55 protein-coding genes and 1 CRISPR repeat array (2 of these 56 only partly in view) are annotated in these 55,385 nt (G+C 53.7%); of the genes, 28 read left to right on the top strand and 27 right to left on the bottom strand.

Annotated elements, in window-relative coordinates:
• Positions 1-534: the 3' portion of an ornithine carbamoyltransferase gene (gene argF, locus TAM4_RS02375; protein WP_014121641.1), read on the top strand. 414 nt of this gene lie to the left of the window's left edge; the window shows 534 of its 948 coding nt (coding positions 415-948); its start codon lies off the left edge, out of view; the stop codon is at positions 532-534.
• A 21-nt stretch (positions 535-555) separates the two neighbouring features.
• Here argF and TAM4_RS02380 read toward each other — a convergent pair whose 3' ends face one another.
• The gene (locus TAM4_RS02380; protein ID WP_014121642.1) at positions 556-1,305 is read right to left on the bottom strand and encodes an MBL fold metallo-hydrolase; all 750 of its coding nucleotides are present in this window, start codon (positions 1,303-1,305) and stop codon (positions 556-558) included.
• A 69-nt stretch (positions 1,306-1,374) separates the two neighbouring features.
• Between TAM4_RS02380 and TAM4_RS02385 the strand changes: the two genes are divergently transcribed.
• Positions 1,375-1,839: a Mut7-C RNAse domain-containing protein gene (locus TAM4_RS02385; RefSeq protein ID WP_014121643.1), complete on the top strand. Its 465-nt coding sequence runs from the start codon at positions 1,375-1,377 to the stop codon at positions 1,837-1,839.
• On the top strand, positions 1,836-2,606 hold the full coding sequence (locus TAM4_RS02390; RefSeq protein ID WP_048149725.1) for a 6-hydroxymethylpterin diphosphokinase MptE-like protein: 771 nt from the start codon (positions 1,836-1,838) through the stop codon (positions 2,604-2,606). Before TAM4_RS02385 ends, TAM4_RS02390 begins: the two co-directional genes overlap by 4 nt.
• Here the strand turns inward: TAM4_RS02390 and TAM4_RS02395 are convergent.
• Entirely contained in the window at positions 2,526-4,169 is a 1,644-nt protein-coding gene (locus tag TAM4_RS02395) for a hypothetical protein (RefSeq protein ID WP_048149735.1), read from the bottom strand. The genes TAM4_RS02390 and TAM4_RS02395 overlap by 81 nt on opposite strands.
• A 127-nt stretch (positions 4,170-4,296) precedes the next feature.
• Here TAM4_RS02395 and TAM4_RS02400 point away from each other — a divergent pair, with 127 nt between their 5' ends.
• A complete protein-coding gene (locus TAM4_RS02400; protein ID WP_014121646.1) occupies positions 4,297-4,758 on the top strand; it encodes a GNAT family N-acetyltransferase in 462 nt (153 codons plus the stop codon).
• A gap of 3 nt (positions 4,759-4,761) precedes the next feature.
• Here the strand turns inward: TAM4_RS02400 and TAM4_RS02405 are convergent, their stop codons facing one another.
• Complete coding sequence (locus TAM4_RS02405) at positions 4,762-6,069, bottom strand: ATP-binding protein (RefSeq protein WP_014121647.1); 1,308 nt, start codon at positions 6,067-6,069, stop codon at positions 4,762-4,764.
• A gap of 113 nt (positions 6,070-6,182) precedes the next feature.
• On the opposite strand from TAM4_RS02405, the gene TAM4_RS02410 reads away from it, so the two are divergent.
• From TAM4_RS02410 to TAM4_RS02420, 3 genes are read left to right on the top strand one after another with little or no spacing between them, the layout of a single operon-like run.
• Positions 6,183-7,364, top strand: coding sequence for an MFS transporter (locus TAM4_RS02410; protein ID WP_014121648.1), 1,182 nt, complete (start codon positions 6,183-6,185; stop codon positions 7,362-7,364).
• Positions 7,365-7,377: 13 nt separating this feature from the next.
• Positions 7,378-7,650 carry a hypothetical protein gene (locus TAM4_RS02415; RefSeq protein WP_014121649.1) on the top strand — a complete coding sequence of 91 codons (273 nt, stop codon included), beginning with the start codon at positions 7,378-7,380 and terminating at the stop codon, positions 7,648-7,650.
• Positions 7,625-7,999 (top strand): DUF6516 family protein, encoded by a 375-nt coding sequence (locus TAM4_RS02420; RefSeq protein WP_048149738.1) that lies wholly within the window; start codon positions 7,625-7,627, stop codon positions 7,997-7,999. The genes TAM4_RS02415 and TAM4_RS02420 overlap by 26 nt, the downstream gene beginning before the upstream one ends.
• On the opposite strand, the gene TAM4_RS02425 is transcribed toward TAM4_RS02420, so the two are convergent.
• From TAM4_RS02425 to TAM4_RS02435, 3 genes are read right to left on the bottom strand one after another with little or no spacing between them, the layout of a single operon-like run.
• Positions 7,962-8,711: a nucleotidyltransferase domain-containing protein gene (locus TAM4_RS02425; RefSeq protein WP_014121650.1), complete on the bottom strand. Its 750-nt coding sequence runs from the start codon at positions 8,709-8,711 to the stop codon at positions 7,962-7,964. The two genes, TAM4_RS02420 and TAM4_RS02425, sit on opposite strands and share 38 nt — an antisense overlap.
• A gap of 9 nt (positions 8,712-8,720) precedes the next feature.
• A complete protein-coding gene (locus TAM4_RS02430) occupies positions 8,721-9,284 on the bottom strand; it encodes a nicotinamide-nucleotide adenylyltransferase (RefSeq protein WP_014121651.1) in 564 nt (187 codons plus the stop codon).
• Entirely contained in the window at positions 9,285-10,064 is a 780-nt protein-coding gene (locus tag TAM4_RS02435) for an S-adenosyl-l-methionine hydroxide adenosyltransferase family protein (protein ID WP_014121652.1), read from the bottom strand. It lies immediately after the preceding gene.
• A gap of 55 nt (positions 10,065-10,119) precedes the next feature.
• On the opposite strand from TAM4_RS02435, the gene TAM4_RS02440 reads away from it, so the two are divergent.
• Positions 10,120-10,656: a tRNA (cytidine(56)-2'-O)-methyltransferase gene (locus TAM4_RS02440; RefSeq protein ID WP_014121653.1), complete on the top strand. Its 537-nt coding sequence runs from the start codon at positions 10,120-10,122 to the stop codon at positions 10,654-10,656.
• Between the two features lie 5 nt (positions 10,657-10,661).
• Positions 10,662-11,231 carry an archaetidylinositol phosphate synthase gene (pgsA, locus tag TAM4_RS02445; RefSeq protein WP_048149748.1) on the top strand — a complete coding sequence of 190 codons (570 nt, stop codon included), beginning with the start codon at positions 10,662-10,664 and terminating at the stop codon, positions 11,229-11,231.
• A 60-nt stretch (positions 11,232-11,291) separates the two neighbouring features.
• Here the strand turns inward: pgsA and TAM4_RS02450 are convergent, their stop codons facing one another.
• Positions 11,292-11,942 (bottom strand): peptidase M54, encoded by a 651-nt coding sequence (locus TAM4_RS02450; RefSeq protein WP_014121654.1) that lies wholly within the window; start codon positions 11,940-11,942, stop codon positions 11,292-11,294.
• Between the two features lie 238 nt (positions 11,943-12,180).
• Here TAM4_RS02450 and topA point away from each other — a divergent pair, with 238 nt between their 5' ends.
• On the top strand, positions 12,181-14,340 hold the full coding sequence (topA, locus tag TAM4_RS02455) for a DNA topoisomerase I (RefSeq protein WP_014121655.1): 2,160 nt from the start codon (positions 12,181-12,183) through the stop codon (positions 14,338-14,340).
• Positions 14,341-14,370: 30 nt separating this feature from the next.
• Positions 14,371-15,171, top strand: coding sequence for a hypothetical protein (locus TAM4_RS02460; protein WP_014121656.1), 801 nt, complete (start codon positions 14,371-14,373; stop codon positions 15,169-15,171).
• Here the strand turns inward: TAM4_RS02460 and TAM4_RS02465 are convergent.
• Genes TAM4_RS02465 through TAM4_RS02475 form a run of 3 tightly spaced genes read right to left on the bottom strand, consistent with a single transcriptional unit; the run spans position 15,155 to position 17,227 of the window.
• Positions 15,155-16,342, bottom strand: coding sequence for an NAD(P)/FAD-dependent oxidoreductase (locus tag TAM4_RS02465; RefSeq protein ID WP_014121657.1), 1,188 nt, complete (start codon positions 16,340-16,342; stop codon positions 15,155-15,157). The genes TAM4_RS02460 and TAM4_RS02465 overlap by 17 nt on opposite strands.
• The gene (locus TAM4_RS02470) at positions 16,339-16,542 is read right to left on the bottom strand and encodes a DUF362 domain-containing protein (protein WP_014121658.1); all 204 of its coding nucleotides are present in this window, start codon (positions 16,540-16,542) and stop codon (positions 16,339-16,341) included. The genes TAM4_RS02465 and TAM4_RS02470 overlap by 4 nt, the downstream gene beginning before the upstream one ends.
• Complete coding sequence (locus TAM4_RS02475; protein ID WP_014121659.1) at positions 16,526-17,227, bottom strand: helix-turn-helix domain-containing protein; 702 nt, start codon at positions 17,225-17,227, stop codon at positions 16,526-16,528. Before TAM4_RS02475 ends, TAM4_RS02470 begins: the two co-directional genes overlap by 17 nt.
• A 131-nt stretch (positions 17,228-17,358) precedes the next feature.
• Between TAM4_RS02475 and TAM4_RS02480 the strand changes: the two genes are divergently transcribed.
• Both TAM4_RS02480 and TAM4_RS02485 read left to right on the top strand, forming a co-directional pair.
• Positions 17,359-18,039 (top strand): thioredoxin family protein, encoded by a 681-nt coding sequence (locus TAM4_RS02480; protein ID WP_014121660.1) that lies wholly within the window; start codon positions 17,359-17,361, stop codon positions 18,037-18,039.
• A 68-nt stretch (positions 18,040-18,107) separates the two neighbouring features.
• On the top strand, positions 18,108-19,034 hold the full coding sequence (locus tag TAM4_RS02485) for a hypothetical protein (protein WP_048149752.1): 927 nt from the start codon (positions 18,108-18,110) through the stop codon (positions 19,032-19,034).
• Between the two features lie 76 nt (positions 19,035-19,110).
• On the opposite strand, the gene TAM4_RS02490 is transcribed toward TAM4_RS02485, so the two are convergent.
• A complete protein-coding gene (locus tag TAM4_RS02490; RefSeq protein WP_237702117.1) occupies positions 19,111-22,752 on the bottom strand; it encodes a PEGA domain-containing protein in 3,642 nt (1,213 codons plus the stop codon).
• 275 nt (positions 22,753-23,027) lie between these two features.
• Positions 23,028-24,271: direct repeats of the CRISPR family, unit length 30 nt; unit sequence CTTTCAATTCTCCTCGAGTCTTATTGCAAC.
• Positions 24,272-24,783: 512 nt separating this feature from the next.
• Between TAM4_RS02490 and cas2 the strand changes: the two genes are divergently transcribed.
• The gene (cas2, locus tag TAM4_RS02495) at positions 24,784-25,041 is read left to right on the top strand and encodes a CRISPR-associated endonuclease Cas2 (protein ID WP_014121664.1); all 258 of its coding nucleotides are present in this window, start codon (positions 24,784-24,786) and stop codon (positions 25,039-25,041) included.
• On the opposite strand, the gene TAM4_RS02500 is transcribed toward cas2, so the two are convergent.
• From TAM4_RS02500 to TAM4_RS02545, 10 genes are all read right to left on the bottom strand, one after another.
• Positions 25,034-25,723: a PD-(D/E)XK nuclease family protein gene (locus TAM4_RS02500; protein WP_014121665.1), complete on the bottom strand. Its 690-nt coding sequence runs from the start codon at positions 25,721-25,723 to the stop codon at positions 25,034-25,036. The genes cas2 and TAM4_RS02500 overlap by 8 nt on opposite strands.
• Before the next feature lie 10 nt (positions 25,724-25,733).
• On the bottom strand, positions 25,734-26,714 hold the full coding sequence (cas1b, locus tag TAM4_RS02505) for a type I-B CRISPR-associated endonuclease Cas1b (protein WP_014121666.1): 981 nt from the start codon (positions 26,712-26,714) through the stop codon (positions 25,734-25,736).
• A 9-nt stretch (positions 26,715-26,723) separates the two neighbouring features.
• The gene (gene cas4, locus TAM4_RS02510; RefSeq protein ID WP_014121667.1) at positions 26,724-27,260 is read right to left on the bottom strand and encodes a CRISPR-associated protein Cas4; all 537 of its coding nucleotides are present in this window, start codon (positions 27,258-27,260) and stop codon (positions 26,724-26,726) included.
• Positions 27,257-29,863 carry a CRISPR-associated helicase/endonuclease Cas3 gene (locus tag TAM4_RS02515; protein WP_014121668.1) on the bottom strand — a complete coding sequence of 869 codons (2,607 nt, stop codon included), beginning with the start codon at positions 29,861-29,863 and terminating at the stop codon, positions 27,257-27,259. Before TAM4_RS02515 ends, cas4 begins: the two co-directional genes overlap by 4 nt.
• On the bottom strand, positions 29,863-30,696 hold the full coding sequence (gene cas5b / locus TAM4_RS02520; RefSeq protein ID WP_083820399.1) for a type I-B CRISPR-associated protein Cas5b: 834 nt from the start codon (positions 30,694-30,696) through the stop codon (positions 29,863-29,865). The genes TAM4_RS02515 and cas5b overlap by 1 nt, the downstream gene beginning before the upstream one ends.
• Positions 30,696-31,877: a type I-B CRISPR-associated protein Cas7/Cst2/DevR gene (gene cas7i / locus TAM4_RS02525; protein ID WP_014121670.1), complete on the bottom strand. Its 1,182-nt coding sequence runs from the start codon at positions 31,875-31,877 to the stop codon at positions 30,696-30,698. The genes cas5b and cas7i overlap by 1 nt, the downstream gene beginning before the upstream one ends.
• Positions 31,877-32,185 carry a hypothetical protein gene (locus tag TAM4_RS02530; RefSeq protein WP_148258587.1) on the bottom strand — a complete coding sequence of 103 codons (309 nt, stop codon included), beginning with the start codon at positions 32,183-32,185 and terminating at the stop codon, positions 31,877-31,879. Before TAM4_RS02530 ends, cas7i begins: the two co-directional genes overlap by 1 nt.
• The gene (locus TAM4_RS02535) at positions 32,145-34,055 is read right to left on the bottom strand and encodes a hypothetical protein (protein ID WP_014121672.1); all 1,911 of its coding nucleotides are present in this window, start codon (positions 34,053-34,055) and stop codon (positions 32,145-32,147) included. Before TAM4_RS02535 ends, TAM4_RS02530 begins: the two co-directional genes overlap by 41 nt.
• Positions 34,036-34,773 (bottom strand): CRISPR-associated endoribonuclease Cas6, encoded by a 738-nt coding sequence (cas6, locus tag TAM4_RS02540; RefSeq protein WP_014121673.1) that lies wholly within the window; start codon positions 34,771-34,773, stop codon positions 34,036-34,038. Before cas6 ends, TAM4_RS02535 begins: the two co-directional genes overlap by 20 nt.
• Positions 34,774-34,943: 170 nt before the next feature.
• Positions 34,944-35,642, bottom strand: coding sequence for an acetate--CoA ligase family protein (locus tag TAM4_RS02545; RefSeq protein WP_014121674.1), 699 nt, complete (start codon positions 35,640-35,642; stop codon positions 34,944-34,946).
• A gap of 169 nt (positions 35,643-35,811) precedes the next feature.
• On the opposite strand from TAM4_RS02545, the gene TAM4_RS02550 reads away from it, so the two are divergent.
• From TAM4_RS02550 to TAM4_RS02605, 12 genes are all read left to right on the top strand, one after another.
• Positions 35,812-37,131 carry a DUF4139 domain-containing protein gene (locus TAM4_RS02550; protein WP_014121675.1) on the top strand — a complete coding sequence of 440 codons (1,320 nt, stop codon included), beginning with the start codon at positions 35,812-35,814 and terminating at the stop codon, positions 37,129-37,131.
• Positions 37,132-37,237: 106 nt separating this feature from the next.
• A complete protein-coding gene (gene eif2g / locus TAM4_RS02555; protein ID WP_014121676.1) occupies positions 37,238-38,470 on the top strand; it encodes a translation initiation factor IF-2 subunit gamma in 1,233 nt (410 codons plus the stop codon).
• Positions 38,471-38,500: 30 nt separating this feature from the next.
• Positions 38,501-38,917 (top strand): PIN domain-containing protein, encoded by a 417-nt coding sequence (locus TAM4_RS02560; RefSeq protein WP_014121677.1) that lies wholly within the window; start codon positions 38,501-38,503, stop codon positions 38,915-38,917.
• Positions 38,918-38,960: 43 nt separating this feature from the next.
• Positions 38,961-39,515, top strand: a complete 555-nt coding sequence (locus TAM4_RS02565; RefSeq protein WP_014121678.1) for a hypothetical protein — start codon at positions 38,961-38,963, stop codon at positions 39,513-39,515.
• 353 nt (positions 39,516-39,868) lie between these two features.
• Positions 39,869-40,642 carry a CGP-CTERM sorting domain-containing protein gene (locus tag TAM4_RS02570; protein WP_048149770.1) on the top strand — a complete coding sequence of 258 codons (774 nt, stop codon included), beginning with the start codon at positions 39,869-39,871 and terminating at the stop codon, positions 40,640-40,642.
• 2 nt (positions 40,643-40,644) lie between these two features.
• On the top strand, positions 40,645-41,346 hold the full coding sequence (locus tag TAM4_RS02575) for a CGP-CTERM sorting domain-containing protein (protein WP_048149777.1): 702 nt from the start codon (positions 40,645-40,647) through the stop codon (positions 41,344-41,346).
• A 4-nt stretch (positions 41,347-41,350) separates the two neighbouring features.
• Complete coding sequence (locus TAM4_RS02580; protein ID WP_048149780.1) at positions 41,351-42,121, top strand: hypothetical protein; 771 nt, start codon at positions 41,351-41,353, stop codon at positions 42,119-42,121.
• An 18-nt stretch (positions 42,122-42,139) separates the two neighbouring features.
• Positions 42,140-42,820: a CGP-CTERM sorting domain-containing protein gene (locus tag TAM4_RS02585; protein ID WP_048149785.1), complete on the top strand. Its 681-nt coding sequence runs from the start codon at positions 42,140-42,142 to the stop codon at positions 42,818-42,820.
• A 133-nt stretch (positions 42,821-42,953) separates the two neighbouring features.
• A complete protein-coding gene (locus TAM4_RS02590) occupies positions 42,954-43,730 on the top strand; it encodes an HD domain-containing protein (protein WP_014121679.1) in 777 nt (258 codons plus the stop codon).
• Positions 43,731-43,750: 20 nt separating this feature from the next.
• The gene (locus TAM4_RS02595; RefSeq protein ID WP_014121680.1) at positions 43,751-44,422 is read left to right on the top strand and encodes a DUF434 domain-containing protein; all 672 of its coding nucleotides are present in this window, start codon (positions 43,751-43,753) and stop codon (positions 44,420-44,422) included.
• Positions 44,423-44,546: 124 nt separating this feature from the next.
• Entirely contained in the window at positions 44,547-45,731 is a 1,185-nt protein-coding gene (locus TAM4_RS02600; protein ID WP_052306395.1) for a hypothetical protein, read from the top strand.
• A gap of 21 nt (positions 45,732-45,752) precedes the next feature.
• Positions 45,753-47,645 carry a hypothetical protein gene (locus tag TAM4_RS02605; protein ID WP_014121682.1) on the top strand — a complete coding sequence of 631 codons (1,893 nt, stop codon included), beginning with the start codon at positions 45,753-45,755 and terminating at the stop codon, positions 47,643-47,645.
• 4 nt (positions 47,646-47,649) lie between these two features.
• On the opposite strand, the gene nth is transcribed toward TAM4_RS02605, so the two are convergent.
• Together nth and TAM4_RS02615 are read right to left on the bottom strand one after the other, a co-directional pair.
• Positions 47,650-48,390 (bottom strand): endonuclease III, encoded by a 741-nt coding sequence (gene nth / locus TAM4_RS02610; protein WP_048149790.1) that lies wholly within the window; start codon positions 48,388-48,390, stop codon positions 47,650-47,652.
• Entirely contained in the window at positions 48,359-48,787 is a 429-nt protein-coding gene (locus TAM4_RS02615; protein ID WP_014121684.1) for an ATPase, read from the bottom strand. Before TAM4_RS02615 ends, nth begins: the two co-directional genes overlap by 32 nt.
• Before the next feature lie 70 nt (positions 48,788-48,857).
• On the opposite strand from TAM4_RS02615, the gene TAM4_RS02620 reads away from it, so the two are divergent.
• Positions 48,858-49,319: a PadR family transcriptional regulator gene (locus tag TAM4_RS02620; protein WP_014121685.1), complete on the top strand. Its 462-nt coding sequence runs from the start codon at positions 48,858-48,860 to the stop codon at positions 49,317-49,319.
• Here TAM4_RS02620 and TAM4_RS02625 read toward each other — a convergent pair.
• Positions 49,306-49,869 carry a nitroreductase family protein gene (locus TAM4_RS02625; protein WP_014121686.1) on the bottom strand — a complete coding sequence of 188 codons (564 nt, stop codon included), beginning with the start codon at positions 49,867-49,869 and terminating at the stop codon, positions 49,306-49,308. The genes TAM4_RS02620 and TAM4_RS02625 overlap by 14 nt on opposite strands.
• Before the next feature lie 126 nt (positions 49,870-49,995).
• On the opposite strand from TAM4_RS02625, the gene TAM4_RS02630 reads away from it, so the two are divergent.
• Positions 49,996-50,775, top strand: a complete 780-nt coding sequence (locus tag TAM4_RS02630; protein ID WP_014121687.1) for a hypothetical protein — start codon at positions 49,996-49,998, stop codon at positions 50,773-50,775.
• Here the strand turns inward: TAM4_RS02630 and TAM4_RS02635 are convergent.
• The 3 genes in view from TAM4_RS02635 to TAM4_RS02645 are tightly spaced (at most 59 nt apart) and all read right to left on the bottom strand, a layout consistent with a single transcriptional unit that may run on beyond the window.
• Entirely contained in the window at positions 50,747-52,657 is a 1,911-nt protein-coding gene (locus TAM4_RS02635; RefSeq protein ID WP_014121688.1) for an ATP-binding cassette domain-containing protein, read from the bottom strand. The genes TAM4_RS02630 and TAM4_RS02635 overlap by 29 nt on opposite strands.
• 59 nt (positions 52,658-52,716) lie before the next feature.
• Positions 52,717-55,143: a 6-pyruvoyl-tetrahydropterin synthase-related protein gene (locus TAM4_RS02640; RefSeq protein WP_014121689.1), complete on the bottom strand. Its 2,427-nt coding sequence runs from the start codon at positions 55,141-55,143 to the stop codon at positions 52,717-52,719.
• Positions 55,144-55,180: 37 nt separating this feature from the next.
• A protein-coding gene (locus TAM4_RS02645) for a hypothetical protein (protein ID WP_048150838.1) crosses the window boundary here: on the bottom strand, positions 55,181-55,385 show its 3' portion. 497 nt of this gene lie beyond the right edge of the window; only the last 205 of its 702 coding nucleotides appear in the window; its start codon lies beyond the right edge, outside the window; it ends in the stop codon at positions 55,181-55,183.

Raw genomic sequence — 55,385 nt, forward strand, 5'->3', positions numbered from 1 at the left:
GCTCTGGCGGATTACCAGACCATACTCGAGAAGAAGGGCAGGATTCAGGGCCTCAAGATAGTCTACGTCGGTGATGGAAACAACGTGGCTCACTCACTCATGATAGCCGGAACCAAGCTTGGCGCTCATGTCGTCGTTGCAACTCCCGAGGGCTACGAGCCGGACGAGAGGGTCATTAAGTGGGCCGAGCAGAACGCGGCCGAGAGCGGTGGTTCCTTCGAGCTCACCCACGACCCGGTTCAAGCCGTCAAGGACGCGGACGTCATCTACACCGACGTCTGGGCGAGCATGGGCCAGGAAGCCGAGGCCGAGGAGAGAAGGAAGATATTCCAGCCGTTCCAAGTCAACAAGGAGCTCGTCAAGCACGCCAAGCCCGACTACATCTTCATGCACTGCCTCCCGGCTCACAGGGGAGAGGAAGTCACCGACGACGTCATAGACAGCCCGAACAGCGTCGTCTTCGACCAGGCCGAGAACAGGCTCCACGCCCAGAAGGCCGTTATGGCCCTCGTCATGGGCGGAATAAAGGTTTGAAGTTTCATCCCTATCTTTTTCTTAGACGTAGAACACCATGCCGTCGTAGGCAACTAAAACCCTGTTTCCCCACCTCTTCCGCACGTAGTCCGTCAGCTCAAGGAACGGCAGGTTTTTGTGAGAGATGTGGCTCAGGACGGTCCTCTCAGCGAGTTTGAGGCCAAGTTCTGCGGCTTCATCAACGTTGTTGTGGTAGGGGTCTTCAAAGCCCGGGGGATAAGTGGCATCCACAATCGCCAGCCGGAGCGGAGCTCTCTCCTCCAAGAATTCCCGCGTTTCCTCGGGAAGGCCCTTGGTATCGTAGAGCAAGGCCACACTCTTCCCGTCCTCTTCGATGAGGTAGCCGAACGTCTCAACGCCGTGGTTGAGCTTTAACGCCGTAATCCTTAGCGTGTCGAGCTCGACCGTTTCGAAGGGCTTAAGCGTTCTCGGGCGGAGGTTCTTCGGGTTCTGCAGGATTAGCGCGTCGGCGCTTCCCTTCGGGGCATAAAGGACAGTCTCCCTCGCCATCCAGCGGAGCTTGTAGAGGCCGTAGATGTGGTCGTGGTGCCAGTGGGTCAGGAAGATGGCCTCCAGCGGGACGTTGAGGAAGTCCCTTATGTCAGTCCCAACGTCGAAGAGAACGGCCTTTCTGTTGTCGGTAATTACCGCGAGCGTTGAGGGCCTTCTCTGGGCGAAGCCGAACTTCCTCGCCTCGCTGCACGTCGAGCAGGTGCAGAGATGAGCTGGAATCCCTTCGCTCCCGCCGGTTCCGATGAAGTAGACGAGCATGGCCACCACCTATTTTATGGTCGTGAAATAGCGGCTGAGTTTATAAGGGTTCTCCCGTAACCCCTTCCGATGAAGTTCATCGCCGACATGATGCTCGGAAGGTTGGCCCGATGGCTCAGGCTCTACGGCCACGACACACTCTACGGAATTGAAGACGACGAGGAGATAATCGAGACCGCTAAAAGGGAAAACCGGGTAATCCTCACGAAAGATGTCGCTCTCGCCAGGAGAGCCGAAAGACTCGGCGTTAATGTCTTCCTCCTCCGCTCCAACTCACTTGAGGACCAGGTCGCGGAGCTTAAACGCCTCGGCGTTGAGTTCGGGGAGCTGTTCCCTGCAAACGCGCGCTGTCCGAAGTGCAACGGGCCCATAAAAGCGGTTCCAAAGGAGGCAGTTAGGGAAAGAGTTTCCCCCAAGGTTTATGAGCGTTACGATGAGTTCTACGTCTGCCAGAACTGCGGACAAATCTACTGGCCGGGAAGACAGTGGGAGGAGATGCTGAAAATCGACGAAAAACTGAGGGAGTTGAAATGAACTGGGAAACGTGGAGGCCCTTCTACCTCAGAATAGTGAGGGAGATGGGCTATTCAATCGAGGAAGACAGAAAATCGGCCGAGCTGCTCCGCTCGCTCCTCCTCGAGAGTGACGACTACATCCTCCGCGAGGAGCTTGGGGCCGTAATCGGACGAAAAGTCTACGTCTTCGGAGCGGGCCCCAGCCTTGAGAGGGCATTGAATGAGTTCGACTTCTCGGACGGGACGCTCATAGCGGCGGATGGTGCAACAACGGCTTTGCTCGACTTTGGTATCATCCCCGATGTGATCGTTACCGATCTCGACGGAAGGATTTCTGACATAAAGCTCGCCAATGACCGGGGCGCTTTCCTCGTCGTCCACGCCCACGGGGACAACAGGGATAAGCTCGTCTCCTACGTCCCGTTTCTGTCGAGAATCCTCGGCACCTGCCAGACCGAGCCCCTGGACATAATCTACAACTTCGGGGGCTTCACCGACGGCGACAGGGCGGCTTTTCTGGCTAAGGAACTCGGCGCGAGGGAGATAACGCTTGTCGGGTTCGACTTCGGCGAGACCGTTGGGAAGTGGAGCAAGCCGTCTTTAAGGGAACACTCGCCAATCTGGGAGAGCAAGCGTAAGAAGTTCGAGTTCGCGAAGGAACTGCTGGCATGGCTGGAGAAAAACGGGAGGGCGAAAATAAAAACTCTAACCCCTTCTCCCCCCCAGCGGAGCGAGGAGGAGCAGCAGGAACGCGGCCGGTCCGCAGACGCCGCCCGAACCCTTTGAAGTTTCCGATTCAGTGCTCGATGGGGATCCGGATGGAGACGTCGCCGAAGTTGTCGTTGTCACGGAGGTGCTAGAGCTTGAGGAGTGGCTCTTTGAGGTCGTTGAGTGCCTGCTGGTGGAGGTCCGGGTTCCCGTTCCGCCCGTCGTCTCTGTTTTCGTGCTCTGGCCCGTGCAGAGCTGAGATGCCTTGAGTTCCAGTGCCGTTTTCTCCGCCTTTACTCCCGGCAGAACCTGAAGCGTGACATTGGATATCTCGTAGTACCTTGGATCGACGGGATGGAAGTTCAGCTCGAAATCCTCCTCGCTGAGCTCGGCGTTCTTCCAGCAGGGGTCGTCCCCGTTTACGGTGAACAGGATCACGCTCCGGGAACCGGTCAGTCCGATCGTGCCGATCACGGTGCCCTCCTCCGCCCAGATATCCCTGACGAGGCTGATCGAGTGGAGTGTGCTGGGCTCGTACGCGAGCGCCCGCTTTATCCCTCCGGAACCGTCCATCTCGATGATGACTACGTCACCCATGAACCTCTTCGCTCCTGCAACCCACGTGCCGATTTCACCGAGGTAGAGGGAGTTCCCCGAGATGGTGAAGCGGTTCGTCACGAGGCCGGGCTCTTTGACGATCTTTCCCCAGACGGGGCTCCCGTTCCGGGCTATCTCTATCACCGCCGGGAACTTGACGGAAGTCCTGTTGATTTCGGTTTCGTACGTGCCGATTATGTAGAAACCGTCTCCTCCCCTGGCTATCCCGCTGGCGTAGAGCAGGTGCCCTCCCTCCTGGGAGCGGTGGTGGGAGTAGCTAAGAACGCTGAGCACCGTTCCGTTGGTCAGCATCTCGGTGAGGATTATCCTGGCTCCTCCGATTGCACTCTCGGCGTTGGTTGAGACGAAATACAGCCGGTTTCCATCGACGAGCATCTCCTTCGGCTCAAGGCCAAAGGTTACTTTGATGCCCCTGGCCCACAGAACCTTCCCATAGAGGGGTTTTACGTTCTCATCAACCGAAACCTTCAGCACGACCGCCCATTTTCCAAGCTTTGCGAGGATGTAGAGGTAATTGCCATCGAGTATCGCGTCCCTCGGGTAGATGTGGGCCCGAACCAGTTTTGAAGTTCCCCCGTAGGTTTTGTTCACGTAGGCCGAAATCAGCTCTCCCCAGCGGACGTTCAGGTCGTCATCGAGCCTGAGGATCAAAATGCCGTCAAAGCCTTCAATCTTCTTCGAGTGGGCCTCAACTATCAGGTAGTAGCCTGCGGGAGCCTTCAGCAGGATCGGATGCAGGGCGAGGGGGTTCACGTTTATTGTCTCGCCGTCCTCAAAGGATAGGGACAGCATCTTGCCCCCAAGGGCCGTTCCGTCGGGGGTCACTTCGATTAGAGCGAGATGGTTCTTCAGCCCTTTGCTGTAGATACCTGCAATCAGTACCCGGTTGTCTGAGTAGAGCGTGTAATAGGGATCGAAGGAATCCATTGAGCCCCCTTTGATCGTGTACCTGAATTCCGAGGCTAAAGCAAAGGTCGAGGAGAGCATCAACATCAGGGCCACGAGCGGTGCGAGCCACCTCATGGGCACCCCTCAAATTTTCTACAACTTTTTGGCTAAAATACTTTTTCTTGACTAAAAATTCATCAAATCCGACAAAATTTCCCCGAACGGTTCGACAGATTTTAAAAGGACGCTCCGAACTTGAAACATGCTGACCATCGAGGAGCTCCGCTCAGAAACAGAGGTGCTCGAATGCCTTGAGACTGCCAGGGCTTTGCCGGAGTGGTTCAACGAGGCCGGCCTCAGGGCTATCAAGCGCGATTTAATGAGGGAGAAGACCTTCATCGCCGTCGAGGGAGGTAAGGTTCTCGGCTTCGTGACCGTTAAGTCCCTCAACGAGAGGGCCCTTGAGATCCTCTGGATGGCGGTTAGGAGGGAGTTGCGGGGCCGTGGGATTGGCACGGAACTGCTCCGCTTTGTCGAGGAGTGGGCGAGGGGGAGAGGCTTCGAGGTACTCGTCGTCAAGACGTCGGGCGATTTAGGTTACAAGCCCTACGATGAGACGAGGCTCTTCTACGAGCGGAATAGATTTGTGAGAATCGCGCTGATAGACCCGTATCCTGAGTGGGGTGAGCCGGCGCTGATTTACATAAAATGCATCAGAAAATGAAATCTAAAACCCCGCAATGAATGCCTGCCAGGGATAAAACGCTATCCTTTCGCCCAAATCGTATTTTCCGCCAAGCACTAAGCCCCTCCTTGCATTCAGGCGCTCCATGCTTCTCTCAACCTGCTTTCTCTGTATCTTGCCGAGGCCGACCTCGATAACGATTTTCTCCCCGCCAAGCTCAAGGACGAAGTCAGCCCCACCTTTGCCGGGTTCGTAGCAGAGTCTGCCGTTTTTAGACTTTGCAAGGAGGAACAGATAGAACGCCACGGTATCCTCTAACAATGAGGCGAATATATCCTTTTTTCCGAGGCTGAAGCCTGAACCGAAGAGCAGGGCTGACTTGATCGGAACGGCGATAAACTTGATTTTTGGACTTTTTCTTCTCGCTTTTGAGAGCGAACCGCAGGAGGAAATTCTCTGCACGAGCCCAGCTTTCTCAAGGGCGTCCACCAGTTTAATAACCGTCCCCTTTGCCAGTCCAAGGGTTTTCGAAAGTTTCTCGTAGCTGAAGCGCTCTCCTTTCGGTGTTGCAAGCAGGTGAAGCAGGTCGAAGGCCCGATCGAGCGTTTCAGTGTCGAACTCATGCACGTCCCTCAGGTCACGGTAGATGACCCTGTCGAGCATGGTGCTCAGTCTTTCGTAAACCTCTCGCTCATCCATTTCCAGGATCATGGGCATTGACCCGGCCCTGACGTAGAGTTCGATGTCTTCCGTTACCGGAGGCATCGGAACTTCCTGCCCCCGGAGAATTCTCCCCATGAGCTCAGGAATTTCATGACCGGTTTTGAGGAGGTAATACTCCCTGAACGTCATCGGGAAGAGCTCCCTGTGCAACGCTCTCCTCGCGAGGTCGGGGCTCTCCCTGAGCTTTATCGCCGATGAGCCCGTTGCAATTATAAGGAACCGCTTCTCATCGTGGAGGAGTTTCAGCTTTAAGTCCCAGTCCCTCTCGTACTGAACTTCATCGAGCAGGATCACCGCCTTCTTGGGCTGGACGAGCCGTCTGTAGGCGTTGATTACCTCCAGCAGTTCCAGGCCCAGGGCCCTCAGCCTATCTAAGGACAAGTAAAGAACGTTGTTCGGGCTCGTTCTCTTAATGGCTTCAAAGTACAGCTGGGCGAGAAGGGTAGTCTTCCCAACTCCCCGTATTCCGAGCAGGAGAACTGTATCGGGGGCTCCCATCTCGAGGTATGCCGTAAGTTTTGAGGAGAGATAGCCGTATAACATCCTTTTGTGGGGCTTGTTGTAGGCACCGAGCAGGTTTCGGATGCTCACGAGGTGCTGTACAATAAAGTCATCCGGTTGAACCATAATTCCACCTATTTGATCATTTGGATGACCAATTTATAAACCTTACCTCAAGCGTTACTCTCCCGCCAAGCCAATATTTTTAAACACGGCATGGAACCTGAACGGGGCTTCAAATGCGCTGGAGCGAGATTCCGAGGGAAGCTAAAGCCTACATGCTCTACCACACGCTCATTGCTCCCGGCCTGATAGTCTGGATACTCTTCCCGCTCTACCTCATGGAAACCGGCTACTCAATCTTAGAGGTCGGGGCGTTCTTTACCGCTGTGAACATAATCGCGATTCCCCTGACTTACCTCTTCGGCCGGCTCTTCAACCGCTGGGACATCAAGAAGGGCCTCATCGCGATAGATGTTCTCGACGGCATCGCCTACGTTTCCTACGGCCTCGCGAAGGGAGCGGTAGCCCCCATCATGCTCTTCGCCGGTAGAACGATTGAGAAGCTCTCGACAGTTCTCTATCCCCTCTACCGAGCCTACGAGCAGGTAATCTACCCGGAGGACAAATACGAGGAAATCTTCGCCTGGCACCTCCGCCTGCCAGAGATATCGAGGCTGGTTACATTTCCGATTATGGGCTACATCCTCGGCTACGTCTACTCGGGGCCGGAGAGCTACCGATGGACTTTCATGTTCTTCGGCCTCTTCTCGGCCGTTACTGTGGCTTACATCTGGCGTTTTCTGCCTTCCGTTGGCCGGGAAGAGAGGATAACGCCCGAGGGCTTCACCTTCAAGGTCGGCGAGTTCAAGGTCCTCCTCGCCTTTGAGGCCCTGCTGACGCTCGCCTGGTCCTTAGCTCCCGAAATCGTGCTGATTAACTACGTCGTCTTCGTGCTCCACAAGACCGTGTTCGAGGTGACGCTGATAGCCTGCGCGAGCAGTCTGGCCTCAATAATCGGAACCTATGCAAGCGAAAGAGTCCCGAAGGGGAGGGGATTCCAGGCGATAGGGGTCGGCATGCTGATTAACGCCCTCTACGCACTGATGATGGCGCTCTCGCCACCCTTCTGGCTCGCCCTCCTCGTCTACGCGGTCGGCGACTTTGGAAGCACTTTCTGGTTCCCCTTCTACCGCTCATGGATGTTCAAGTTGATTCCAAAGGAGAAGGCCAGCGAGTTCCACTCGGCGATATCGAGCTACCGGAAGCTCCTCGCCCTCTTTACGCCCTTCGTTGCGGGAGCGCTGGCGAGCCTCCACCCAACGCTGCCCTACGCGGCAAGCTTCGGGCTGTTTTTACTGGCGGGAGCGATGTTCTGGTGGCTGGCTAGGAAAGGTATTTATTCAAGAACCGCGAGTTAGGAACGTGGTAGGGATGAGTGAGGTTGTGGTTTCAAAGAGAGACGTGTTAACATACGAGAGATTAAGGGTAATCTCCGAGCTGGCCCCTATACGGGAAAGAGTGAGGGCCTTCGAGAAGAAATACGGCATGACGCTCAAGGAGTTTGAGAGAAAACTTACGAACTCGGAAGAATCCTTCGAGGCCTGGGACGACTACATCGAGTGGAAGGCATATGTAAAGAAGCTTGAGGAGCTGGAGAAGAGGCTAAAGGAGATTGAACATGCTGAGAGAGTTAGAATCGCTTGAGACTAGTCCAGCAGTCAAAAGCTACGAAATCCTCGACTACAAAGAAGGGGACAGCTTTTATTTCCTGAAAATCAGGGCAGAGCTAATAGATGGGAGCGTTCTTTACATCCGGGAATTCGTATCGGAGGATGAGTATAACTACTCTTTTCAATGGCAGAAGGACGGAAAGCTTATAGTCCGCTGGGACAACGCTCCACACCATAAAGATGTTGAGACTTATCCCCACCACAAGCACGTCTGCTCAAAAGACAACGTCCAGCCTTCAAAAGAGATCTCTCTTGAAGACATCCTGAGAGTTATTGAGGAGAAAATTAAACCCCAGTCCTCAGCCTCCAGCCGTCTATGCTGAAACCGCCCATTCTCTCAAGGACGTGAGTTACCAGTGCCTCGACGTTCTCGGTTCTGACTTCTTTCATGGCCCTGAGGAAGAGGGCAACGAACTCATCATCGGGAAAATTTGGAAAAAGATAAGCCTCTCTAAAGGCTTCGTCACTGAAGAGACGATACACCTTGCTCGCCGGCGGTACTTCGACCCGCAAAAATCGGGCGTAGGACTCAAGGGCTTCCCTCAGAGCCAGATGATATAGGTAGGCGTAGCTCGGATCTCCTCGTTCCTCAGCATCCTTCAGGCTGTCAAGGGCGTCCCAGAGAACGTACTTAGCCAACTCGACTTTCACCGGCTCGGGCTTTGGAAACGGCATCCTCATGTACTCCTCAGCCTCGGCCCGGAGGCTCTCTACGATACCCGTCTTGTCGAAGAGAACTTTCCCGATGAGGATTATTCTGGCGGTATTCCTCTTGTTCCTGGAGTGCTCCTCCTCGAAGTACCGCCTTATCTGCCTTATGGGGTTCGCGAAGTACTCAATCAAAAAGCCGTCCACGAAAACGTTTCCCCTCTCCCTCCAGTCCACGTCGTCGGAGAGGATTACGTAAACGTCCACGTCCGAGCGGGGAGTTTGGAGGCCGAGGGCGTAGCTTCCCGTGAGGATAGCAGCCCCAACGGAATCCTTTTCACTCCACTCGCCTATGAACTTCTCAAGCGCCCGCTTCCAGTCCGCCATAAAACTCCCTCAAAACTCCGGAATCCTTATCGGCGCCTGGAGTTCCTTTTCGTTTTTCTCGAGGTTGGTCGCGAGCATTCTGATTCTCTCGCAGCCCTTGATTTCCCGAATGAACTCGGCGACGCTCCTCGGCACCAAATCTTCCCATGGCTTCCCCTCGACCATGCGCTTCCTTATTTCCGTCGCGGAGAGAATGTCCTTCCTGAACATCGGCTGAACGATGACCTCGTAGCCCTTCTCGCGGAAGAGCTGTGCAACCAGAGAGTTCCCGGTGAAGACGACGTCGAAGCGGGGCACCATACTAACCACGTAGGTCGCCCAGATGGCATTGAAGTTTATATCAGGGAGCGGAATCAGGTAGTAGCGCTTCTTTGGGAACTCCGCCTCATCGAGGGCCCTTATCAGCATCTCCATCCTCTCGCTCGTCGTGAAGGGATTCTTGAGCGTGTGGCTGGCCTGTGCGCTCCCGATTCCGATGATGACCTCGTCCACCTGCGAGAAGACGAACTCCAGAGCCTTCATGTGCCCGTTGTGGACGGGCTGGAAACGACCGACGAAGAGACCGCGCCTCATTCAATCACCTCCAATCAGCTTCACCCTAACCTCACCCCCCACCTTCAGGCCGAGCCTCTCGCTCGCGTTCCCCTGGTTGACGGCAATCTCAAGGTAGTCATGGCTTCCTGGGAGTGCAAGCAGTTCTCCGGGCTTCACGTAGCCGTAAGCCTCCCTGTAGGGAATCCTCAGCCCGAAGTCTGGCAACTCAACTGCCTCCGGCCTTCCGTAGTTCTCAAGGTTGAGTATGATGTTGCCGAAGTCGTCCACGTAAATTACCTTCAGAACCCAGAGGTCGCCTTCCCTCTTCGGCTCGACGTCGAGCTTGATGAGAGAATCGAGCGGAATCTCGCGGGCAAACTCCTCCGGAGGAACACCTTTCTCGATGAGCGCGCCCGCCGGCCCGAAAACGTCCCTCCCGTGGAAGGTCGAGCTTATCCGCCAGCCGGTGAAGCGCCTAATCCGGTCAAAGTCTATCTCCCAGGCGCGCTTTGGATTTATGTGCTTGAGCGGAAGCGTCGCCAGCCCGTTGTCGGGGACGACGAGCCACTGGTCGCCCTCGATGATTACCGCCCTCCTCTCGGTCCCGACGCCGGGGTCTATGACGCCGACGTGAACCGTTCCTTCAGGGGAGTACTTAACGACCTGCTCCATGACGAAGGAGCCCTCGATTATGGAGTGCCTCGTCACCGCGTGGGTGACGTCAACGAGCTTCGCGTTCGGGTTGACGCGGAGCATCGCTACTTTCATCTCACCGACGTAGGGCCCCTTAAGCCCGAAGTCCGTCGTCAGCGTTATCATTCACACCACCGGAAAGGATTTATTGGCAACCCTTTAAGAGGTTGCGGGGGTTGGAATGATAGCGGTGCTTAGACTCGGTCACAGGCCGGAAAGGGACAAGAGAATAACCACTCACGTGGCGTTGACGGCGAGGGCCCTCGGGGCCGATAAAATAATCATTGCGGCTGAAGAGGATGAGCACGTTAAGGAGAGCGTCGAGGACATCGTGAGGCGCTGGGGCGGGCCGTTCGAGATAACCTTTGACCCCAGCTGGAAGAAAATCCTGAGGGAGTGGCGCGAGAAAGGTGTCGTAGTCCACCTGACGATGTACGGAATCCATATAGACGACGCGATGCCGAAGCTGAAGGAGGAGCTGAAGGCCGGAAAGGACTTCCTCATCGTCGTCGGCGCCGAGAAGGTTCCGAGAGACGTTTACGAGCTGGCCCACTACAACGTGGCAGTTGGCAACCAGCCCCACAGCGAGGTGGCCGCTCTGGCGGTTTTCCTCGACAGGCTCCTCGACGGCGAAGGTCTGAGGAAGGAGTTCCAGAACGCGAAGCTCAAAATCATCCCGCAGGAGAGGGGGAAGAGGGTAATCCAGCTCGACGGGTGAAGAAAATGGTCCTCAACAGGTATCGAGAGAACGTCAGGGGTTACCTTGAGGCGATAGTTAAACCCCTCGCAAAGGCCGGACTGACGCCGAACGCGATAACGGTGATAGGTCTCCTCATGAGCCTCCTCGCGGCTTACCTCTACTACCTCCGCGAGCCGAGGCTGGCCGCTCTAACGCTCCTCATAGGCTCGCTCGTCGATGCCCTCGACGGAACGCTGGCGAGGCTGACCGGAAAGACGAGTCGCTTCGGGGCATTCCTCGACTCGACCTTCGACAGGATAAGCGACGGCGCGGTGCTCTTTGGAATCGCGCTCGGAAGTCTCGTCGACTGGCGCGCTGCCTTCCTGACGTTCATGGGGAGCTATCTTGTCAGCTACGAGCGCTGCAGGGCCGAGTTAGCTGGCTCCGGAAAGCTCGCGGTGGGCATTGCCGAAAGGGCCGAGAGGCTGATAATCCTGATGGTTTTCTCGTTCCTCGGGACGGAATACGTCAAATACGGCGTCTACATCGTCGGAATACTCGCGTGGATAACCGTCGTCCAGAGGTTTTACGCCGCATACCAGCGGCTTAAGTGAAGAAGAGGGGAATGACGAGAATTTCGCTACACGAGGCTCCGCCGATGAAGAGCCCTGCCGTTACCGACCCCTTTCCCTTTTGAACACTACCTCAGCGGAGACCGCCCCCTGGAGTTTTCTCATGCAGGAGGGGCAGTAGGCGGGTGGCCTCTCGTCCCATTCGCGCAGCGTTGTCGGAGGGTTCATTACGCACTCACCGGGGCAGTGGTCGAGATCAAAGCTGTGGCCCAGCTCGTGGAGGACGCCTTTGAATATCCGCTCGGCCATCAGTTCGCGGTTGCTCGACTCAAACGGTTTCATGGAGAGTACCATTATCTTCATGCCCAGTATCTCCTGCTGAAAACCGAGGAACTTATCGTACATGTGGAAGTACCTGTTTCTCGAAACGAGGGGAAATGTTGTGAGGCCAAAGATGCGCCTCATGGGAAATCCTTCATCCTTGTTGAGTTCCTGGAGGAGACGGGCGTAGAGGGCCTCGATTACTGCTTCCAGGGGATAGCCCTTGACGTGGGTGTCCCCCACGGGGATGTTGATGAGGTAACCTGGACCGACCTCGAGTTTCCCGAGGTAAAGAAACCTGACGGGAAGATTGCTCCGGATCAGATAACGGTTAACGCGATCGAAAATATCGAATATGAGCTCCCTGTCCATGAAGTTCCCTATGTAGGTTGCTCCCACGTAGGTCAGCTCCCTCTTGGCCCCGGCTCGCATGTAGTGAGAAACCCCAAACGGTTATTAAACTTTTGCCGGCGGAAAGGGATTTAAGCGAATGAGAGTACACTTCACTGCCCCCGGGAAACCGCGGGGGATGAGCGCCCGGCGAGCCGTGAGTCCCCTTCGCTCCCCGGGGGCACAGTTACCGCTCCTATTCACGGGCACTGTGAGTGTTAGCGATCCAGAAGCTCAGTAGGATTTTTATACACCATCTCCCACCCTCTCAGGATGGACCATGGTCACGCTCATCATAGCCGAGAAGCCCAACGTCGCGAGAAAGATAGCCTACGCATTGGCCGAGGGAAAGCCCGTCCGGAAGACGATAGGGAAGGTGAGCTACTACGAGTTCACCCGCGACGGCAAGAAGGTGATAGTCGCTCCAGCTGTTGGCCATCTCTTCTCCCTCGCTCCGAAGACCAAAACCTACGGTTATCCCGTCTTTGACATCGAATGGGTACCTGTCTACGTCGCCGAGAAGGGCAAGGGCTACGCGAAAGACTACATCAAGGCCTTAGCTACCCTTGCAAAGAAAGCCGATGAGTTCATAGTCGCCTGCGACTACGACACGGAGGGCGAGGTTATCGGCTACACGGCTCTGAAATACGCCTGCGGCGTTGACCCTTCGAAGGCCAAGCGCATGAAGTTCTCGGCGTTGACGAAGAAGGACCTTCTCAAAGCTTGGTACAACCTTGAGCCGACGATAAACTTCGGAATGGCAGATGCTGGAATAGCACGCCATGTCCTCGACTGGTACTGGGGCGTGAACCTCTCGAGGGCTTTAACATCGGCCATAAAGCGCGCCAGCGGGAAGTGGATGGTTCTCTCCACCGGAAGGGTTCAGGGGCCCACCCTTAAGTTCCTCGTCGAGCGGGAAAAGGAAATCCAGAGCTTCAAGCCGAAACCGTACTGGGTCATCAAGATGATTCTTGAAAAAGAGGGCAAGCAGTACACGGCGACCTACGAGAAGGACAAGATATGGGACGAGGAGGAGGCGAAGAGAATCGTCCAGGAGGCCAAGAAGGGGCCGGCCTTCGTGGAGAAAGTTGAGGTGAAGCAGCAGAAGAGGAATCCGCCGGTGCCCTTCGACCTCGGAACGCTCCAGAGGGAGGCTTATTCTGCCTTTGGCTACAGCCCGAAGAAGACCCTGGAGATTGCACAGCGCTTGTATGAGAAGGGTTACACGAGCTACCCCAGAACAAGCTCGCAGAAGCTCCCCAAGAACCTCAACTTCCGCTCGATACTGCAGAACCTCGCGAAGTTGCCCGAGTACAAGCCCTTCGCCCACGAGCTTCTGGGCAAGGGCAACCTCAAGCCCGTTGAGGGCAAGAAGGAAGACCCCGCCCACCCGGCAATCTATCCCACCGGTGAGCTTCCAAAGCCCGGCGAGCTGAGTAAGGACGAGAAGAACATCTACGACCTCGTCGTGAGGCGCTTCCTGGCGCTCTTCATGGAGCCGGCGGTGAGGGAGAGCGTGAAGGTAATCATAAACTCCAACGGCCACCGCTTCATCCTGAGCGGTGCGAGAACCCTCAAGGAGGGCTGGCTGAAGGTCTACGGGAAATACGTCAAGTTCGACGAGGTAATCCTTCCCCAGTTCAGGGAAGGTGAACCCGTCAAGGTCGTCCAGATTAAGCGCGAGAAGAAGAAAACCAAGCCCCCCGCTCGCTATTCTCCCGCCGCTGTAATCAAGAAGATGGAAGATTTGGGCATCGGAACGAAGGCAACGCGCGCGCAAATCCTTGAAACGCTTTACAGCAGGGGCTACATCGAGGGCAAGAAGAAGATAAAGGTTACACCCCTCGGCATGCGCGTCGTGGAGGCCCTTGAGAAGAACGTTCCCGACATAGTCAGCGTTGAACTCACGAGGGCCTTCGAGGAGAAGATGGAGGAGATAATGGCGGGGAAGGCAAAGAAGGACGAAATAATCGAGGAGAGCAAGGACCAGCTGATTAAAATCCTAAAGGTCTTCAAGGAGAAGGAGCTCGACATCGGAAAAATGCTCCTTGAGACAACCGGAACTGGAGTTACAACCTCGAAGGACTCGGTTCGGGTGGAGAAATCAAAGTCCCAGTCCGGGACTTCCAGAGCTTCCGCGAAATCCGGGACGGAAGAGCCGAAGAAGGCCAAGTCCCCTGAGAGGCAGAGGCTCGTCCTCGGAAAGTGCCCCAAGTGCGGCGGCGACTTGGTTCTCAAATACAATAGGAAAACCGGCAAGCGCTTCGTCGGTTGCTCCAACTGGCCCAAGTGTAACGTCACCTATCCAATACTCCAGCGCGGTGAAGTGATTCCCACCAACAAAACCTGTTGCAACGGCGCTCCAGTGGTCAAGATTCGCGAGAAGGGCAGGGAGTACGAGATTTGCCTCGACATGAACTGCAAGGACTGGAAGCGATAGCCTTATCTTTACTTATGATGAATTCCCATCATGGACGAGTGGGAAAGAACTGCAAAAGTCCTGCTGGCCAACGCCCGCGAGTTCCTTGAAAGGCTCCGCGACGAGGTCAGGCTGAACGAGGTAACGGTGGCGAGCCTCCTTGACATCCAGTCAACCTTCGTCCTCGGTCTGGCGGACGCGAGCCTCTACGCCTTCTCCATCGGGCGGGACGAAGTCGTTGAGAGTTCTTACCGTCTCTTCCTTGAGGGGTTGGAGGTTCTCAAGGCGGGCCACCTCTTCATAAGCGAGCCGGAACTTGACCTGTGGCTTTCTCCCCTCCGGGATGTGAATCCGGAGAGGGGTTTTTCCCTCGACAGGCGCTTCTCGCTCCTTGGAGAGCCGAAGCCGACGATGGTCTGGGCCAACCGCGTGGTTCAGCTCAGGAACGCCCTCCACGGAAAACCTGTTAGGGACCCGCTCCGGAGCATCGGCTACGGGATAGACGAGGGCGATAGGCGCTTTCCGGTTCTGTTGAAGGCGGTTAGAAGACTTTACACGCTTTACCCCGCCCCAATAGATGAGACCGCGAGGCTTTTGGCCCTTGAGCTCGGGTTGGGGCTTGATGAGAAACCCCTTCGGTGCTCCGACGGAACCTGCGAGGCGATAACGGAACTGCCGGACGTTTCCTCCTTCAGAAAAACGGTTTCCGGGGATGTTGAGCTCTACTACCTCATCGAGAACTCAAAGGGTCTTCACTCCCCCTGGGGAAGCCTGAGCGTTGGGAGTGCAAGGGAGATAGTGGTATTTTCAAGGAAGAAGGGAAAGGGGTTCAGGCTCAGAGAAGGCTTTTGAGGAGCTTTATCCTCCTCGGGTTGAGGAGAACCTTCGGGTGCTTGAGGAGGGCCTTTATGACCTCCACGTAGTCTCCGCCTGCTATCTTCTCCGCGTCTGCCCCGCTGAGAACCTGTATGAAGAGGTCGAGGTCTTCATCTGTGAGCTTCTCCGTTACCTTTCTAACCTTCAGAACCTTCTCAAGCCTCTTTCCGTCGGTCTCCCACCACTCTTTGGTATAGTTCTGGAGGAGCGAGAGGTTATCCTCTTCGAGAGCCTTAACAATCCACTTGCTCGCTATCGTTCCCGCTTCCATCGCTTCCGCCATTCCGCCGCCGTGCATCGGGTTTACCTGACGAGCTGCGTCGCCAACGACGAGAACGTTGTCCTTGACGAGCTCCTTGACGAAGCCTCCAACGGGAACGACTCCAACGTTCACCTCGAGGAGCTTCTTGGCAGGTATGTTGTTCTCCTTCAGCCACTTGTCGAGGTAGTACTTGGCGGTCTTTGGATTGTCCGAGTTGATTCCAATTCCCACGTTGGCTCTGTCCTCGTCCTTCGGGAAGACCCAGACGTAACCTCTCGGGGCTATCTCGTTGCCGAACCAGAGGTGTATGAGGTCGGGGTCGTAGCCTTCTATGAGCATCTCGTATTCGTAGGATGAATCGAACTCGTGTGGCGGGGCGTAGGTGTTTATTCCCGCTTTCCTCGCTATCGTGCTCTCGACGCCATCAGCCGCGACGATAACGTCGGCGTAAATCTCAATCGGCTCGTCCTCGTGCTTGGCCTTGATTCCAGCGACCTTTCCGTCCTTCCTTATGACGTCCAGGGCTTCCGTCCTCGCGAGGACGTCTGCTCCAGCCTTAGCGGCGTAGTAAGCGAGCATCTTGTCGAAGACCTTCCTCTCGAGGATAACACCGCTAACGTCCTTGTAGCGGAGTTCGAGCTCGTAACCGCTCGGGGAGTAGAGTTTCGCTCCGTAAATCTCGCGGTTGATGAAGCGCTTATCATAGGGGATGTCGTATTTCTCAAAGACCTTTATGCTTATGCCCTCGGCGCACTGCTTGGGGGTGCCTATCGCCCACTTCTTATCAATCATGAGGACGGAGTAACCGGCCTTTGCGACGTTTCTGGCGATGATAGGCCCTGCTATTCCCGCCCCAACGACGACGACGTTGTACTTCCAGCTCATGCTTTCACCTCCAGGGGCTCGGCGCTCAGTGCTCCAACTGGGCAGGCGTTGACGCATATCCTGCAGCTTATGCACTTGTCCTGAATAAACTCCCAGCCGCTTGAGTGCACCTCTATCGCCAGAGTCGGGCAGACCCCGGCACAGCCACCGCAGAGGTAGCAACGGTCTTCGTTAACGACGATTTTAATCTTCTCCGGCATCGTTTTCACCGCCGAGCTTTGCCTTCAGCCTTTCGTCGTCTATCGTTATAACGCCGTCTTTTATTCTTAACGGAACGAACTTGTCCAGCTCGCTCGCCTTCTGAAGCACTTCCCTCTCCTTGAGGTTGAGCCTGTCGCTGAGTTCGTCAACGGTGGCAGAGCCGTTGAGGAGGACGTAGTGGAGGATCGCCAGCTGGGTCATGTCGCCGATTTCCTTGAGGTAGGTCTCCTTAATCATCGCCATGAGCCTGTCTCTTCTACCTTCAACCGCCTGTAACTCCCTGAGAATTTCTTCGAGCTTTTTGCTCAGGTTTCTGAAGGTTAGAATCATTTCGTCGAGGTTTTTGGGCTCTTCTGGAAGCTCTATCGAGACTTCCGGCTCCTCGCTCAGGTCGAGCCCGCGGTACCAGAAGATGTTGGGGGTTATAGTGACGACGTACGTCTTGGCGATGTTTATGTCGTAGTACTTCCTCGCGGGGCCGATGAAGGGGCCCTCACGCTCGTAGGATTTGAGAATGCCCTCGCGCTCCATTATTTTAAGGTGCTTTGCAACGGCAGTGGAGGAAACGCTGACCTTGCTGCTCAGAAAGCTGAAGTAGCACTCGGTGCAGGTGAGGTGGCTGAGTAAATCGCGCCTCACCTTGTTCCCGAGGATGTAAAACAGGTCCGGCTCTTTCTCAGGCATGCCCAACACCACCCAAACCTGTGACGTAAAGCTTATATAGTGATCATTCAACCTAAGGTTGCAAACCTGGGATTTTCACCCAAAAGAAATGGTTCGCGAGGATTATAAACCTTTAGATGGAGGTGTGATGGATGGGACTGATTAGCGACGCCGACAAGAAGGTTATCAAGGAGGAGTTCTTCTCCAAGATGACGAACCCCGTTAAGATCATCGGTTTCACCGGAAAAGACCACTGCCAGTACTGCGACCAGCTCAAGCAGCTCGTTCAGGAGCTGAGCGAGCTGAGCGACAAGCTGAGCTACGAGTTCTATGACTTCGACACGGAGGAGGGCAGAAAGGTGGCCGAGCAGTACAGGATCGACCGCGCTCCGGCCGTCACGATAACCCACGACGGAAAGGACGTCGGCGTTAGGTTCTTCGGCCTTCCGGCCGGTCACGAGTTCAGCGCTTTCCTCGAGGACATAGTCGACGTCAGCAATATGAGCACGGACCTCATGCCGGACAGCAAGGAGGCCCTTTCAACGATCGACAGGGACGTCAGGATACTCGTCTTCGTAACCCCGACCTGCCCCTACTGCCCGCTCGCGGTTAGGATGGCCCACAAGTTCGCCATCGAGAACACCAAGGCAGGAAAGGGCAAGATACTCGGCGACATGGTCGAGGCGATTGAGTATCCCGAGTGGGCTGACCAGTACAGCGTCATGGCGGTTCCGAAGATAGTCATCCAGGTGGACGGCGAGGACAAGGTCCAGTTTGAAGGCGCCTATCCGGAGAAGATGTTCCTTGAGAAGCTTCTCTCCGCCCTTGAGTGACTTCTTTTCTCCTTTTCACGTTTCGATAAAGTTATTAACCCATCCGGTGCACCAGTTCTGGGATGGAGATGGGTCTGGAGATCGGAGGGGTTCCATTCTCGATAACGGGCGAACTCGATGACGGCTTTACCGAGGGACTGAGGAGCCTCTTTGCGCGGCGGTATCTCCCGGACGTCAGGGAAAAGGACGGGAGGGAGCGCGTCCTAATAGAGCGCTTTAAGGGGGAGCGCTTCAGGGTCTTCAGCGCGGTATACGATCATCTCGGGCGGGACGAGTACAAGATCGAGTCCGCGGTCCCTTCGGCGTACGGAAACGAGGCCCCGGTTTTCTTCACACTGCAGGCCGCGGCGAGGGCCGGAGCGAAGGAGGGCCGGATCTTCGTCACCGACTCGGTGGGCGTTGTCTCCCCTTCGGGACGGGCGGTTCTCTTCGTTGGCTACCCACACACCGGAAAGAGCACGATGTCGGTACTGGCGCTGGCCGGCGGTTTTCCTGTTCTGAGCACCGAAAACACCGTCGTTGAAGTCAGAGGAAAAGCCCTGTACATAGTCGGGGGCACCGATGTTCTGGTCTACGATCCCAGAGTGGAGGGCGTTTACGGCATCAAAGCCCCCTACGACACAAAAACCCGGAGCGGGTACAGGATCAAGGATCTCTCATCCAGCGAGGAGCGCTTGGAGCTCCTCGAGGCAGGGGTTAAGATAGATCTGATAATCGTTCTTCACGCCGCTTTCAACTGTATGGAGGCGAGCTTCTCAAAGATAAGCGGGAGGAAGGTGAGGAAAACACTCTGGTACTTCTCAACGGCCCTCATAAAGGGACTCGATTACTACGAGCCGATGCCCCTTCACGTCCCCGTGAGCGATGAGATAAACCGCAACCTCTGGGATTTCCTCCAGACCGCCTCGGAGAACTATTCCAGCAGGATGTTCGAGGCCTTTGGCAACCACAGGGCCGTCTTTGACAGAGTCATGGAGATGGCGGAGTCTATTTAACTGCATAATTGCATGTTAATGTCTTTATGTAATTGTTGAAAAATGGGGCGGAAGTGAAAAAAAGTTGAGGAGGGGCTCAGCGCCTCCTCTTCCTCGCGAGTACGGGCAGCAGTGCGAGCAGTACGAGCCCAGCAGGCCCGCAGATGCCGCCGCCACCCTTTGAGCTGCTGCTAGTACCGGTGTTTTCTGTGGTCGAGCTCGTTTCCCCGGTCTTGGAGGTGGTTGTGGTCGTTGAGGTCCTCGAGTGCTCCCTGTGCGCGGTGGAGGAGGTCGTTGTTCTGACGACGGAAGTCGTTGAGGTCTGAACCTTCTCAAGGGATACACTGAGTTCCCTGCTCTCCCCGGGTTTCAATGTGATGGTCAGGCTCTTCCCCTTATAGCCATCCTTTCTGATGGTTATTGAGTATTTGCCGGGCTTGAGGGTGAGTTCGACCGGGATTTTGCCCTTGAGCGTTCCGTTGACGTAGACCTCGGCTCCCTCAGGGGTTCCTGTTATCTTGAGTTTCGCCTTCATTTCCCCAGGAACGTACAGGGCGAGCGGTACGAAGTAGTGGAGGTTGTGGTCACCCCCGTTGCCGGCGGTGACGCCGAAGTAGGCCGTTTCGGAGCCGAGTAATGCCGGAATGTCCACGTTCACCTGGGTGTAGTTCCTGCCGTCAACTTCGAGGGTCAGGGTCTTGGTCTTTGGATCCCAGTAGAGGGTCATTTTGTGCTCCTTTCCGTCCGCGAAGCTGACGTCAGCGAGCTTCCTTTCTCCTCTCGGGGTAACGAGGTAAATTCCTCTGCCCCACTCCCAGAGCTTGAAGCCAACGGCCCTGCCTATGCCGTTGAAACCGCAATCGCTGCCCTCTCCTCCGATGGCGTTGGGACCTATGGACTGGAAGCCAACTGCGATTCCATCGCCTCCGTTCTGCCTTCCAGCGTAGAACATCAAGATCGCCTTGAATGGCTTAGAGAGGTTCACGGGATATTTGAACCAGGCGGCTCCCCTCTTGTGGCTCTGATCCGGTGTGAGGACTATTGCACCTGTGGAGTTGTCAAAGTACGCATCGCCAACGAGCTGCCAGGGCATTATCTTCTTCTCCAGATCCGAGAGGACCCTCATGGCCTCGCTGAACTTCCACTCCCTCATGAGCTCTTTGGCCCGGGCTATTCCGGCGTTGAACTCATCCTCGCTGATCTCCCCCATTTTTGAGGCTTTGTAGAGGCTCTGGAGGCCCTTTATTCTCTCCTCCACCATGAGGGTCATGTTGAGTGCTTCCCTCAGTTTTGTTTCGAGCGATGCGGCAACGCGGCACGCCTCCACGTACCTGCCCTCTTTTCTGAGCTCCTCTATTGAGCTTACCTCCTCGTCTATTGAAGACACCGAGACCCCGTGTTCCCTCAGCTGCTCCTTGAGCTCGTTGATCTCTTTAATCATCTCCGCGATCTTCTGCTCGCTCATATTGAGCGCAAGGTTGCGGGCGGATTCGGAGTAGTTAAGTGCTGAGACCACGTCCCCCTCAAACGCGGCCTTCCTAATGGCCTGTACCAGCGCATCAAGTGCTATCGAGGAGATGTTCATCTGCTGGGCTATGAGGGTCTCCTTAAGGTTCTCCTTTATCTCTGGAACGGTTTTTCTGATCAGCCTCATCCTGAAGGTGTAGTAATCCTGGAGCACCTTCCGGTAGTTTCCTCCCTTTAGGGCGGTGTCCAAGTCGCTGACTATCGGGGCGAGCTCCGTGGTATCCAGCCCGAGTTTCCTCAATGAGGAGAGCATTGTCTTTGCCTTTTCAGACACGGCGGCGAGCATGAACCCATCGGCCGGCACGAAGTAGTGGAGGTTCCATCCTGCCCCCGTTGCCGCAGTGACTCCAAAGTACACCTTTGAGGACCCGAACTTTGCGTTCAGATCGATGGTTCTGCTGGCGTAGACGTGGCCATCGACCTCAAGGGTGAGGCTCTTCGTTGCCGGGTTCCATGAAAGCTTGAGCACGTGCTCCTTTCCGTCGGCGAAGGAAACTCCCCCGGTAACGTCTTCCTCGTTTCCATCGTCCACGAAGGTTATCTTCTCCTTGTACTCCCAGAGCTTGAATCCAACGGCAGGGGTGATGCCCTTGAAACCGCAGTCGCCCCCGCCCCCGCCAAGGGCGTCAAGTCCCCTGGCCTGGAAGCCGACCGCGATTCCGTCAGCTCCTCCTTTGTGTCCAGCGTAGAATATTATGGTTGCCGTGAAGGGCCGGGAGAGGTCAACTGGCTTATCGAACCAGGCCGCACCTCTTTTTCCTCCCTCGTCGGGGGTAAGGATTATAACTCCCTTCTCCGGGTCGATTTTTGCATCCCCCACGAGGCTCCATCCCGGAAGTACTTTGCCGTGGAGCCCTACCACGAGTCCAGTCTCCCTGTCCAGAAGGAATGCCTTCCCGATGTCTTCGGTCGTCAGGTTGAGGATGGCGTTTCCGTAGTCGATCTCCTGCCTGTAATCGCTACTTTCAAGGTAGGTCATTTCGATTTTGAACATTCCGTCGCCCCAGGCCCAGACGGTCAGCGAGGCGACCTTGAAGTCACCGAAGAATCCAGCGAGGTACTCATCTATGACGACGTAGCCCTTGTGATAATACCACCTGAGCCCGGGTTTGACTCTCTGATCACTTCCCCACTTGTAGTAGTGGACATAGATGTCCATGTACTCAAGCTCCCAGAATCCACCGGCGAGGGGAGTTGTGAAGGTCTTCCCGACGTCAGCGGAGCTGATGGTGAGGTTGTAGCCGTCGATGAAAGTCAGGGTGAGCTTCTCAGCCGAGTCAAACCAGAGGGGCTTTACCTCCAGTGTCGTCATGTTGAGGTACTTTATCCAGAGGCCAACTGTGTAGCCCGAGGAGGTCCTGTTTATTCCGATTATGTACTCCCGCGAGGTGTGGTTGAAGAGGATTACCGTGTAGGAGAGCTTTTCGCTGCCGAGCTTTATTCCAAGGTGGTAGATCGGCAGGACGTTTATCAGGCAGGAGTCGTGGTCTATCTTCTTCGGGCTTGAGAGCGGGACCGGCGGTTTGACATAGGGATAGGTCTTCTTGATCTCCCTGTACAGGAGAGAGCTCTTGCACGTCCAGCCGTAAACGTCCGGGTAGTCCCACTGGTATACACTGGTGATGACGTCCTTGATCGTCTTGTCGTTGAGGTACTTGAAGAGCCACTCCACCTGCTTTGCCTTCCCGATCTTTTCGTACTCGTTTACTATCTCCTGCTTTCTGTACTCTGCCACCTTCTTCAGGTTGACGCCGTTGTAGCTTCCCACCTTTTCGAGGAGCCAGTAGGTCACGACCTCCGTAGCGAGTTCGGTTTTGAATTCTCCCTTCTTCAGCGTGAGGTTGAAGTGCCACAGGGGATCCGCGCCGTTTCCGGGCAGGTTGGGGATGGAGAGGTTGACCAGCCCGTAGGCGACCAAGTAGAAGCCCTTGCCCCCGATGATGCCGTGGTATGACTTCGTGAACTCGTCGGCCCCAACCTTCACGACTTTGGCGTTGGGATCGATTTCAAACCCAGAGCCTGGAGTTACCTCGACGGTGCCCTGGAGATCCCTGCCGGTGAGCTCGCGGAACGCGCTTTTGAGGGCATCCACGTACCCCTGGATGGAGGTGCCTGAAGCCCCGACCGGGTGTCCCGTCGGAACCGTGCTAACCAGCACCAGAACCCCAATCAGAATTGCAATCTGCCAAGTTGTTCTCCTTTTCTGCCCCACAGTGTTCACCTCCGGTTCATTACGTCCTGTTCTCGAAAGTTACTGTTAAAAATTTTTTCTGCCCCATTGTGTTATATTGAACCGAAAATTTAACGTGCATTGAAACTTTGGGAAATATCACAGGATATAAATGAATTTTTATAAGGATAAATTCCCCCCATGATTTTGGATAAAAGCCCGTCCCTGGAGAAATATTCCAAATAGGTAGGCGGAAAGTTGAGATCTGCCGGGGTTTTGCGACCGCGATCTTATCTAAAAGATGGCCTGAGAGGGTTCTTTCAATTCTCCTAGAGTCTTATTGCAACCTCCAATATCGCTTTAAAGCTTATTCTCGGCGTTTCCTTTCAATTCTCCTAGAGTCTTATTGCAACTCTATATTGGAACTCCAAATCTCTGAAGTCTTCTCTCTTTCAATTCTCCTAGAGTCTTATTGCAACCGATTGCATAGGTGTCGCTTGCCGTTGTTTGACTGTAACTTTCAATTCTCCTCGAGTCTTATTGCAACATATATCGAGGAGCGGTTGTGGAGGTTATATAACCAACTTTCAATTCTCCTCGAGTCTTATTGCAACGGGGTTCCGGCTGGAGCGTATTTACTTCCACCGGAATCTTTCAATTCTCCTCGAGTCTTATTGCAACCTTCTTATTCTCGGCGTCCCATTCCTCGACCCAATACTTTCAATTCTCCTCGAGTCTTATTGCAACTCCACGTTCAACGTCAGCTTCCACCTAAAGTCAGCCTCTTTCAATTCTCCTCGAGTCTTATTGCAACACCCTCTTCATCCGGCACATCCACCCACGTGATGTTTCTTTCAATTCTCCTCGAGTCTTATTGCAACCGCATTGGCGGGGGACAATCCGGACAGTAATGAAACGCTTTCAATTCTCCTCGAGTCTTATTGCAACGTCCTCGAACTTGTACTCATAAGTGACACTGTCCCCGTCCTTTCAATTCTCCTCGAGTCTTATTGCAACAGATCTCGCGAACAATGGTGGCCTCATCGGGACGCTCTTTCAATTCTCCTCGAGTCTTATTGCAACTGGAGGTGAAGGCGAGGGAGAGGGTGCTGGCCGCGCTCACTTTCAATTCTCCTCGAGTCTTATTGCAACTTGATCCCCCGCGTTCCATGCCTTGTCGGCCCTCTTCCTTTCAATTCTCCTCGAGTCTTATTGCAACCGGTTCGGCCGTGTTCGAGTTTTTCGATGATTTTGACTTTCAATTCTCCTCGAGTCTTATTGCAACTGGGAGCGTCGCAACGTCAGTAATGTTGAGCTCAGTCATGACTTTCAATTCTCCTCGAGTCTTATTGCAACCCACCGGGATTTTGTTGCCCTCTTCGTCGGTCTTTTTCGTGCTTTCAATTCTCCTCGAGTCTTATTGCAACGCCTGATTTCGTATTTTGGATCGTCGCGGTACTTCTTCTTTCAATTCTCCTCGAGTCTTATTGCAACAACCTGCGCGAGGACAAATGACAGCGATGTTCCAACTCTTTCAATTCTCCTCGAGTCTTATTGCAACAGGGCGCGAAATTCGCCCTTTCGCCCAACGAAGAAATAAGAACGCCCCGATATTTAAGCCTTTCTGAAAACCGGTGAAAAAGAACGTCTCTCCGGGTTGTAATTGAAGTCACTTTGACCGTCTGATACTCCGGAAACGCTTTCATCGAAACCTGATCAGGTGAGCGCCGGAATCCTTGAACTGGTCCTGATGGTTAAATGGAGCCTGTTTCTTTAAAAGGGCCGTATCCATAGTCTGGACCCAAAAAGAACGCATTTCTTCAGGGAGGGAACTTGCTCGGGAGCGTACTGCCCTCCGTTTAATTTTCCGAAAATATTTCGTCACATCTTTTTGCGTTGATTGTAACAAAAAGTTACAAATCAAAGGGTCTTAAAACCGATTTCCGGGGGAACGATAGGGGATCACTTAAAGTTTTTGGTCTTTCTGAGGCTCGTTTCCAGAAACGGAGCCCTTTGAACGTGATACGCCGCAAACGTTAAATCCTGGAAGCACAAAAATGCTCGGGATGCTCTATGTACATTATCGTGGTCTACGACGTGAACGTCAAGCGCGTCAACCACGTGAAGAAGTTCCTCCGCCAGCACCTCCACTGGGTCCAGAACAGCGTCTTCGAGGGCGAGGTCACGAGGGCGGAATACGAGCGCATCAAGGCCGGGCTGAAGGAGATAATAGACGAGAGCGAGGATTCGGTGGTAATCTACCGTCTCCGCTCCCAGCCACTGCGCGACGTTCTCGGAACGGAGAAGAACCCGCTGGAGGACATCATTTGACCTTTAGCTCCTCCCTGTCAATCTCGGCGCAAATCGGCCTGTATGGACAGCGGTTGCACACCCAGTCCTTTCTTCCAACCGTCGATATCCAGCGCGGAAACTTCCCGCTTTCCAGCTCCTCAACGGCTTCGATAACCCTCTCGGCCCTCCTCAGAAACCTTTTGAAAAGGCTCTCATCGAACTCGACGGGGAATACTCGGAAGTCAAGCCCGTTCCTATCGAAGATGTAGATGTACCCCTTCGCCCTCCCGAGCATTCCCATGTAGGCGTTAATCTGCTCGACCCACTCCCGCGATGGCTCCGCGTGCTCAAGGTCCTGATTTTTTCGCGGGATTCCTTCACCGTTGCCCTCAAACCCCTTGAACTTGAACTCGAGGACATATGGGCCTTTAACGGCATCAACCCGTCCAAAGAGCTTCCAGCCCTCCTTCAGTTCGTACTCAACCGGCACCTCGAACTCCGCACTCCCGACGACCTCCGCCAGCCAGCCGTGCAGGGCGGAGCCTATCCTGGCTTCCCAGCTACGCGAGGGACTGTACGCATTGAGGTATATGTCAAGGGCGGTCTTCCTGAGGCAGTAGCTCAGAGAGGTTACCCATATCCTCCTCTCGGGCCTGTGGTTGCCGTCTATGGCGTTCCTAATCCTCTCGTTGAAGGATTCGATTTCCTCGGGAAGGTTCACTCAGACCACCTCAGAACCACGCCACCAGCGGCTCGTACTCCTTAACCCCAACGAGGTGCTTGATGAGCTTGTAAGCCTCGAGACGAATTAACCGTTTCTTCGTAACGTTCCTCTTCAGCTCGGGGTGTTTAATGCTCTTCGTCAGCTCCTTCTCGTACTCGGAAAGGACCTTCTTCATTCCCTCCTTCGTCAGGAGAACGCCGTTGAGCTCCTCCCGGAAGTGCTCCTTCGAGAGGATTTTCTTCGTTATCAGCCTCGTCGCGAGCCTGTCCGCTATTATCGGCTTGAAAATCTCGCTCAGGTCGAGGGCAAGGGAAAAGCGCCTCTCCCCGGGCTCGTGGAGGTAGCTGACGGTAGGGACAAGCTGGGTGTTGTAGAGCTCGCTGACTATCGTCGCGTAGAGCCTTGAGTTGAGGAAGCTTATAAGCGCGTTCATCTCGTTCCCCGGCGGCCTGCGCGTGCGCTTAACTATTTTGAAGCCTTCGGGAAGGTGGTCGTCCCATCTCGAATAGTAGGCCTCGCGAATCCTCGCCTCGACGTTCATCACTTCCGTTATTTTCTCCGCCCCCTCAAGTTCCTCCAGGAGTTCCCTCAGCTCCTCAGAGAAGCCATCATTAACTTTCCAGCGCCTCAGGTTCCGCTCCATGTTGAGCGCGCTTCCCCTAACGAAGAGCCTCGCCAGTTTGAGGCGCTTTTCCCCGTCAAGGTAGTGCTCCGCCTGCCTGATGACCAAGTCCCCGGAGTTCAGGCTTTCTCTCGGGTAAAAGCTCCCGTCGTAGTGCCCGTAGTGGTTGAAGAAGTGAACCGTTATGCCCTTCTGGGCCAGGTAGTGGAGGGCCTGAGAGGTTATTGTCACATGGCCATAAATATAGAGGTCGTAGATGCCCTCGACGGCGAGGGGCTTCCTGCCGCGTTCATTCTCGAAGTAGAGCGTGTTCTCCCGCCGGAAAAGCGTTCCGTCTGAAAGCAGGGTCAGGGAGCGCTTTCTCATGCGACCACCTCAGACCCAGCAGAGTTCGTAGTAGGCGCATTTGAGGCATTTCTTTGATTTAACCGGCCTCGGTGGAGCAGGGAGGGACTTAACTCGCTCGACCCCTTTTATCGCCCCCTCGATTTCATCTTCCTTGCCGTCGAGGACTATCTCTTTCGTCTCGTTGAGCTTCGGGTAGTGAAGGACGGCCTTTGCCTTTATGCCGAGCTTCTTGAGGTAGTAAAGGTAGTAGAGCGCCTGCATCTCGTGGGCCTTCTCCATGCTTTTGCCGAGCTTTACCTCGTGGACCTCTATGGTATCGCCCCGCCGAATGAAGTCAATCTTTATGCTCCCGACGAGAACTTCCTTTTCCTCGTTGGCGTAGCGTTGTTCGTGGAGAAACCGGCCCAAATCGACCCAATCGCTCTCCTGCTCCATCGTGATGCCCCTCGCGAAGTACCAGAGCTTGGTTGGGCAGATGAAGAGGTAGTTTATCTCCGTGCCTGTGATGAGGAGGTCGGTGAGGGGGTATTCCTGAGGGGAGTTACAGTTTGGACTGTAATTCATAGGATGTCCTCCACGTCATCAAGGTCCTTGCCAATTACTTCATCCACACCATGGTCCCAAAGCATCTCAGCTTTGTTCTTGTCCCATGTTACAATCACTGGATAACCCTTGAACGTGTTGTGGAGAGCGTGCCGAAGGTTTCCATCCTTGAGAACGAACCAGATGGGCACGTTAACTGAAAACTCCTGGAGCATCTTCCTCAGTTCCCATTTACCAACTTCATGCCCGAGTTCTTGGGAGAGCTTCTGTGTTATATCACTCCAGCTGAGTTTAAGATTCTTGGGGTCGCTCAGTAACTCCCCGAACTTCTTCACGGTTTTATTGTAACCGTACTTCCCCATTAACGCGGGCACGACAAAGTACATTCCGGCCATCTGTCGGAAAACGCGCTGGGCCTCACTCTTCTTTTCGAGGGTGAAGTAGTCGAGCTTTTCCAGGAGTTCCCCAACTTGTTTCCGGTATACTTGGAGGATTTCATCCCGATAGACCTTTTCTATAGTGTCTCTCTCATCTTCATAACCGAGGGTTCTGCCTTCGAGTGCGCCAATAACTTCCGCAGTCTTCTGAAGAACCTTATCTCCGATTTTCCTTCCGTATACCGCTCTTGTTCCCCTGTCAACGCCTGAGAACACTATGATATTGGGAGCGCCCGTATAATCTGTTTTCCGATTTCTGTAAACCCTGCCCCATCTCTGGACCTGACTGTCGATTGGTGAAATTTCTGTTATCATCGCGTCAAAGTCGAGGTCTACCGACGCCTCGACGACCTGGGTTGCTACAAGAACCACCTTCTTGCCTTTTTCAAGGCTCGACTTGACTCTGAGGATAACCTCTGCCTTCTTTCTTTCAGGCAGACGTGAATGTAGGAGGTAAACCTCCCAGCCATTGCCCTGCTTAGATATGAGTTTGTAGGCTTCTATTGCCTTCTTCACGTTGTTGAGAACCACCATGGTACTCTTAAAGCCCTGTTTTTCAAACTCTTCGATTGCTGAGAGGACTTTTTCAAGGCCTTCAAATTTAAGTCCGTCATTGGTGTACTTGAAAAGATTTCCTTCTACGAGCTTTACGTGATGCCGTTTCAGGCGAAGGTTCTTGACGTTAAGTCCGTGTCTCTTTGACTCCTCAAGGACATCGACGATTTCAAATCCCTCCCTCCTGAGGAAATACTCTATATGGGGTGGCAAAGTCGCTGTAATCACGAGCACCTTTCCACCGGCTTCTTTTATAAGTCTGAGAGTTTTTAGGAAGACAGCGGTCATCTCCGGGGTGTACGCCTGAACTTCATCAACGACTATCGCTGATTCAGGATAAACTGAAATCACCTTGTCGGCTCCGTAGTAGTTGAGTCCCGTAAGGAAGACTTGGTCGGGAGTTGAAAGCATAACAGGCATCGCAAGCAGGCCTGCGGCGTTTACCTTTTTCTCAACTTCGATGTCACTTCCGGAACCTTCCACGTACTCCATGAATGCCGTCGAGTGAAGTAGGCCAACCAAATCCTTATCGAAGTACTCCTCCGATAGTCGTTTGTAAAGGTCGTTTAGGGCCACCCTGAGCGGAAGGGTGTAGAGTAACTTGCCCTTTTTCCTCGCCCAGAGGATTCCAAGTTCTGTCTTCCCGGAGCCCGTGGGCGCGACAACAACAAGATAATCCGAATCCTTTTTGGATAAAAGCTCTTCCTGCCAGAGACCACCAAAATTAACTTCATGGGTTCTCAGCTTTTCCAAAATCTTCCTTCTTATCCGTTCATTAACGTCATCAAAGACTTCTAAGAGATTAAGCGACTTCTCAATCTCAAAGTTTCCACTTGATGAATAGTCGCACCTCCGTAGCATACCGAGGAATACGAGGAAATCAACGTCAAAACTCTCTGGATTGTAAAGCGAAACTTCCTCCGATAGGTCGTCGTCCCAGTTCGCTACCTTCTCTTTAATTGTCTCTATGTGGGAGAAATCAATCGTCATCTCCGCTACGGCTTTTTTGATGAAGTCCTCTTTGAATTCGCTTTCTATAGCCTTAATGTAATCTCTGAGAAATTCTTCAAGGATTCCCTTCTTTGAAACCAGAAAACTCAGATACTTCTCTATATCATCAGGATATAGCTCTACTATGTGGGAGAACTCCTTGTCCTCCGAGAAAAACTCGTTGTAGTGGTGGAGCAGAACTGCGGTTCTGATTTTTGCATCCTGCTCGGAATTACCGAGTAATCCTGCACTCCAGAGAACTGACAGAATTTCATGACGAGCTCTTATACTCTCGCTCCCCGTGAGGTATTCCCTGAGCTCCTCGGGAAGCTTACCTTTTCCGTAAAGCCTCCTCTGGAAGTCGAGGGTTATCTTGCCAAGGTCGTGGATAATTATTGCCTTCGCAAGGCCCTTGAAGAGTTCAAAACGCTCCTCAGGGTTCCCGAGAGGTTTGTAAGTCACAGTTCCGTTCAAGTTCTCGATGAACTCATAAAGTTCAACGCATCTCCCCAGCGCAGATTTCACGTGGTCAATAAGCAGGGCGTTATTCTCCCCGCTCTTTGCCCTGAGATATGACAGCGGAGAGGTCCTCTTAGTGCCGTTGTCCTCTTTAAGAAATTCATCAATACTCACCTGTGGCATCACAACCACCCGCTCGCCTTTTCATCAGCTACCACTTTGAGCTGAACCCCATCAAAGGAATACTCTTCGAAGCTGACCTTATTACTGAATTTTAAGAACGTCCAAGCACCAACGTAAATCACTGACCTGAAATCCACGTCCCTAAACGTCTCAACGCTTATCTCCGCCTTGTGCTTTACTGGTTTTCCATTGTTTTTGAAGACGACGCGGATTGGGATTGAATATGTTGGGTATTCCTTTTTCCTCAGCATTTCAATTGGCACTCTGACGTAGGTTGGGTATTTAATTCCAATCTCCCGTGCTTCATCCTTTTTTCCTTCAATGAACTCGGCCCTTCTCGGGAAAACAACGTCCTCACTTCTCCCAAGGGATATAACCTTTCTGGGTCTCTCAAGTGCCTCCTTGATTTCGCTAAGGAACTCCTCTTCCCCTTTGAGGAGTATATAAAGCCAGCCGTTGAAAAGCTCCTGCTGGAGAACTGGGCTTCTTTGGGAGGTTACTGGAAAACCGTAGAGAGGTAACTTTTGGTTCCATAGCGTTGGCTTACCCCTAAAGCGAACAATGGATATTCCTGTCTTCGTGGCCTTTATCAGCTGTTGATAGTTCCAGAAAACGCTCTCGAAGCCTCCGTGGACACTGACTCTGAGGTTCCACCACTCATCAATTCCCCTTTCGTTGCCATACCAGTCGTTTAGTGCGTTCTGAAGCATGCCAATTATCGTGGACTTCGGTGGTAGCGGGTAAGTCTGAGCATAGTAAAAGGTAAAGGGATTGCGATACTGGGCAAAGGGCTGGAAGAGTTCAATGAGGAGAGTTTTCTCGGCCATATCCATCACTTGAGCCTCACTTCTACGCTTGGGTCTTTGAAGACTTTCACCTCTGAGAGCTCTTCCCCAGCGTTGAAGAGCCTTTCAACAGTGGACAGGACCTCAGACTCATCGAGCTCAGCAATACCGATGCCTTCTGAAAGACCTACCACCAGAAATACTGGCTTCCTATTCTTTGAGACAACGTGCTTTATCCTAACAACTTTCTTCCCGTCTTCCTCGCGTTCCTCTATTTCGTCGTACTCCTCTTCGGTGTACTCGTCGAGGAGCTGAATCCTGTCCTTAAATGTCTGGTAGGGTTTGTTATTGTAGACTCCGAGAACGAGGAGCCTTGGCCTGAGGTCTTCCTCTCTGCCCTTGATGGAGCGCTTTAAACTCAGCAATCCCTTGATAAGTTGCTTTACGCGCTTTTTCTTTTCTTCGGGTGGTAGTGAGTACCTAATGTGGACTAGTTTGTTGTTGATTTTCTCAAAGGACTCAAGCTTGACCTTATCACTCTGGACGAGCTCCCTCGTCTCTTTTTTGTGTTTTAGGAGGAACTTAACTCTGCCATTCTCATTGACAACGTCCTCGATTTTCATCTTTATCTCCTTGTTCTGCTCGTCTCTCCCGAGGGTAATCTCATTGCCGAGCGTTACAAAGACGTCAATGGAACCAACCTCATCAATGTCAACGACGAGTGAATACAGGTAAAACGTCTCGTGCTCCTCTGCTGTAAAGGGATTGGGCTTCATTTCACCGTAAACCTTCCTCATCCTATTGGCCATGCCGAGGTTGGCGTTGAAAAGGGCGTCGTAGTTGAAGGGCGTCATCGAAACTGCATGGCTTAACTTCGCCGGAGCGCTCCTGAAGTTCTGGGGGGTTGTCGATGTTATCAAATATCCAAACAAATCGAACTCCGGATAGAGGAGTATCTCTCCCGTGAGAAGAAGGTCGGTCGCAGGCTGTATCACGGTGTTATCGCCGCTTCCGGCACGGTGAAGCTTCTCACCTTCAGCGACATTCCAGAGTCCAAGCTTCCTCCCAGTCTCAAGGAGGCTGTATCTCAGCGCATACCTGCTCACCAGCGTATACTGCCTCCCATCCCAGCGGGTTATCTTCTTCAGCTCCTGATAGTTCCCGCTCCCCTGGTCATAGTTGAGGGAGCTTCCGTAAAAGACCACGTCCATAACCAAAAACCTGCCCATCAGCTTTCACCTCCTGCCATTATCCCGAGTATTACGGAGTAGGCAACTTTCTCAAAGTCAGACTCCGAAGAAGGAAAGACCTCCATAAGCACGGAAGCAAGTTCTTTAGCCTTGCGGTTGTCCTTGGAATGGGCGTTAAGAGCCCTCAGGAGAATCCACAGGAATCTGTCTTGGTCGTTTGCCTTGACGGCGTTCAGCAGGTCAAAGACGAGCTTCTGCCGGTAGTTATCGGAGCCAGCCTTGCCAAGAACTTCTTTACTTAGACTTTTAATCCTCCACAGATTCCTGTCCTGAACCACCATCTCCACCGCCTCCAACAAGACCAACTATAAGAGCGAGTGCAAAGTCTTCCCAGGAGGAATCGTTGTTCAAAACGCGCCTGAAGAGGTAAGAGTTGATTACGGCCACTTTCTCTTTGCTTTTAACCTGGAGGAGCGCCTTAAGGAGTGTATTGACAAAGGCGTTTCTGTTGTGCTTTCGCAATGCTGAAAACAGAGTGTAGATTAGATTTCTTCCACCGATTTCGGGCGAAAGTTCCCTAATTACCACAGCAACGCTGTTCATGTCTCTGTAGAAGTCCTTAACCTCAACTACCGCTCTCTTTGGACGGTCAAAGAATGCCTGACTAAACAGGGCTGGGTTCTCCTCACTTTTCAACTTTGCATCAACGGCCAGAGCGTAGAGGCTTGACGTCAAAAGGGGTTTCTTTCCAATGCTGAGGTAAAATTTCGAATGTCTTAAAACTACTGGGAACATTGGCCTCCGGGAGATAAACAATTCAAGCAACCAAGCCTTTTTGAAGTCGCTCCACTTCAATTTGTCTTTAGGTTTGTTTTTGGACTTATCCAGAATATCAATTGGTATTTGAGTATTAAGTGCCTCCCTAATCTGGTCGTCGAGGATTATTGAGGCATGAAGCTTGGGGATACCGATGTATTCAACATCCACAAGATTTTGTTGATTAATTCCTGCAAAGTTAATCAAATACATATTTTCAAGACTCCATTGAGCTTTTTCTTCTATAACAGCGTCAATAACTGCCTGCCATGTTATCCTAAACATAGATTGTTTTTCCTTAGTTTGAGCTACGAGAACTTTCAGACGCTTATTTACATGGTATGTGAACTCCAAGGTGCTCCCGTAGAAGAATACATTGCCAACGCCACTAACGAATGTGAATGCATTGAGAAAGTTCAGAAGGTATATAAACAGATGCGGGACTTGGCGTAGCAATGGTTCAACTTTAATAGGGGTATAATGAACGTTTGGAAACTCCGAGTCAGAAGGCAGGAATTTACTCAGAGTTTTGTCAATTTTCTGAAGATACTCTGTGTATTGGACATTTCCTTCGATGATATTTCTAAAGTCCTCAAGCTGTTCGAATATCCTCCTGCTATTGTTAAAGAACATAAAGTTCTTGTAGAAGCCACTATCAATCGGTATTCTGAAGTAGCGGGATTTTTGTTTCAGCTCATTCAAGGCTACTGACCCGTATGGAATTTCCCTTAGAGCGAACCATTGAGACATTAGATATTCCCTAAGATTAGCATGAACTTCAAGAGCATACTGAAGTTTCTTACTGCATTTTTCTGGTAATGCTTCCAATAACTCAGGATTTTTAAGTTGCTCAATCTGTTCAAGTTCAAGTTTGTGAGTATTGTTCTCGCACGGGACCTTTCTAAGCTTTAATGCTGACTTAAGAGCATTTTGACAATCCTTATCACATGCAACTTCTACCAGCAGTTTCTCCCTCGTTTCAATGTATCCCAAATAAGTCTCATCATTGAATGCTGGTTTGGGATTGCCATTCCTATCTAAGACATCCTTTTTGTGCATCTGTTTGAGTTTATTCTTAATCCATTTATCCTTAAAAATCCCGGTTATGAATTTCCACCACACCAGTTCGAGCAATTTATGTTTGTCACCTTGGAAGTTCTCGATTTCTTCTGTAGCAACCGCTATTACACTTTTATCTACACTTTTATCATGTTCGCTTGCAAGATTGTAGAAATAAGCTAACGGAAAATACCCATAATAAACCTTCTCCGGCTCATTCTTGATGCGTCTCTGAAGTTCCTCTAAATCCCAGCCATAGACTTCCTCCATCAGATTAACAAATCCCAAAATGCCTGCATCTATGAACCAGTTCCCCGTGAACCTAAGTTCTTCTCCTTCCATCAACCCTCACCATTCCAAACCCTATCGAGTTCTTCTCCCCGAAACCAGCGAGGTAGCCGGCCTTCAACAGGCCCTCGTCGCCCTTCGCGCGGAAGACTAGATGCCACGCAATCTGGTAGATTCCCCTCTTGACCTCGAAGCGCTTGGGCTTGGCGTTGAGGACCTTCATCTCGAAGTCTTCCGGCGGATTCGTGCCGAAGATGTGGAGGTACTTCTCCCGGAGGTTCTCCTTAATCAGCTCGTAGAACTCCGGCTCGTCCGGCCCAAGGTCGTAGCTCCTCGGCTTTCCGAACTGAACCCTCTTCGTCGTCACCGCTATCGGCGACAGAGTGACGAACTTCCGTCCGCTAAGCTTCTCCGGCTCTGCAACGGCTTTAACCTCCTCAACCCTGAACCTCTCCCCCCACAGCTCGACCTCCGGCTTCTGAAGCAGACCACCGATGAAGGCCTCGGCGATGCTCGGCACGGCGGTTGAGAAGTAGAAGTATCCCCTGCCCGAACCGAGGAAGTACGGCTTTCCTCGCTCCAGCTTTCGCTTTTCAACCATGAAGAGGGAGTACGTGAAAAGTTTGGGAACCTTGGGCGAGTGAAGGCTCAGACTTAGGTCCGGATCAACGCGCTGGATCCTCCTGTAAATCAGGCCCTGGAGGTAGTGCTGGTGGCTGAAGGGGACGCGGTAGGGTTCATTCTCCGGCTGGAGTCTTATTCGGAACCGCACAGTTCCATCTCCTACACGCTGTCATATCATAGCTGATACGCCATTTAACCTTATAAGATTTTCTATGGTTCATCGTAGGACATGAAAACGAACAGAATGTTCGAAAGCGTTAGGGATTTCCGTCTAGAACATGACACTATGGACCAGGGGATATGAAAGGAGAAAGGGGCTCAGAGAAGCATCCTCGCGTCGACGGCAACGGCGCCGTCCTCGTAGGCGAAAATCGGATTGATGTCGAGCTCCTTAATCTCGGGAAGCTCGAGGGCGAGCTCGCCGACCTTGACGATGATGTCAGCCAGGGCCTCGATGTCCACCGGCTTCTCACCGCGCGCTCCGGCGAGAATCGGGTAGGCCTTGATTTCCTTAATCATCTCAAGGGCTTCCTCCTTGGTAATCGGGGCGACACGGAAGGAAACGTCCTTGAGAATCTCGACGAAGATTCCACCGAGACCGAACATGATGGCCGGGCCGAACTGCGGGTCGCGGATCATACCGACGATGACTTCCTTGCCGAGCGGGAGCATCTTGTAGATTATGACGCCCCAGAGGTCGGCGTCCGGCTTGTACTTCTTGGCGTTCTCCATGATGGTCCTGAAGGCTTCTCTTGCCTCTTCGTCGTTCTTGATGTTGACCTTAACACCACCGGCGTCGCTCTTGTGGATGATCTGCGGAGAAACGATTTTCATGACGACGGGGTAGCCGATTTCACGGGCGAACTTTACAGCTTCTTCCTCGTTGGTCGCGACCTTGAAGTCCGGAACCGGGACGCCGTAAAGGCGGAGTATCTCCTTTGCCTCGGGCTCGACGAGCGGCCTGTTTTCAGCTTTTGCCTTCTCGATTATCTTCCTTGCCTCTTCGACACGGTTCATTTCAATCACCTCGTAAGCCTGACGTTTATCACTCAGAGGGGAAGGTTAAAAGGGTTTCCATTTGCCAAGGAGTTAGGGCCTCCTAACTGTCGGATAACGCTTCAACGGGCTTTGAAGTTATGGTCGGGGTATAAGTACCATGGGAACCAACCGTTTATGGTGATGGGGCATGAGAAACGTGTTTAAGGTTCTCGCCGCGGCGGCCCTCGTGATAATCCTCATGGTGGCCCTCCACGGCACCGAGCGGATCAGGGCATCGAGCAGCGACACGACGGTTGCCCTCTACGACTCCGCCGAAATAGGCGTCATCAGCGAGGTTCTGAACCTGAGCCTTGAGAAGGGCATCAACAGGGTTCAGCTGGAGGACCTCGCCGGTCTGAACGTCGGGGAGATAACCGTTAGGCCCCTCGATTCCGGGGTTCAGTTCCTCGGGCTCTACAGCTCCGAATCGAGCGAGAACATGTACGACTCGAACGTTGGCAGTGACGTTGAGGTAAAGACCGCGAGCGGGGACGTCATTAAGGGCAAGTTCCTCGGTTTAAAGGACGGTAGGCTCGTGATCCAGGGCGAGGACGGGCTCTACGCGGTGAACCCGAACGAGCTGGTCTACTTCAAGGCCTCCAAGATGGAGAAGAAAGGCGGCGTTTACGCCCTCTTCTCGGCCCCTGAAAACGGAAGGTACGCCGTTGAGGTGACCTACCGCGTCTCGGGTATGGGCTGGAAGAGCAGGTACAAGCTCTACCTCGGCGAAAAGAAGGCTCACCTCCTCGGATACATCATCGTCAAGAACCCCACCTCGAAGGAATACCGCGATGCCAAGGTTGTCCTCGTCTCGGGCGACGTCCAGTTCTACCGCCCTTACTCCCCGAGGTACGTCTACGCCCTCGCCGTGGCCGCCGAAAAGTCTCAGGGGTACCAGGGAGAGCCCGTTAAGGTGGAGGCCTTCCACGTCTATCCCCTCGGCCCCATGGACATAAGGGCCGCGAGCACGATGATGATGCCCTACATCTCAACGGAGGTCGATGTCAAGAGGCAGTACCTCTACGAGAGCTGGAGCTACGACAGAACGGCCAACGTCTACGAGTCCATCTCTTTCAGGGCAGACAGGGTTCTTCCGGCCGGGGTCGTCGAGATCTACCGGGAAACCGGCGGCGGGGATCTCCTCATAGGGGAAAGCCACATCGAGCACACCCCCAAGGGCGACGTGGTGAGGATAGGCATAGGCAAGGACTACGACCTCAAGGGCTCGACCAAGGTCCTCGACTACGAGCACGGTGACGGCTGGGCGAAGTACAGGATCAGGGTGACGATCGAGAACTTCGGCGACGAGTCGAAGACCGTGATAGTCCGCCACTACAAGTACGGCGGAAAGCTCATCAGCTCGAGCGTGAGCCCCTCGGAGGAAACGGCCCAGTACTTAGAGTTCATCCTCACGGTTCCGGCGGGCTCTTCGAGGAGCGTAACCTTCGAGTACGAGATCAACTGGTGACCATTTCCCTTCTCCCTTTTCTGGCATCGCTTCTTTGGCTCTCAGGCAAAGGGCCATGGATAACCTTAATAAACGACCCCGCTTTCTATGGTTAGGGGTGAGAGAGATGGCAAAGAAGAAGGAGTTTAGGCAGGCGGAGGTCAACATAGGAATGGTCGGTCACGTTGATCACGGCAAAACGACGCTCACCAAGGCTCTAACCGGAATATGGACGGACACACACAGCGAGGAGCTCAGGAGGGGTATCACGATAAAGATAGGCTTCGCGGACGCGGAGATAAGGAAGTGCCCGAAGTGTGGCAGATACTCCACTTCTCCGGTCTGCCCGTACTGTGGGGCTGAAACCGAGTTCGAGAGGCGCGTTTCCTTCATAGACGCTCCCGGTCACGAGGCGCTGATGACGACGATGCTCGCTGGCGCCTCGCTTATGGACGGTGCCGTTCTCGTCGTTGCGGCGAACGAGGGAGTCATGCCCCAGACGAGGGAGCACCTGATGGCTTTGCAGATAGTCGGCAACAGGAACATAGTTATAGCGCTCAACAAGATTGAGCTCGTCGATAGGGAGACCGTTATGAAGCGCTACCAGGAGATTAAGGAGTTCGTAGCTGGAACCGTCGCCGAGAACGCCCCGATAATCCCGATTTCGGCACTGCACGGCGCGAACGTTGACGTTCTGCTCGCGGCGATAGAGAAGTTCATACCAACGCCGGAGCGCGACCCGAACAAGCCACCCAAGATGCTCGTCCTGAGGAGCTTCGACGTCAACAAGCCCGGAACTCCGCCGGAGAAGCTCATCGGCGGTGTCATCGGCGGTTCGATAGTCCAGGGCAAGCTCAGGGTCGGAGACGAGATAGAGATCCGCCCGGGTGTTCCCTACGAGGAGCACGGCAGAATCAAGTACGAGCCGATAACGACCGAGATTGTCTCGCTCCAGGCCGGAGGACGCTTTGTTGATGAGGCCTATCCCGGTGGACTCGTCGGCGTTGGAACCAAGCTCGACCCCTACCTCACCAAGGGCGACCTCATGGCCGGAAACGTCGTCGGAAAGCCCGGGAAGTTGCCCCCGGTGTGGGACGAGCTCCGCCTCGAGGTCCACCTGCTTGAGCGCGTCGTCGGAACCAAGGACGAGCTCAAGGTCGAGCCGATAAAGCGGAAGGAGGTTCTCCTCCTCAACGTTGGCACCGCCAGAACGATGGGCCTCGTTACCGGCCTCGGCAAGGACGAGGTCGAGCTCAAGCTCCAGATTCCGGTCTGTGCTGAGGTCGGCGACAGGGTAGCCATAAGCAGGCAGGTTGGCTCAAGGTGGCGCCTCATCGGCTACGGCTTCATAAAGGAGTGACCCTCTTCTCTTTCATTTCCGGTGGTCGCGATGGCCTATAGGAGAGAATGGCTCGTCCTTCCGGACACCAATTTCCTCCTCGTTCCCGGCCAGTTCGGGGTCGACATCGTTGGTGAGCTCAACAGGATCCTTGACGTGAAATTTAAAATCGTCATTCCCAACGTGGTTCTCGAAGAGCTCGATGTTATCGAGCGGAAGACACGAGGAAGGGATCTGCTCGCGGTTAGAATGGCCAAAAAATTGGCCGAGCGCTTCGAGACCGTTGAAATCGGGGAGTTCGGGAAGAGACCGATAGACGACCAGATTTACGACTTCGCCGTCAAGAACGAGCGCGTTATCGTTTGCACCAACGACAAGGGCCTGAAGAAGCGCCTCCGCGAGAGGGGAATTCCAGTGGTTTACCTCCGCTCGAGGAAGATACTCGAGCTTGAGGGCATGCTTGAGTAAACCGTATCGGAAAATTTTAAACGTCTCAAACCATCTCCCAACCATGCCTTACGATGAAATAATTCCCGATGAGTACTCGGGGGGAAAGATAAAACAGGCGATCCTGCTGATGAAGGTAATCTTCATCATGCCGATAATCCTCCTGTCGCTCATCTTTGCGTGGTGGGATGGGCTCTTTCTGAGCGATCGGCTTGCGGTTATGGCAATCCTTTCCCCCACGTTTTACATCGGCCTCACAGGGATCCCCTCGATCAGGGACGTGAAGGAAAATCCCTGGGAAACCGTTGACAGGATGTTCTCCTTCTTCAACGTTGTTCCCTTCCTCACAATCCTGGTCCTTTATTTCTCCGGTGAAATCAAATCACTCCCGGAGCCTCTCGGCGGCATATTGTTCCTTCTGAGCCCGTTGATCCTCAGCCACCTCTACTACCAGCTCGTCAGACGGATCACCGAAAAAGGTATCCCCTTTGCCCTCCTGATGCTGACTCCAGCGATCTCAACAGCGCTCACCTTCCCGCCGCTCTTAGCCTACCTCCCGGCGTTTCTCCCGCCGTATCTGATCAAGCTGGGCCTTGATCATCTTGAAGATCCCTTCTGATTGAGAGTTCGATTTCTTTAGCCCATTCCCCTCTTTTTTGGTTCCCCTAATTTTATCACCGGAAGTTAGTAGAGAGATTTTTAAAGAAAAGTGCCGTAATTTAATCCCGCCGGTTTGGAGGTGATAAAAAGGTGAGAATAGTTCTCAAGATACTATCATATAGAAAGCTGCCTTCCACCTTCTCGCCAAGGGTCACACAGCTGGATATTGGTTCTATTCCTACGACGCCGGACTTTACCTCGACCTTGACTTCGACGGCAGCCCCGATCAGGATCTGCCATCTGGCTACATTCCGAAGACCGGCCCGTATACCGGAGTTGGTTACTACATGATCGCCCGCTGGGGGTGATGAGATGAAAAGATTCTTTCCCCTGCTTTTTGCCTTTTTGATGTTCCTTCAGCCGGTTAGTGCGTTTAATGCTCTTGAGAAACTCGATCAGAACGGAACTTACCTTTGCGTCTGCATTAGGGGAGATGCAACCTTGAGGTACGGAACCCCTCCAACAAATCCATTCAATGATACTTCAATTCAAGAGCTCTTCATCCTCAAACCCTACAACAAAACGCACTTGATAAGAATCGTCTACTATCGCTCCGGATCGATGTCAGGGAAAATTGAGAGAATCACCGAGTACTACCCAACAACAATGGAAGACACCCCTTTCAAGCTTTCAGATTGGAATTTGTCAAAAGTCCTCAGGGAGTATCAGTGGGGCGTTAAAAACTACTTGCCAAACGTTACTGGGAAGCACTGGTACAAGGGCTACTGGAATAGCTCGATAAAAAAGTGGGAAATTGGAATGAATGCAACGGTCTTTAACATAACTCTCCATGGATCTTTCTTCGGTGAGTGTTATGACTACATCACATTCGAGTGCTGGAGAAACGGAACTAATGTAACCTGTAAATGGGGGAAACCTGTCTTTAAGACTTATCCTGGGCCCCAGATAAACGGTACAGTACTTGGAATGGATACAGAAACGACGAGCACGACGTCAAGAACTACAACTACCCCAACTGACACGAAGACGACTACCACATCTACCAAAAATGAGAAAAAGCTGTGCGGACCCGCGCTATCTGTTGCCCTGGCCTTAGTTTCAGTGGTGAAGCGGAGAAGGAGGTAAGAATGAAGATGATGCAGATGAAGCGGCTCCTCCTATTGCTTTTTGCCTTTTTGATGTTCATGAAGTCGACAAATCTCGTTCAATCGGCGAATATGTGGAGTAAGATTAGCCCGGACACTCCCATTGTTGAGGTCTATATCTCAGCTCTCCCCGCTGATGGACATCCACCCTGGGATCCATTTAACGATTCAAGCATAGTTATACTCTCCATTGCACGTCCAACGAATAGTGAAGAGGAGAAGCAGTCTTTCACGCTCTCTGAGTGGAACTTATCGAGAGTCCTGGAGGAGTACCGGGGAGGTGTTAAGAACTACCTGCCGAACGTTACCGATGAGTTCTGCTCAAGGGGATGCTGGAACAGCACCATAACATGGTGGGAGGTGCGAATCAATTCAACAGACCTCAGGATATATCTTCATTCCGGATTATGCGACGGGTGTATGCATTACATTGTCTTTGAATGCCATAGGAATGAAAGGAACGTAAGCTGTAAATGGAGCAAACCTATCATTAGGGAGACAGGCAATCCTTGGGACTGGAGCAACACTTCAAAGATTACTACGAGTTCCATAGCATCGACTGAAACTGGGGTTTCCTCAAAAACGTCCTCTACCAGTTCTCCAGAGAAGAGAAAACTCTGCGGTCCAGCTTTATTAGTTGGGCCGGCTTTGATTCCAGTGCTTGTAAGAAGATGGAAGGGGTGATAACATGAAGAAAGCAGTGTTGCTTTTGGTTTTTATCATCTTCTCATCTTCGTCTTTCGCCGGTGCGGTGAGCGTTTGGGAGAAGGTTTCAGAAAATGACACAATATTGGCAATCTACGTGAGAGGAAACGGATTCTCCACAAAGGGTAGCCCTCCTATTGATCCATTCAATGGTTCATACATAGAAGAGATCTCGATACACTATCCATACAATACAACCCACTACCTCGATGTTTATTACATGTCCGGTAAATGGAGGCAAACGATAGAGAGGTTCTTCCCCGGAAACCGATGGATGCCAAAAGTTCCCTTCAAGCTCTCTGACTGGAATCTTTCAAAGGTTATCAAAGAGTACCAGTGGGGAGTTGAGAATTACCTCCCCAACGTTACAGGAAAGCGCTGGCCTAGGGGTTACTGGAACAGCTCAATAGTAAGATGGGAGCTTTTTATGAATGCCGCGCGTTTGAAAATAACCTTATACGGTCCCTGCGCTGGGGAGTGCGATGAGTACATAACTTTTGAATGTCACAGGGATGGAACTAATGTAACCTGCCAGTGGGGGAAACCTATCCTCAAGACTCATCCCGGGCCACCTATAAACGGTACGATACCGGGGATGGAGTCAGAAACCACAAGCACGACGTCAAGAACTACGACCACCCCAACGACCACGAAGACAACTACCTCTCCCACCAAGAATGAGGAAAAGCTGTGCGGTCCAGCTTTATTAGCTGGACTGACTTTGGTTCTAGTACTCGTGAAGAGAAGGAGGTAATAGTAGGGGTGAGTTAAGGTGGGGAGGCGCTATGTTTTGGTTTTGCTCTTTCTTTTTCTTCTCCCGCTCGTTTCAGCCGGAAAGGTTAACCTCTTCAACTACCTGCCGGCTAACGAAAGGGTAAAACTGGTGACCTTCGAGTGCCACTCGAACTGCACGCCGGAAAAGTGGTTCATGGTTGACAACCTAACCATCCTCAAACCATACAACGAGACTCATGACCTCAAGATCACGATAACCGGAAACAAGACTATTAGAGAGCTTATTCCAGCAAAAAACTCAACACCATTCCCTATCAGTGACATTAACTGGAGGTCAGTGAACGAGGCCATCAAGAACTTAAGTTCGTGCAAATTCTTGGGCTCGGTACTTCCTAAACAGTACAGTAGAATGACGGGGAGGATTACGGAGAATGGACTTAGGATGGAGTTTCACTGTGATGAGTGCTTCCTTGGTGAATGTCCGTTGTTCTTGGACATAACTTGTGGGGACAATTGCAAGGTCGAGCCCAAAACATTCGCCGACTGCGGAATGAACATGAGGTACACTGAAACGGGCAGTACAACATCAAAAACCACAAATGCCCCACCCGGCACGAAGACAACCACGACATCCACTGAGGAAGAGGAAAAACTCTGCGGCCCCGCCCTGCTGATCGGACTGGCACTCGGCCCCCTGCTGGCACTCCGGCGAAGGTGATCCCCGTTTCCCTTCCGGTTTTCCCTTGGGTCAAAAACATGTGCAACCTCTTGGCTCGAGGCCCTGGCTTTGGAAACGTCCGCATTCAAAACCCTTAAAACCCCAAAGCCTCCATCGCCGGGGGTGGTGGAAAATGTACAGCGAGGAGGAGATACTGCGTGAGATCAGGGAGCTTTTTGAGGACGAGAAACTCTACCGGGCGTACGAGAGAACCTTCAGGGAATACCACTACTACTTCGACACGACCAACTACATAGTGCTCAACGTCTACCAGTTCAACGACCACGGGCCGGTTCACGTCCTTCTGACGACGAGGAGAGCTTTGGAACTGCTGAGAATCCTCAGGAAGTTTGGAATTCAGACGACGGCGGAGAAGCTCGGAAAGCCCCACTGGTGGAGCAAGTTCATCGTCGCCTTCGGAGCGCTCTTCCACGACATAGGCAACATGATCCACAGGATAAACCACTACGAGTTCAGCGCCTTCCTTGCGGAGCCGATAATAGACAAGCTCGTGAACGAGTTTGAGAAGCGCGACCCGCTCCTCCTGAAGGCTTTAACGCTCAACGCGATATACACCCACGACGAACACGTGCCGTGCACAACCATAGAGGGCTCGCTGGTCACCATTGCCGACGGCTGCGACATGGAGGCCGGGAGGAGCCGGCTCGTCCACAAGAAGGACCGCGTTGATATACACGCCGTTTCCGCCCTGGCAATAGAGCGCGTGGAGATAAGGGAGGGCGACGAGAGACAGCCGATACTCATCGAGATCTGGATGAAGCATCCGGCCGGGATCTTCCAGGTGGACGAGATCCTGACGAAGAAGGTCAAGAGCTCCCTGCTCACGGGGAAGGTCAAGCTGAGGATCCACACCGGCAAGGACGGCGAGACCCTCGAAAAGGTTATCTGATCCCTTCACAATTTTTCTCCATGCTGGCCGAGGCGTACAGAGACCTTAAGTACCTCCTCAACAGGGGCTATCGAAAGGGCGTTGCTCTGAACTTCGTGGCGAACCATTACCGGCTTGGCAGAAGGGAGCGGTATCTCTTGGCCCGCTGTGTCTTCCCGGATTCATGGATCGAGGAAGTTGAGCGAAAGCTCCTCCCGCCGGAGGAGATTAAGGGCCGGGTTCTTGGAATAGACGGCTTCAACGTCCTCATAACCCTCGAATCCCTCCTCGCTGGAAAGGCCATACTCTGTGAGGATGGACTTGTGAGGGATCTGGAGTACAGGGGGAAGTACAAACCGCACGGGGGAACGGAGAGCAATCTGAGGCTCATAGTCTCCTCGCTCGCGGAGCTCTCCCCGGAGAGGGTGGTCTTCTTCTACGGGAAGAACAACCCGGGGAGCGGCGTCGTCAGGGCCCTTACCCTTGATCTCCTCAATGAGTCCGGGATTCCAGGGGAAGTCAGGCTCGTTAGAAGCCCCGACCACGAGCTCAAGGCGTTTAAAGTCGTTGCAACTGCTGACGTTGGCGTGATTGGAAAGGTCGAGGGAGTTTTTGATCTCGCCAGGCTCGCCGGGAAAAGAGTGAAAGCGGAGCCGGTTCCCTTCAAGGCCCTGCTCTTTTCGGGCCAATACGATAAACGCCGGTTCTTTTAGATCTCTTTCGAAAAGCTACAGATTTGTTTGAAGTTTTGGAAAGTTTTTAATATCGGTTTGGCCAAGATAATACAACTCCCTACGGCCCGCTTTTCTTTCTTCGCGGGCTTTGGAGGAAGGAAGTATGAAAGGAAGAGCAATAGTCATCCCGCTGATAGTTGGCATGCTCCTGCTGGCCGGCTGTCTCGGGGGCTCTGGAACACCTTCCAGCTCTGAAACCCCCACCTCAAACCCGACTTCTTCCACACTGCAGACCACAACTTCTTCCGCAACGCAGACCACGTCATCTCAGGAAACGCGGCCGGAAACGTGGAACATGAGCCCCGTCTGGCACGTGAACACGTCGGACATGCCGGTTATGGACCTGGCTCCGGATGGAAGCCTGGCGGCGGTTATAGACTGGTGGGGGCACAAGCTCTACCTCGCGAGGTCCGACGGAAGCTCGGTTTCTTTTGACCTCATGGAACCGGGGGACATAGTGGAGCCCGTTGTCGCTGGAGTGGCTATCGTCGACGGCAAAGCCTACGTTCTCGGTTCATACGGGGAGTTCACGGGGGTGAGGATCTACTCCTGGTCGGGAAAGGTCGGGGAAACCCACGAAGGTGGAGCCGGCGCCGTTGCGGACATCATACTCCGGTCGCCGAGCGGGAATCACATGTGCTATCTGGTATCAACCACTCCAACCGAGCAGATTCTGGTGTGCGACGGGGAGGAGCGCAAGCTCGTTTCCGATCCCAACGCGAACTACGGCATCATATCGCTCTCCGACACGGGAGTTCTCGTTATGACCCAGGCTGACAAGAGTGTGATAACCAAAAATGGGCAGAGACTGCTCACCCTCAACACAACCCACGTGCTTGCCTACGGGGATAAGCTGATCGCGAGCTACGGGGACACGCTCAAGGTTCTCTCGCTCGACGGGAAAGTCCTCGCGAGCAGGGAAAACGCCGGTTTTGGCCAGATAATACTCCGCAGGTGGACGCTCATTCCGACGAAGCGCTACATTTTCCGCCACGAGCCCCTCGAGGACACCCACGTTTTCACCTGGAACCTCACGGAAATAAGAATTCTGCCGGGCTTTCCCTACTTCGCGAACGACAACTTCGTGGTAACGGCCAAGGACGGCGTTATACACTGCTACTCTCTCAACGACTTCCACGAGGTCTTTCACGTCAAAGTGCCCGGTGACTCGCTCGGCTTCATAAAGCTGAGTGAGGACGGGAAGGTTATGCTCGTTTCGGACGAATACGGAGGTTATTGGCTCTACCATGCTAAAATGTCAAGTTTAAATAGGATGAAGACCAACTAAATGTTTAAGGAGGCGACGTGTATGAGGGTGAAAAGTTTGGCATTATTCGTTGTTTTGGTTTTGGTTTTCAGCGTTGTTGCCGCGGGCTGCATCGGTGGTGGGGGAACCTCCACGAGCAGCCAGGGAACGTCTGAAAGCCAGAGCTCAGGCGGCAACGGTCAGGGTGGAGGTCACGGCGGTCAGGGCGGCGCATCTTCGAGTTCCCAGCAGGGGGGCACGACGAGCGAAAGCCAGACCCCGGTCGCGACCTGGCAGTCCCCGTGGGAGTCCTACAATCCGGTTGAACTCGGGGGGAAGAACTACTACATAACCCATATCGAGTACGTTTACACCGCTGGCTACAACGATGGGTCAAAGTACACCTTCGATGTCATGAAGGAGCGCGGCTACGCCCAGATCCACGTTTACGCGAGCGAGAACGGCAACAAGAAGGACCTCGGAACCTTCAAGGTTTTTGCCTACCACGGCAGGCTGACGCCGGTGAACAACGACACCCTACCTGGATTAGAGTACTGGATATTCGTCAAAGAGCGGACGAAGAACAGCGATACCTACTTCCTGGCCCCAATCCTGAACTTCGGGGCGCTCATAAGCGGAAACGTAGTCGAGGTTGAGATAGTGAGCGGATCCGAGAGGTACTTCTGGTCCAACCCGGCCGCCCTCGGAATGTACGACAAGATGCCCTACCAGGCGGGTGACCTGAACGACGTCTTTTCATCGATTGACTCTGGTATAGGAACCATCTGGACCGCGGTGATCAGCTCCGGCATCTGGACGGGCCTTGAGAACTACGACCTGACGAAGCCGGGCCAGTACGACTGGAGCGGCATGGGAATAAGCTACCACTACAAGATCACGCCGGATGGAACGGTCACCTTCGGCGGAAAAACCTTCAGAACAGCCAACGTGGAGTGGAGCTACAGCATTGGAGGAGTCTCCGTAACGGGGAAGGGCAAGGTGGCACCGGCACTTCCGATTCCGATACACTTTGAGGGAACCTTTGCGAACCCGATGGAAGGCGTTGGCACGTGGAGCAAGTTCGAGCTTAAAGACCTCAGGCTCTCGGAGAACTTCGGAACGCTCCAGTACAGCGAGCTGACGCCGACGCAGACCCAAACCGAGACCCCAACGGAAACCCAGACGCAGACGACCACAAGCCCGCAGCAGGGCCTTTCCTCCAACTGGCAGCTGGCCTGGGACGCGAGCGAGCCCATAACCATCAACGGGCAGAACTACATCGTGAAGGAGGTAACCTTCCGGGTCGAGTACAAGAAAGGCGACAGTGTCTTCCACATGAACATCACGAAGGGCTACCGCGAGGTCCAGCTCAACGGGGAGAAGGCTTACCTCCTCTACGCGAACGTCAGCGTGGACGGCAAGGAGTACACGTACCGGGTCTACGTGAAGCCCGGCTATCTGAACGAGTACACCTCCGGAATTCTCTGGGTACCCCAGGTCTATGATATGATCAACGGCCCAGACTTCATCAAAATCGAAGTCACCGGATCGAACTGCCATTACGTGGCCGACGAGAACGGCAACGTGGAGGGCGACTACAACTGCGGCCACGTAAGCGACGACTTCCAGGACTACAACATGGTGTGGAGCCTCAACACAGGCTTCTACGGCGGCGTCTACGGCGACGTGTTGAAGTACGTAACGCTGACCAGCAACGGGCAGGGCTACACGGTGGAGAAAGACGGAAGCGTAAGCCTGGCCGGAATGGACTTCGATCTCTACAAGATCACCTGGAGCGGACTGATAGAGAACGTCGACGTTCCGGCCAACGGCGTTACCTACGTTGCCCCGCAGCTTCCGTTTCCGGTAAAGGTCGAGGCGGCCATCTCGGAGATGGGTGGGCAGGGACGCTACGTCAAGGTCGAGCTCACCGGTCTGAAGCTGGAAGCGGAGTGAGCTCTCATTTCCGTTTCTCCGTTTTGTTTGCTCCTTTTATATCCTCGTCCCCGACGAGTCCCTTCGCGTAGGGGCACAGCTCCTTCAGCGGACAGCTTTCGCACTTCGGCCTTATCGGCTTGCATATGCTCCTCCCATGGTCAACCATCGCGTGGTTCACGTAAATCCACTTCTCCTTTGGAATCAACTCCCTCAGATACTCCTCGACCTTCTCCGGGGGAACCCTCGGCGGGGCCAGACCGAGGCGCTTGCTTATCCTGTTCACGTGCGTGTCAACGGGAATGGCCTGCTTCCCGAAGCCGTAGGCAAGAACTATGTTGGCACACTTCCGGCCTATGCCCGGCAGTTTCATCAGCTCGTTGATGTCATCGGGCACTTTTCCGTTATACTTCTCAAGGATTATCCGTGAGGCCTTCACAATCCACTCGCCCTTCGTCTTCCAGAGGCCGACGCCCCTCTTCCTGAGGAACTCGCGCATCTCATCAACCGGCGTGTTGGCTATCGTCTCGATGTCCCTGTATTTCTCAAAAAGCTCCTCCCAGACGCGATAAGTTACTTCGTCCCTCATGCGCTGGGAGATTATGCAGTGAACCAGCGTCCTGTAGGGGTCGCCGATCAGGAGCTTTTCCCTCGGGTGGGTCTTCATAAGGATTTCAACGATTTTTTCGGCCCTCTTCCGCTTCTCCTCCCAGCTTTCGTTGAAGGTAAAGCCCTCAAGGCTCAACGACCGTGACTTCCCTGCCATGCACTACCACCACCTTTCCCTCGGCGGCTCTAACCTTTTTCAGGTTCTCGAACTCTCTGCTATAAACCTTTTGCCCGCTCCAGTTGTAGATTCGAACCTCACTCCCGAGAACAACGACCAGTCCCTTCGCGAATGGAATTGCATCATCTACTTCACTCTCGAACTCGAGCGTGAACTCCTCAACTTCTCCAGCGGAGAACTCGATTTTAGTTCCTTTGCCCACCTTCAAGGGGCTCGGCTCGGCCAAGAGGACCTTAAACGGCAGGGGCTTTCCGAGGAGTTCCACCTCGACGGTCTCTCCAGTCTTCAGCTCCCTGCCCCTGAGCTTCTCCCTCACTATATCCTCGAAACCGGCTGGAAGTTCAGCCTCGAAGAGCGGCTTTAGGACGACCTTCATGGGACCACCGGTCCAACATCGCGCCGAAAGGTTTTAAACCTGATATATCGACCGACATATGGTGGTGACTTTGGAGAAACCCAGCTACCGAGGCCACCTCAAGATCCTCATACTCAAGATGCTCTCCGAGAAGCCCCTCCACGGGTATGGAATAATGCAGGAGCTCAAAGAGCGCTACGGCCTGCCCCAGCCCAGCCCCGGGACGATATATCCGATACTGGCCTCACTACGCAGGTCCGGCCTGATAGAGGTGATCGGCGAGGGAAAGAGGGAGAAGAGGCTCTACCGGGCGACTGAGAAGGGCAGGAGATACCTTGAGGAGAACGCCGGGGAGCTTGAGGAAGTCCTCAGAACGGTGGAGAGGTTCAGGGAGTTCTCCCGCCTGGGCGGGGTCGAGGTGGGGAGGGTCCTCAAGGAGGCCTTCAGCTCGCTCGATGAATTGAGTGAAGAGCAGAAGGAGGAGTTAGCGGAGGAGTTCCGGGACTTCGTCAGAAGGATCAGGAGGATCCTGAGCGACGCTAGAACCCGTTGAAGCTCACCACCTCCTCAAGCTTTCTCCTTCTGCGTTTTGGCGCCGGGTCGGCGGGATAGCCGACCGGCAGGATCGTCTGGAGCCGATAGTCGGGCGGCGCGTTGAAAAGCTGCTCGACCGGCTTCGGGTTGGGCGGGGTGTAGGTTACGGTCCCCAGGCCGAGCTCTTCGAGAGCGAGCAAGAGATAACCGACCGCTATCCACGTTGATGGAAGCCAGTAAGGGGCCTTTGTGTAACCAAAGACGAGAACGAGGTACGGGGCCTCGCTCAGGAAGGGCTTCTCCGGCCTGAATCCCTCGCTCTGAAGCCAGGCCAGCAGATCACCCCTTGTTTTTGAGTAGAACTTTCTCTCCTCTGCCTCGCACAGCTCCCGAATTCGGCCCTTCAGCCACTCGTCGTCGACGACAACGAACTTCCAGGGCTGAGCGTTCATGCCGCTCGGGACTTCTTTTGCCGCCCCTATCGCCTTCAGCAGGTCTTCCATCGGCGGCCTCTCGGGCCTGAATTTCCTCACGGTTTTCCTTCGCCTCGCAAGCTCGGGAACCCGCATCGTTTCACCTTGGTATTCCTTGGGGTCGTTTGGATTTAGGCCTTTCGGCAACTTTTTATTTTCCTCCTGGATAACCCCTCCATGCGTAAGGGTCAGCTCGCTGGGATCGTTATTGTGCTGGTTATTATGGGAATCCTTGCCACTCTGAGCCAAAACAACTCCCAGGTTCAGGGGCCCAACGTAACAGCCATGAGGAACTTTCTTGAGTCCCAGTACGTTCCCGAGGCAGAGCTACTGAGGGCTTCAGTCACCGCTTACCCAGACAACGTGACCATCTGGCTCGCCAATGATAACCTTTTGGCTGAGAGGGCGCTGAAACTCTCCGGATCCCCGCTATGGAAGAACGTTTCCACTGCACTCTCCGCGTATAATGTTTCGTTTAACGGTAGGATTGACCCACTGCTCGGAAGGCCACTTTCCGGGTTTTTCTGCCCAGAGGTTGTGAACCTCGGCAGGGTGAAATCCGTCAAATTCAACGCAACGTTCGAGCTGAAACTCGAGAGGGGGAACTTATCCTGCCGTATGCGGGACTGGCAGGAATACGCTGATCTTCTCGTGTACGGGGCCCTCAGTGACCTCCTGCGCGGAAATCGAAAAGACGCCCAGAGACTGTACTCCGAACTAATGGGCCTCTGGGACGGCAACGGTTTCAGGGACAAAGCTTTCAACGGGACGTATCAAGCTTACAAATGCGCACTCTTCATTTATCTGAACCGGGAGTTGAACACGGAAACGGGAAGAACCATACGCACTAGATGCCTAAAGATCCTCTCCGCACTTCAGGCCAAGAACGGAGGTATTACGACGGGTTATGTCGTCAAAAATGGGAAGATAGTGCCTGTGGGAGACCAAAACACCGAAACGACGTCAATGGCTATTATTGCCCTTCTCTCTCGTTCTCCTTAAGCCTCGCCGTCCCGTAGCCCACGAAGAGCACCCTGTCCGGGTCGAGGGCCTTCAGCACTTCGGGCCTGTGGGTGATTATCAGGGCCGTTATGCCTGCCTCGCGGATTATCTCCCCTACTTTTTTGGCGACGCGCATGGCAGTGAGCGTGTCGAGATGGGCCGCGAACTCGTCAATGAGGAGCAGGTTGGGCTTCTCTGCCAGAAGCGAAGCTATCCTCGCCCTCTCCTTCTGGCCCGTGCTCAGCTCGCCGTACTTCGCCCTGTAAAGGACGGCGTCGCTCAAACCCGCCCTGTTGAGTATCTCCACGGCGGCGTTGAGGTCGCTTATCTTCCTGTAAACGTGCTCCAAGATGCTCTCGGTTCCAAAGGTCGGCTCAAACTCACCGGGAATCATCACTGAGACCTTGGCGTTGTCGGGAACCTCAATCTTACCTTCAGTCGGTCTAAAGCGCTCCTCCCACCAGCCGTTGGCCGAGCCGAGAATGAGCCTCAGCAACGTCGTCTTTCCAGCCCCGCTCGCGCCGACAACGGCTATGAGCTCTCCCGGCTGGATTTCGAAGTTCAGGTTCCTCAGAACGGGCCTCTGGATGACGCGGTGTCTCACTCCAAAGGCCTTCAGCAGTTCCTGAATCTCCTCGGGCAGGCCTTTTATGTCAAGCTCGCTCTCGAAGACCTTGCTGACGTTGAGGAACTTTATCGGCCCGGCTAAGGGCTCAACCTTTCCATAGCTGGGCTTCCAGAGCCTTCCGTCCTTTGGAGCGTAGGGGTCTTCACGAAGGAAGCGCTCGATGTATTCTTTAGCCTCCTCTGTCAGCGGGTAGAAGAGAACCGGCCTTCCGCTCGCGGTCTCCCAGAGGAACTTGAAGCCGACCTTCTCGAAAAACGGGTTGTAGCGGGCCATCTGCGCTATGGTCTCGACAATGTGCTTCCTCTTCCGCATCTCAGGAATCCTGCGCTCGGCTATCCACTCGAGGGCCGACTTGACGCTCAACTGGCCCAGCCCGTCGGAGCGGTAGTCAGGGTGAACAACGACCCTCGCAATCCTCGCGCCTGCTGTATTGGTTTCCGCCAAAGCTTTCCACTTGGCCTGCTCCCAGAGGTAGGAGCGGGCTATCCTCCTCTTTCCGTACTTCCTCTTCAGCTCCTCGTAGAGTTCCTTCATTATGCGCTCCGGCCAGAATGCCGGGTGGAACCACTCCTTCGGAAAGACCTTCTCGCGGATGTTCTTCTCAATTTCGCCGTTCGGCAAGCGACGGTGCATGAGCGGTATCGGCGGGTCAACGCGGACGTAGCTGAGAATTCTCGGCTCGTATTCTTCCCTCTCGACGAGCTCGAAGATGAAGAAGCGCGACGCCGGAGTTGAGCCCTTTATCTCGAGTATGTGGCTCTCGGCCCCGCAGATTGGGCACTTCTGCTTGGTGTTGGCCTCGAAGATGTGGCCGTTCTCACAGCGCCATAAGGCCACCTTCTCCTTCTGGCTCGCGTAGTGGTACTGCTCCAGCTCGGCTATCGCCTCGAAGTCGGACTCGTATTTCGCCTCGCGGGCGCGGATTTTGTATGTGTAGAGGAGCTCGCCGGTCAAAGGCGAGTAGCGCTTGGCCTCAACGGTTTTCTCGAAGAGGGGCCACACCGGAATTTTATCGCCTTCGTAGAACTTCCAAAGCTCATAATCGTCGAAGTCGAGAACCTTGACGCCGTCCTTCTCCTTCGGCTTGTGGAGGATTTCGACCTCAACCTCATCACCGTTCAGAAACCATTGGGCGACGTTGCCCGTCATGTAGAGGCGGTATTTTTCTCCACCGGCTTCAACTTCGAGGATCCCGAACCAGCGGTGCTTGAAGCGCGGGATTTCGCTACCTGCAACTTTCCCCCTTATGAGCATGGAATCACCGGGATAAATAGGGAAGAGGGAGTTAAAACGTTAGCCCACGTCATTCTTGTTCATTCGGGCGGCCGGTATTTTATTCTCCAGCGGGCCAGGAAGACCAAAGCAGCGATCAAGCTTCCAAGGCTGAGCCACCTCAACGGCCGATAGGGGTCTTCAAAGTTCAACCTCAGCTCATGCTCGCCTCCGGGAAGGGAAAGTTCAATGAGTCCGAGGTTCCCGTCCTTGGATACCTTTATCTCCCGGCCATCCACGTATGCCCTCCAGTGGGGATAGTAGTTCTCGGCCAGAATGACGGCGGTGCTTCTCTCCGTCCTGTACCGGAGGATTAACTCCCCGTCCTTCCACCTCACAACACGGTAATCAACGCTGGGTGCCGTTATGTACTCGGAGAGGAGATCCTTGAGGATCATCGCCTCGTACTCGTTTTTCGTGTAAACCGCATGGTATGGGAGGTTGAGCCCTATGAAGTACACCCTACCCATTCCAATGTCCCTGAACCCGAGAACGGTGGCGTTTCCTAGTTTTATCAGGGGAGTGAGGTTTCCCTCATAGACCGTTGCAGTCCATGCGTCCCCCTCGTAGGTGAAGTTGGAGAAGGCCGAGACGTTGTAAACGCTGGAGGTCAGGTTTGCCCTGCCCTTTACGTGGACTATGACCGATTTAACTCCCAGCCTCGTCGCCATCGCGTCGGGGCTTCTGAAGGTGTTCACCACGAGAACTCCCCCGCTCTTTACGTATTCCTCAAGTTTTCTCCACACCAGCGGATCCCTGTACTTGTAACCGTCGAGGATCACAACGCTGTACTCGTTGAGGTGTTGGACGTAATCGTCGATGAAACTCCCCTTCTCGTACTCGACTCCCATGTCCAGGGGCCAGTTTCCGATTACCAGAATGCTCGCCTTCGGGATCAAAAAGCTCCAGTTGTCCCAGGAGTACAGTCTTAAGCTGCCAGCCGAGTAGACCTCCCTAAAGCCCATTGCCCTCAGGTTTTCCTCGCCCGCTTTCGCGTCGTCGAAGTATGAGTCCACGATCACGTACTTGACCGAATACGCCCTCAGGGCCTTTTCTGCGTATCCCCTATCGTGGGCAATTGCGTAGTTGAGGTAGGTATGCTGGGGGTATGCAGGATCCCCCTGACGGTACCAGCCCCCGAGGATAGGTTTCCCAGTCATCGCTGGGGTGTAAGCTATCCTAGAACCCTGGGTGCTCCAGAGGCCCCACTGAAGGTACCTCCACCCGGTTCCGTTATCGTTTGCAATGTAGTTGAGAACCGCGGCATAGTCACCGGGGAATTCCTCCGCCTTCAAACTGTTCAGCCTGAGACGGACATCGGAGATGGAGAGAACAATAAGAATAATGACAACGGCCAAAATGGCCCTCTTCGCTTTCATCCGCTCTGGCGGGTTCATGTATATCCGCTCCAGCAGAAGGGCGAAGCCAAGGGCGGAGAAAAACTCCAGAGGGTCGAGCCACCTATAGGGAGGCACCATGTTGAGGAGTGGAAGCCTGTTGAGTTCGGGGAAGGGACCATAGTAACCGAGGGAGAGGGCTATTGACGCCAATATCCCGACCAGAACGCCTGCGCCTAGCAAACGCTTCTCCTTTGGGCGAGGGAGGGTAAGGAGGGCCCCTATGACTCCAAGGTAGAGGATCGTGCCCTGATAGAAGGACCATCCTTCGCCAGGCAGGAGAACGGCGCTCAGCTTTGCACTCTGGAGGCGGAAAAGGTATTCGATGGAGTTCTCCTTGAGGAAGTGCGCTTGTCCCCTCTCGAGAAGGAAGGGGATGATCCAGAAAGCCGACAGAGCCAGGGCCGTTACACCGGCGATCGATGAGTTACGAAGTACCTTCATTGAGCTTGGCCGTTCAATCGACAGGAGATAGGGGATAAGGGGAACGAGCATGAGTCCAAAGGTGACCACGAGGGTGTGGTGGCTGAGCAGGACAGAAGCTAGGAAAACCCCTCCGATGAGGGCCTTTGGACGATCCCCCCTCCAGACGTAGAGCACCGCTAGGAGGAGAAGGGGGGCGAGGTTTATTCCCACGAACCTGGGGAAGTTGCCCTCCGGCGAGAGGATTCGGAGGTGATAGGGCGCGAGGATGTACGCTATGGACACGGCGTACGATGTCACGTCGGAGAAGCCGAGGTTGCGGAGGAGGATTCTCATCGAAACCGCTCCGAGGAGCATCGCGATAACGATCGTTATCTTGTAACCCATGAGTGCTGAGCCGCTTACCATGCCAAAGAATGCTCCAATGTAGTAGGAGAGGGGCGGGTAGAAGCGAAGGAAAGGATAACCCCCGTACCAGTCCTCGATCCAGGAGGAATACCCGGGCATGAGCTTCCAGATTTTGAAAAGGTGGCCGTAGGCGTCGCCGCCCCATGACGGAGGATAACCGTGTCCAAGAAAGTCCCGGAGAACAAAGAGAACCGCAACAAGAACCAGCAAGAAGAATACAAACTCCCTTTTGAGCCTCATGATTATAACCTCCCTTATTCCAGGGGGCCTGATTTTATCAGCCGATGAGATTTGAGAGGTATTCGATGACGTCCTTCAGGAAGGGGAACTCCGGGACTTCCTCACTTGAGATTATCTCCTCACCGCTGTCGCCGCGGCCCCTGAAGACGTCGTCGGTGTAGAAGTTGTCCTGCCCATCTTCGAAGTCCTCGCTTGCAATGAGCTGGCCGTTCCAGTACTCCTTAACGTTGTCTATGTACAGA

The organism is Thermococcus sp. AM4, from assembly GCF_000151205.2.
In the GTDB taxonomy this organism is placed as follows: Archaea; Methanobacteriota_B; Thermococci; order Thermococcales; family Thermococcaceae; genus Thermococcus.

Excerpts from the sequence above, each read along its gene's own strand:
- TAM4_RS02380 (WP_014121642.1), bottom strand. The coding sequence starts at position 1,305 with ATGCTCGTCTACTTCATCGGAACCGGCGGGAGCGAAGGGATTCCAGCT.
- TAM4_RS02385 (WP_014121643.1), top strand. The coding sequence starts at position 1,375 with ATGAAGTTCATCGCCGACATGATGCTCGGAAGGTTGGCCCGATGGCTC.
- TAM4_RS02390 (WP_048149725.1), top strand. The coding sequence starts at position 1,836 with ATGAACTGGGAAACGTGGAGGCCCTTCTACCTCAGAATAGTGAGGGAG.
- TAM4_RS02395 (WP_048149735.1), bottom strand. The coding sequence starts at position 4,169 with ATGAGGTGGCTCGCACCGCTCGTGGCCCTGATGTTGATGCTCTCCTCG.
- TAM4_RS02400 (WP_014121646.1), top strand. The coding sequence starts at position 4,297 with ATGCTGACCATCGAGGAGCTCCGCTCAGAAACAGAGGTGCTCGAATGC.
- TAM4_RS02405 (WP_014121647.1), bottom strand. The coding sequence starts at position 6,069 with ATGGTTCAACCGGATGACTTTATTGTACAGCACCTCGTGAGCATCCGA.
- TAM4_RS02410 (WP_014121648.1), top strand. The coding sequence starts at position 6,183 with ATGCGCTGGAGCGAGATTCCGAGGGAAGCTAAAGCCTACATGCTCTAC.
- TAM4_RS02415 (WP_014121649.1), top strand. The coding sequence starts at position 7,378 with ATGAGTGAGGTTGTGGTTTCAAAGAGAGACGTGTTAACATACGAGAGA.
- TAM4_RS02420 (WP_048149738.1), top strand. The coding sequence starts at position 7,625 with ATGCTGAGAGAGTTAGAATCGCTTGAGACTAGTCCAGCAGTCAAAAGC.
- TAM4_RS02425 (WP_014121650.1), bottom strand. The coding sequence starts at position 8,711 with ATGGCGGACTGGAAGCGGGCGCTTGAGAAGTTCATAGGCGAGTGGAGT.
- TAM4_RS02430 (WP_014121651.1), bottom strand. The coding sequence starts at position 9,284 with ATGAGGCGCGGTCTCTTCGTCGGTCGTTTCCAGCCCGTCCACAACGGG.
- TAM4_RS02435 (WP_014121652.1), bottom strand. The coding sequence starts at position 10,064 with ATGATAACGCTGACGACGGACTTCGGGCTTAAGGGGCCCTACGTCGGT.
- TAM4_RS02440 (WP_014121653.1), top strand. The coding sequence starts at position 10,120 with ATGATAGCGGTGCTTAGACTCGGTCACAGGCCGGAAAGGGACAAGAGA.
- pgsA (WP_048149748.1), top strand. The coding sequence starts at position 10,662 with ATGGTCCTCAACAGGTATCGAGAGAACGTCAGGGGTTACCTTGAGGCG.
- TAM4_RS02450 (WP_014121654.1), bottom strand. The coding sequence starts at position 11,942 with ATGCGAGCCGGGGCCAAGAGGGAGCTGACCTACGTGGGAGCAACCTAC.
- topA (WP_014121655.1), top strand. The coding sequence starts at position 12,181 with ATGGTCACGCTCATCATAGCCGAGAAGCCCAACGTCGCGAGAAAGATA.
- TAM4_RS02460 (WP_014121656.1), top strand. The coding sequence starts at position 14,371 with ATGGACGAGTGGGAAAGAACTGCAAAAGTCCTGCTGGCCAACGCCCGC.
- TAM4_RS02465 (WP_014121657.1), bottom strand. The coding sequence starts at position 16,342 with ATGAGCTGGAAGTACAACGTCGTCGTCGTTGGGGCGGGAATAGCAGGG.
- TAM4_RS02470 (WP_014121658.1), bottom strand. The coding sequence starts at position 16,542 with ATGCCGGAGAAGATTAAAATCGTCGTTAACGAAGACCGTTGCTACCTC.
- TAM4_RS02475 (WP_014121659.1), bottom strand. The coding sequence starts at position 17,227 with ATGCCTGAGAAAGAGCCGGACCTGTTTTACATCCTCGGGAACAAGGTG.
- TAM4_RS02480 (WP_014121660.1), top strand. The coding sequence starts at position 17,359 with ATGGGACTGATTAGCGACGCCGACAAGAAGGTTATCAAGGAGGAGTTC.
- TAM4_RS02485 (WP_048149752.1), top strand. The coding sequence starts at position 18,108 with ATGGGTCTGGAGATCGGAGGGGTTCCATTCTCGATAACGGGCGAACTC.
- cas2 (WP_014121664.1), top strand. The coding sequence starts at position 24,784 with ATGTACATTATCGTGGTCTACGACGTGAACGTCAAGCGCGTCAACCAC.
- cas1b (WP_014121666.1), bottom strand. The coding sequence starts at position 26,714 with ATGAGAAAGCGCTCCCTGACCCTGCTTTCAGACGGAACGCTTTTCCGG.
- cas4 (WP_014121667.1), bottom strand. The coding sequence starts at position 27,260 with ATGAATTACAGTCCAAACTGTAACTCCCCTCAGGAATACCCCCTCACC.
- TAM4_RS02515 (WP_014121668.1), bottom strand. The coding sequence starts at position 29,863 with ATGCCACAGGTGAGTATTGATGAATTTCTTAAAGAGGACAACGGCACT.
- cas5b (WP_083820399.1), bottom strand. The coding sequence starts at position 30,696 with ATGGATATGGCCGAGAAAACTCTCCTCATTGAACTCTTCCAGCCCTTT.
- cas7i (WP_014121670.1), bottom strand. The coding sequence starts at position 31,877 with ATGGGCAGGTTTTTGGTTATGGACGTGGTCTTTTACGGAAGCTCCCTC.
- TAM4_RS02535 (WP_014121672.1), bottom strand. The coding sequence starts at position 34,055 with ATGGAAGGAGAAGAACTTAGGTTCACGGGGAACTGGTTCATAGATGCA.
- TAM4_RS02545 (WP_014121674.1), bottom strand. The coding sequence starts at position 35,642 with ATGAACCGTGTCGAAGAGGCAAGGAAGATAATCGAGAAGGCAAAAGCT.
- TAM4_RS02550 (WP_014121675.1), top strand. The coding sequence starts at position 35,812 with ATGAGAAACGTGTTTAAGGTTCTCGCCGCGGCGGCCCTCGTGATAATC.
- eif2g (WP_014121676.1), top strand. The coding sequence starts at position 37,238 with ATGGCAAAGAAGAAGGAGTTTAGGCAGGCGGAGGTCAACATAGGAATG.
- TAM4_RS02560 (WP_014121677.1), top strand. The coding sequence starts at position 38,501 with ATGGCCTATAGGAGAGAATGGCTCGTCCTTCCGGACACCAATTTCCTC.
- TAM4_RS02565 (WP_014121678.1), top strand. The coding sequence starts at position 38,961 with ATGCCTTACGATGAAATAATTCCCGATGAGTACTCGGGGGGAAAGATA.
- TAM4_RS02570 (WP_048149770.1), top strand. The coding sequence starts at position 39,869 with ATGAAAAGATTCTTTCCCCTGCTTTTTGCCTTTTTGATGTTCCTTCAG.
- TAM4_RS02575 (WP_048149777.1), top strand. The coding sequence starts at position 40,645 with ATGAAGATGATGCAGATGAAGCGGCTCCTCCTATTGCTTTTTGCCTTT.
- TAM4_RS02580 (WP_048149780.1), top strand. The coding sequence starts at position 41,351 with ATGAAGAAAGCAGTGTTGCTTTTGGTTTTTATCATCTTCTCATCTTCG.
- TAM4_RS02590 (WP_014121679.1), top strand. The coding sequence starts at position 42,954 with ATGTACAGCGAGGAGGAGATACTGCGTGAGATCAGGGAGCTTTTTGAG.
- TAM4_RS02595 (WP_014121680.1), top strand. The coding sequence starts at position 43,751 with ATGCTGGCCGAGGCGTACAGAGACCTTAAGTACCTCCTCAACAGGGGC.
- TAM4_RS02600 (WP_052306395.1), top strand. The coding sequence starts at position 44,547 with ATGAAAGGAAGAGCAATAGTCATCCCGCTGATAGTTGGCATGCTCCTG.
- TAM4_RS02605 (WP_014121682.1), top strand. The coding sequence starts at position 45,753 with ATGAGGGTGAAAAGTTTGGCATTATTCGTTGTTTTGGTTTTGGTTTTC.
- nth (WP_048149790.1), bottom strand. The coding sequence starts at position 48,390 with ATGGCAGGGAAGTCACGGTCGTTGAGCCTTGAGGGCTTTACCTTCAAC.
- TAM4_RS02615 (WP_014121684.1), bottom strand. The coding sequence starts at position 48,787 with ATGAAGGTCGTCCTAAAGCCGCTCTTCGAGGCTGAACTTCCAGCCGGT.
- TAM4_RS02625 (WP_014121686.1), bottom strand. The coding sequence starts at position 49,869 with ATGCGGGTTCCCGAGCTTGCGAGGCGAAGGAAAACCGTGAGGAAATTC.
- TAM4_RS02630 (WP_014121687.1), top strand. The coding sequence starts at position 49,996 with ATGGGAATCCTTGCCACTCTGAGCCAAAACAACTCCCAGGTTCAGGGG.
- TAM4_RS02635 (WP_014121688.1), bottom strand. The coding sequence starts at position 52,657 with ATGCTCATAAGGGGGAAAGTTGCAGGTAGCGAAATCCCGCGCTTCAAG.
- TAM4_RS02640 (WP_014121689.1), bottom strand. The coding sequence starts at position 55,143 with ATGAGGCTCAAAAGGGAGTTTGTATTCTTCTTGCTGGTTCTTGTTGCG.